At 44.6% G+C, this 57,671-nt stretch carries 44 protein-coding genes (2 of these 44 cut by a window edge); 24 read left to right on the top strand and 20 right to left on the bottom strand.

The window, feature by feature from the left end; genetic code table 11:
- On the bottom strand, positions 1–411 hold the 5' portion of the coding sequence (gene napF / locus R7Q11_RS01640) for a ferredoxin-type protein NapF (protein ID WP_005373529.1). It extends 75 nt beyond the left edge of the window; 411 of the gene's 486 nt are visible here — the first part of the coding sequence; it begins with the start codon at positions 409–411; the stop codon falls past the left edge of the window.
- Positions 412–658: 247 nt separating this feature from the next.
- Between napF and narQ the strand changes: the two genes are divergently transcribed.
- Both narQ and R7Q11_RS01650 read left to right on the top strand, forming a co-directional pair.
- Positions 659–2,395, top strand: coding sequence for a nitrate/nitrite two-component system sensor histidine kinase NarQ (gene narQ, locus R7Q11_RS01645; RefSeq protein WP_053307260.1), 1,737 nt, complete (start codon positions 659–661; stop codon positions 2,393–2,395).
- Positions 2,396–2,399: 4 nt separating this feature from the next.
- Complete coding sequence (locus R7Q11_RS01650) at positions 2,400–3,014, top strand: response regulator (protein ID WP_031777156.1); 615 nt, start codon at positions 2,400–2,402, stop codon at positions 3,012–3,014.
- Positions 3,015–3,104: 90 nt separating this feature from the next.
- Here the strand turns inward: R7Q11_RS01650 and R7Q11_RS01655 are convergent, their stop codons facing one another.
- Positions 3,105–3,278, bottom strand: a complete 174-nt coding sequence (locus R7Q11_RS01655) for a hypothetical protein (protein ID WP_005373524.1) — start codon at positions 3,276–3,278, stop codon at positions 3,105–3,107.
- Between the two features lie 261 nt (positions 3,279–3,539).
- Between R7Q11_RS01655 and R7Q11_RS01660 the strand changes: the two genes are divergently transcribed.
- Together R7Q11_RS01660 and pepT are read left to right on the top strand one after the other, a co-directional pair.
- Positions 3,540–4,403 carry a DUF6279 family lipoprotein gene (locus tag R7Q11_RS01660; protein ID WP_222716409.1) on the top strand — a complete coding sequence of 288 codons (864 nt, stop codon included), beginning with the start codon at positions 3,540–3,542 and terminating at the stop codon, positions 4,401–4,403.
- Between the two features lie 170 nt (positions 4,404–4,573).
- Positions 4,574–5,803 (top strand): peptidase T, encoded by a 1,230-nt coding sequence (gene pepT, locus R7Q11_RS01665; protein WP_017819893.1) that lies wholly within the window; start codon positions 4,574–4,576, stop codon positions 5,801–5,803.
- Positions 5,804–5,885: 82 nt separating this feature from the next.
- On the opposite strand, the gene R7Q11_RS01670 is transcribed toward pepT, so the two are convergent.
- Positions 5,886–6,350, bottom strand: a complete 465-nt coding sequence (locus tag R7Q11_RS01670; protein ID WP_005373515.1) for a dCMP deaminase family protein — start codon at positions 6,348–6,350, stop codon at positions 5,886–5,888.
- A 419-nt stretch (positions 6,351–6,769) separates the two neighbouring features.
- Here R7Q11_RS01670 and vmeY point away from each other — a divergent pair, with 419 nt between their 5' ends.
- Together vmeY and vmeZ are read left to right on the top strand one after the other, a co-directional pair.
- Positions 6,770–7,897 (top strand): multidrug efflux RND transporter periplasmic adaptor subunit VmeY, encoded by a 1,128-nt coding sequence (gene vmeY / locus R7Q11_RS01675; protein WP_017635193.1) that lies wholly within the window; start codon positions 6,770–6,772, stop codon positions 7,895–7,897.
- An 8-nt stretch (positions 7,898–7,905) separates the two neighbouring features.
- Positions 7,906–11,058: a multidrug efflux RND transporter permease subunit VmeZ gene (vmeZ, locus tag R7Q11_RS01680; protein WP_225466129.1), complete on the top strand. Its 3,153-nt coding sequence runs from the start codon at positions 7,906–7,908 to the stop codon at positions 11,056–11,058.
- 89 nt (positions 11,059–11,147) lie between these two features.
- Here vmeZ and R7Q11_RS01685 read toward each other — a convergent pair whose 3' ends face one another.
- Entirely contained in the window at positions 11,148–12,917 is a 1,770-nt protein-coding gene (locus R7Q11_RS01685) for a methyl-accepting chemotaxis protein (RefSeq protein WP_025767924.1), read from the bottom strand.
- Between the two features lie 100 nt (positions 12,918–13,017).
- A complete protein-coding gene (gene arfB, locus R7Q11_RS01690; RefSeq protein WP_017635196.1) occupies positions 13,018–13,431 on the bottom strand; it encodes an alternative ribosome rescue aminoacyl-tRNA hydrolase ArfB in 414 nt (137 codons plus the stop codon).
- 76 nt (positions 13,432–13,507) lie between these two features.
- Here arfB and R7Q11_RS01695 point away from each other — a divergent pair, with 76 nt between their 5' ends.
- Complete coding sequence (locus tag R7Q11_RS01695) at positions 13,508–14,110, top strand: beta-phosphoglucomutase family hydrolase (protein WP_031778829.1); 603 nt, start codon at positions 13,508–13,510, stop codon at positions 14,108–14,110.
- Positions 14,111–14,198: 88 nt separating this feature from the next.
- On the opposite strand, the gene R7Q11_RS01700 is transcribed toward R7Q11_RS01695, so the two are convergent.
- A complete protein-coding gene (locus R7Q11_RS01700) occupies positions 14,199–15,191 on the bottom strand; it encodes an OmpA family protein (RefSeq protein WP_017635198.1) in 993 nt (330 codons plus the stop codon).
- Between the two features lie 202 nt (positions 15,192–15,393).
- On the opposite strand from R7Q11_RS01700, the gene R7Q11_RS01705 reads away from it, so the two are divergent.
- The 4 genes from R7Q11_RS01705 to R7Q11_RS01720 all read left to right on the top strand — a co-directional run bounded on the left by R7Q11_RS01705 (position 15,394) and on the right by R7Q11_RS01720 (position 19,807).
- Positions 15,394–15,645, top strand: a complete 252-nt coding sequence (locus R7Q11_RS01705; RefSeq protein WP_017819898.1) for a hypothetical protein — start codon at positions 15,394–15,396, stop codon at positions 15,643–15,645.
- 5 nt (positions 15,646–15,650) lie between these two features.
- A complete protein-coding gene (aroG, locus tag R7Q11_RS01710; protein WP_017635200.1) occupies positions 15,651–16,703 on the top strand; it encodes a 3-deoxy-7-phosphoheptulonate synthase AroG in 1,053 nt (350 codons plus the stop codon).
- Between the two features lie 159 nt (positions 16,704–16,862).
- Complete coding sequence (locus tag R7Q11_RS01715; protein WP_171342610.1) at positions 16,863–18,035, top strand: MFS transporter; 1,173 nt, start codon at positions 16,863–16,865, stop codon at positions 18,033–18,035.
- A gap of 209 nt (positions 18,036–18,244) precedes the next feature.
- Positions 18,245–19,807, top strand: a complete 1,563-nt coding sequence (locus tag R7Q11_RS01720; protein WP_171342609.1) for a methyl-accepting chemotaxis protein — start codon at positions 18,245–18,247, stop codon at positions 19,805–19,807.
- A 141-nt stretch (positions 19,808–19,948) separates the two neighbouring features.
- Here the strand turns inward: R7Q11_RS01720 and tkt are convergent, their stop codons facing one another.
- Entirely contained in the window at positions 19,949–21,940 is a 1,992-nt protein-coding gene (tkt, locus tag R7Q11_RS01725) for a transketolase (protein WP_053304521.1), read from the bottom strand.
- 125 nt (positions 21,941–22,065) lie between these two features.
- The gene (gene tal, locus R7Q11_RS01730; RefSeq protein ID WP_005373488.1) at positions 22,066–23,016 is read right to left on the bottom strand and encodes a transaldolase; all 951 of its coding nucleotides are present in this window, start codon (positions 23,014–23,016) and stop codon (positions 22,066–22,068) included.
- A 466-nt stretch (positions 23,017–23,482) separates the two neighbouring features.
- Here tal and R7Q11_RS01735 point away from each other — a divergent pair, with 466 nt between their 5' ends.
- Entirely contained in the window at positions 23,483–24,484 is a 1,002-nt protein-coding gene (locus tag R7Q11_RS01735) for a sugar-binding transcriptional regulator (RefSeq protein ID WP_005387670.1), read from the top strand.
- Positions 24,485–24,649: 165 nt separating this feature from the next.
- On the opposite strand, the gene R7Q11_RS01740 is transcribed toward R7Q11_RS01735, so the two are convergent.
- From R7Q11_RS01740 to moeA, 5 genes are all read right to left on the bottom strand, one after another.
- Positions 24,650–25,480 carry a sulfurtransferase gene (locus R7Q11_RS01740; protein ID WP_225466130.1) on the bottom strand — a complete coding sequence of 277 codons (831 nt, stop codon included), beginning with the start codon at positions 25,478–25,480 and terminating at the stop codon, positions 24,650–24,652.
- A gap of 129 nt (positions 25,481–25,609) precedes the next feature.
- Entirely contained in the window at positions 25,610–26,110 is a 501-nt protein-coding gene (locus R7Q11_RS01745; protein ID WP_137282758.1) for a hypothetical protein, read from the bottom strand.
- 12 nt (positions 26,111–26,122) lie between these two features.
- A complete protein-coding gene (locus tag R7Q11_RS01750) occupies positions 26,123–28,228 on the bottom strand; it encodes an LruC domain-containing protein (protein WP_213907785.1) in 2,106 nt (701 codons plus the stop codon).
- Between the two features lie 176 nt (positions 28,229–28,404).
- Positions 28,405–29,154, bottom strand: coding sequence for a molybdopterin-synthase adenylyltransferase MoeB (gene moeB / locus R7Q11_RS01755; protein ID WP_054577777.1), 750 nt, complete (start codon positions 29,152–29,154; stop codon positions 28,405–28,407).
- A 9-nt stretch (positions 29,155–29,163) separates the two neighbouring features.
- Positions 29,164–30,399, bottom strand: a complete 1,236-nt coding sequence (moeA, locus tag R7Q11_RS01760) for a molybdopterin molybdotransferase MoeA (protein ID WP_149192114.1) — start codon at positions 30,397–30,399, stop codon at positions 29,164–29,166.
- 287 nt (positions 30,400–30,686) lie between these two features.
- Here moeA and folE point away from each other — a divergent pair, with 287 nt between their 5' ends.
- On the top strand, positions 30,687–31,340 hold the full coding sequence (folE, locus tag R7Q11_RS01765) for a GTP cyclohydrolase I FolE (RefSeq protein ID WP_005373478.1): 654 nt from the start codon (positions 30,687–30,689) through the stop codon (positions 31,338–31,340).
- 45 nt (positions 31,341–31,385) lie between these two features.
- Here folE and R7Q11_RS01770 read toward each other — a convergent pair whose 3' ends face one another.
- Together R7Q11_RS01770 and clcA are read right to left on the bottom strand one after the other, a co-directional pair.
- Positions 31,386–32,333: a TDT family transporter gene (locus R7Q11_RS01770; RefSeq protein ID WP_005373475.1), complete on the bottom strand. Its 948-nt coding sequence runs from the start codon at positions 32,331–32,333 to the stop codon at positions 31,386–31,388.
- 285 nt (positions 32,334–32,618) lie between these two features.
- Positions 32,619–34,022 carry a H(+)/Cl(-) exchange transporter ClcA gene (gene clcA / locus R7Q11_RS01775; protein ID WP_225466131.1) on the bottom strand — a complete coding sequence of 468 codons (1,404 nt, stop codon included), beginning with the start codon at positions 34,020–34,022 and terminating at the stop codon, positions 32,619–32,621.
- Between the two features lie 471 nt (positions 34,023–34,493).
- Here clcA and R7Q11_RS01780 point away from each other — a divergent pair, with 471 nt between their 5' ends.
- Positions 34,494–35,108, top strand: coding sequence for a hypothetical protein (locus R7Q11_RS01780; protein ID WP_225466132.1), 615 nt, complete (start codon positions 34,494–34,496; stop codon positions 35,106–35,108).
- Here R7Q11_RS01780 and R7Q11_RS01785 read toward each other — a convergent pair.
- Entirely contained in the window at positions 35,089–35,502 is a 414-nt protein-coding gene (locus R7Q11_RS01785; protein WP_005387686.1) for a helix-turn-helix domain-containing protein, read from the bottom strand. The genes R7Q11_RS01780 and R7Q11_RS01785 overlap by 20 nt on opposite strands.
- Positions 35,503–35,597: 95 nt before the next feature.
- On the opposite strand from R7Q11_RS01785, the gene R7Q11_RS01790 reads away from it, so the two are divergent.
- From R7Q11_RS01790 to R7Q11_RS01810, 5 genes are all read left to right on the top strand, one after another.
- A complete protein-coding gene (locus tag R7Q11_RS01790; RefSeq protein WP_193837927.1) occupies positions 35,598–36,506 on the top strand; it encodes an aldo/keto reductase family oxidoreductase in 909 nt (302 codons plus the stop codon).
- A 367-nt stretch (positions 36,507–36,873) separates the two neighbouring features.
- The gene (locus R7Q11_RS01795; RefSeq protein ID WP_225466133.1) at positions 36,874–37,878 is read left to right on the top strand and encodes a response regulator; all 1,005 of its coding nucleotides are present in this window, start codon (positions 36,874–36,876) and stop codon (positions 37,876–37,878) included.
- Positions 37,878–38,315 carry a PAS domain-containing protein gene (locus tag R7Q11_RS01800; protein WP_005373463.1) on the top strand — a complete coding sequence of 146 codons (438 nt, stop codon included), beginning with the start codon at positions 37,878–37,880 and terminating at the stop codon, positions 38,313–38,315. The genes R7Q11_RS01795 and R7Q11_RS01800 overlap by 1 nt, the downstream gene beginning before the upstream one ends.
- A gap of 86 nt (positions 38,316–38,401) precedes the next feature.
- Positions 38,402–39,943 carry a bifunctional ADP-dependent NAD(P)H-hydrate dehydratase/NAD(P)H-hydrate epimerase gene (locus R7Q11_RS01805; protein ID WP_017635213.1) on the top strand — a complete coding sequence of 514 codons (1,542 nt, stop codon included), beginning with the start codon at positions 38,402–38,404 and terminating at the stop codon, positions 39,941–39,943.
- A gap of 436 nt (positions 39,944–40,379) precedes the next feature.
- On the top strand, positions 40,380–41,423 hold the full coding sequence (locus tag R7Q11_RS01810; RefSeq protein WP_005373458.1) for a GMP reductase: 1,044 nt from the start codon (positions 40,380–40,382) through the stop codon (positions 41,421–41,423).
- Between the two features lie 146 nt (positions 41,424–41,569).
- Here the strand turns inward: R7Q11_RS01810 and R7Q11_RS01815 are convergent, their stop codons facing one another.
- From R7Q11_RS01815 to R7Q11_RS01825, 3 genes are all read right to left on the bottom strand, one after another.
- Complete coding sequence (locus R7Q11_RS01815) at positions 41,570–42,859, bottom strand: linear amide C-N hydrolase (protein WP_053304512.1); 1,290 nt, start codon at positions 42,857–42,859, stop codon at positions 41,570–41,572.
- A gap of 439 nt (positions 42,860–43,298) precedes the next feature.
- A complete protein-coding gene (locus tag R7Q11_RS01820) occupies positions 43,299–43,625 on the bottom strand; it encodes a hypothetical protein (RefSeq protein ID WP_005373454.1) in 327 nt (108 codons plus the stop codon).
- A gap of 87 nt (positions 43,626–43,712) precedes the next feature.
- Positions 43,713–45,404 carry an FAD-binding oxidoreductase gene (locus R7Q11_RS01825; protein WP_005373452.1) on the bottom strand — a complete coding sequence of 564 codons (1,692 nt, stop codon included), beginning with the start codon at positions 45,402–45,404 and terminating at the stop codon, positions 43,713–43,715.
- Positions 45,405–45,687: 283 nt separating this feature from the next.
- On the opposite strand from R7Q11_RS01825, the gene R7Q11_RS01830 reads away from it, so the two are divergent.
- Entirely contained in the window at positions 45,688–46,161 is a 474-nt protein-coding gene (locus R7Q11_RS01830) for a DUF1842 domain-containing protein (protein WP_005373450.1), read from the top strand.
- A gap of 134 nt (positions 46,162–46,295) precedes the next feature.
- On the opposite strand, the gene R7Q11_RS01835 is transcribed toward R7Q11_RS01830, so the two are convergent.
- Positions 46,296–49,469, bottom strand: coding sequence for an AAA family ATPase (locus R7Q11_RS01835; RefSeq protein WP_005373448.1), 3,174 nt, complete (start codon positions 49,467–49,469; stop codon positions 46,296–46,298).
- An 870-nt stretch (positions 49,470–50,339) separates the two neighbouring features.
- Between R7Q11_RS01835 and R7Q11_RS01840 the strand changes: the two genes are divergently transcribed.
- From R7Q11_RS01840 to R7Q11_RS01855, 4 genes are all read left to right on the top strand, one after another.
- Positions 50,340–51,665 (top strand): hypothetical protein, encoded by a 1,326-nt coding sequence (locus R7Q11_RS01840; protein WP_225466134.1) that lies wholly within the window; start codon positions 50,340–50,342, stop codon positions 51,663–51,665.
- Complete coding sequence (locus tag R7Q11_RS01845; protein ID WP_005373444.1) at positions 51,658–52,620, top strand: formyltransferase family protein; 963 nt, start codon at positions 51,658–51,660, stop codon at positions 52,618–52,620. The genes R7Q11_RS01840 and R7Q11_RS01845 overlap by 8 nt, the downstream gene beginning before the upstream one ends.
- 146 nt (positions 52,621–52,766) lie before the next feature.
- Positions 52,767–53,381 (top strand): phage tail protein, encoded by a 615-nt coding sequence (locus R7Q11_RS01850; protein WP_054576103.1) that lies wholly within the window; start codon positions 52,767–52,769, stop codon positions 53,379–53,381.
- A gap of 315 nt (positions 53,382–53,696) precedes the next feature.
- Positions 53,697–57,671 carry the beginning of an Ig-like domain-containing protein gene (locus R7Q11_RS01855; protein WP_405531477.1) on the top strand. The gene runs 5,463 nt beyond the window's last position, so the window shows 3,975 of its 9,438 coding nt (coding positions 1–3,975); it begins with the start codon at positions 53,697–53,699; the stop codon falls past the right edge of the window.

Genomic DNA, 57,671 nt, shown 5'->3' on the forward strand with positions numbered 1-57,671 from the left:
ATCAAGGTCTAAATTGGGTTGTGCTACTTTCCCCAGTTCTAATTTGAACTGAATTGCCATCGGGTCGCACATATCCCCACAACTTCGGCATTCGACATTTTGTTTTGCTAAGCAGTTATCGTTGATACTTGCTTTTGCTTGCCAAGGTTGTTCTGTTTCTGGCAAGAAAAGGGGCTCAGGACAGGCGTTTGCACATTGATAGCAAAATGTGCATTCATCGATGGAAAAATCGACCGAGGGGAATCCGCCATCACTTTTGGTTATAATCTTTGTTTCACAGGCCTCAATGCATTTACCGCAGCGAGTGCAATCGTCCGTAAACTGTTGCGGTTTAGTTAACCAAGGCAAACGTACGGCGTTGTCGGGGTGCGCTTTTCTTGCAAAGAGTCTTCTTCTGGAAAGGTCTACCACTTAGTCACCTCGAAACTTGGAACCCAAACTAAGCATAGTCCACAATTTTCATTAATAAACTGTCATTTAAACTAACGAAATTGTAGTTTTTGACATATTTGTATAAATACCTCTTAGGGGGTAAATGGTATGCAATATTGTTTTGGATCAATAAATTCCGTCGCAGGTGATCACATATTGATAAAGTTGAAAGGTAATGGGTTCATTGCACGTAAAAATAGGATTGTTAATGGGCGAGGAACTCAGATTGTTTAAAAATGTGAAAAAGTCGGTGACGCGCACGATTGCGTCCGCGATGCTTCTTATTTTGCTGCTCTCAGTCGCTACGACTGGTTTTGCGATTTTTACGTTAGCGTCCAGTTTGAACGATGCTGAAGCCGTCAATGTTGCTGGCTCGATGCGAATGCAAAGCTACCGTCTGGCGAATGATATTCAGGTTAAATCTGTTGACTATTCTTCACATATTGACGCATTTGAATATTCGATATATTCACCTTCAATGAAAGCGCTTCAGCATTGGTCTGTGCCAGAAGACATCACTCACGATTACTACCGTCTTATTATCAGATGGCATGAACTCAAGGCGGTGCTTAGAGGAGACAACCCGGCAGAATATCAACTCCTAGTAGCCGGTTTTGTTGAACAAATCGATGAGTTTGTATTTAAGCTACAAAGCTTTTCGGAGCAAAAACTGATTAACTTAGCCTGGATCGGCGGGTTAGGGTTGGGTGGCATTCTTTGTGTCAGTATGTTTGTCGTTCATTTTGTGCGCCTCGAAGTTGTTCGGCCTCTGCGTGCTTTAGTTTTTGCTAGCGAGCAAATTAAAAATCGCTCATTTAATATATCGCTCAATGTATCCAGCGATAATGAAATGGGAATACTGACTCGAACCTTTAATCGGATGGCGACAGACCTTGGTAAGTTGTACCGAGGATTAGAACAAGCGGTTGATGAGAAAACACGTAAATTGCAGCATGCCAACCAGTCTTTAGAGGTGCTGTATGACTCGTCAAAAGAACTCACGGCGTCGCGTATTAATCAAGACAATTTCCAGGCGATTTTGCAGCATATCGTCAGTCTTGAGGGCATTAAAGCGGTCAAACTTGAAATCGAGCAGTTGGGAGAACCGAGCTGGATATTGATGGAAGGAGAAGAATGCTGCCAAGATTGTGATGAAGATTGCCACGGTAAAGCCCTGATGCTAGATGGTGAGCACTTGGGCTATTTATATTGGAAAGCAGGGTTACCTTGTCCGAACGAGGCTCTTATTGACAACTTCGTGCAGATTTTATCACGCGCCGTGTATTACAATCGGGCGCAGCGCCAAGCAGAACAAATTCTGCTGATGGAAGAGCGAGCCACTATTGCTCGGGAGTTGCATGATTCATTGGCTCAAGCACTCTCTTACTTAAAAATTCAGGTCGCTTTGTTGAAGAGAAGCGTAAAGAACTTGCCTGACGAAAAGGCGATCGCGCAGGCTAATCAAGTTATTGCCGAGCTAGATACGGGCTTATCTGCCGCTTATACGCAGTTACGCGAGTTACTGACGACGTTTCGTCTTACGATTAAAGAGGGCAGTTTTGGCCAAGCATTGCAAGACATGGTTGAAACGCTCAGTGAACAAACTGCTGCGGACATTACGCTAAAAAATAGACTTTCATCAACTGAACTGGATGCACATCAGCAGGTTCATTTACTACAGTTGATAAGAGAAGCGGCAATTAATGCTATCAAACATGCGCAAGCAGATAATATTCACATTCAATGTCTCGATAATGATGGAAAAGTCACAGTAACCGTTAGCGACGATGGAATAGGCTTTGAACATCAAGACGAAAAATTAAATCATTACGGTATGAGTATCATGCAAGAGCGGGCCGCTAGACTGCATGCCGATCTTCACATCGAAGCATCGATAAACAAAGGTTGTACCGTAAAATTAGAATTCCAACATAGTAAGGAAGTAAACAGTGACAGTGTGTAAAGTAATGCTGGTGGATGATCATCCACTCATGCGAAGAGGTATCCACCAGCTTTTAAGCTTTGAGCCTGAGTTTGAGGTCATTGCAGAAGCAAGTAATGGCGCGGATGCAGTAGCGAAAGCGCATGAGCTGGAACTGGATCTTGTACTTCTTGATCTTAATATGAAAGGCATGTCTGGCCTTGATACTTTGCAAGCACTGCGTGCAGATGGCTGTGAAGCCAGAATTGTCATTCTAACCGTTTCGGATAGCCCAGCAGATATCGAAGCAATAGTTCGAAGTGGTGCCGATGGCTATTTATTGAAAGACACTGAGCCTGATGAGTTGGTTGAGTTGCTAAAACAAGCGCATCAAGGGGACAAGGCATACAGCCAAGAAGTTTCTAAGTATTTGAGTGAACGTTCAGAGCAAGAGGACGTGTTTGATACACTGACCGATCGTGAATCGCAGATCTTAAGAGAGGTGGCAAGAGGTTTCCGCAACAAGCAAATTGCCGATCGTCTTTTTATCTCTGAGTCTACGGTTAAAGTACATATGAAGAGTTTACTTAAAAAGCTTCAAGTTCCTTCTCGTACTGCAGCAACCGTCCTTTATCTTGAGCGCTTTGGCGACATCAAATAACATTGTTGGATTTGAATCTGTAATAATAAATAAAATCAAACAGTTATATTGATTCTGACGAATAAAAAAACCGCCTGTTAGGCGGTTTTTTTACTTGTCTGGGCGAATAGAGTACAAGTCACTGTTGTGCTTACCACACTCCAAATAGTACTGATAAGCCACTTTTTTGCTTTCAGCAATGACTCTCATGCAGTGCATTTTCCCCTGTTCAAAATATCGAATCTCATATTCTACACTGGTATCAAGTTGCTCAGCGGCTGCCATACTTCGCCTCCATAAACCATCCAAAAAACATCCATGCAAATTATATGCCGTTATAGGGAGCGTCGTTCGGTACGTTTTTTAGCCGATAATTGCGCTCTAACTCACTTTTTTGCGGATAGCTGTGATCAAAAAGTTAATTTCAAACTCTATATATTATTAAGGTGGCAATCAATATTTGTCACACTGGTGTAAGTTTGCCGCAATACTAAGTGATACAGGTTGAGTATAGAACTTAATCAACAGAAAAGGGAATACGAATAAGTGACTAAATTAAAGGATGTATCTAATAAGGCGCTTCGTTATGGCCTTCTATTTTGTTTCGTATTTCTGCTTGCCGGTTGTGCGAAAAAGTTTTTATACAGCAATATCGATTGGTTCGTGCTCGATTACTTAGAGGACTATGTCTCGTTGCAAGGGGAACAAGAAGTCCTGGTGGAAGAGCGTTTATTATTGTTGGCAGACTGGCACAAGAAAGAGGAGTTACCATTATATATCGAACATTTAAAAGACCTTGAGAGATTAAAAGCGAGCGATATCACCTTAAATTACTTGCAACAAAATCGAGATAGAATGCGAGCGCATTACGATAGAGTGGTAAGCAAAGCAGCACCAGATCTTTTTGCGTTAAGTTTGCAATTAACGAAAGAGCAAGAACGCGAGTTTTTGAGTAATGTACAAGAACATTATCAAGAGCGAAACGCAAAATATGCCGATAAGACAGAAGACGAAGTGCGTGAAATTATTCTGGATAACACTGAAGAGTGGATGGAAGAATGGCTAGGGAATCTATCAGGAAATCAGCGTCAATTAGCTCAAACATTTTCTCAGCAAGTTATTTTAAACAGCCCTTTATGGAGAGATTATCGAGCCACGGTATATCAAGAGCTCGAATACTTGTTCGACAACAAATCTAATGTTGTGACTTATCAAGATATATTTACGCGACTCTTGTTCGAGCCAGAGAGTTATTATAGTGAGCAGCTTTCTCTGAATATTGACTCTAACTTTGCATTGGTTGATCAACTGACATTAGATGTTTCTCGTTCGATGACCGATAAGCAATGGCGTCATTTTCGTGAAAAGGTTAAAGAGTGGCGAGTACTGGCTGAGGAACTTTTAGATTAAATTCATGCTTCAATGAGCGAAAGCAAAGCGCAAAAGCCTTTCTTATCAAAAAATGATTCAAAGCAAATTCTTATTGAGCTAAGAGCGTAACATAGCGTGAGGTTTGATGAGGCAACGTCAGCTTATCAATGCGTGATAAGGCCTCATCGTACAAAACAATGAGAATAAATATGAAACATTTAGTTGAAAGATTTCTTCGATACGTCACGTTTGATACCCAATCCAATCCACATGTGACGCTTTGCCCAAGTTCACCTGGCCAGCTTGTGTTTGCTGAGTTACTTAAAAAAGAGATGCTCGAACTTGGCTTAAGTGACGTGACTTTGGATAAAAATGGCTACTTGATGGCTAAACTGCCAGCCAATGTTGATTATGCGGTTCCTCCTATCGGCTTCATTGCCCATATGGATACCGCGCCGGATGCATCTGGCAAAAACGTAAAGCCGCAATTCATCGAAGATTACCAGGGTGGCGATATTGCATTAGGGTTGGGGGATGAAGTGTTATCTCCCGTGCAATACCCAGATTTACATCACCTACATGGCCACAATCTTATTACTACCGATGGCACTACATTACTTGGCGCGGATAACAAAGCCGGTATCGCAGAGATTCTTTCCGCGGTAGCTCTGCTACTGGAAAACCCAGACATTCCACACGGCGACATTTGTATCGGCTTTACTCCGGATGAAGAAATCGGTCGTGGTGCAGATTTGTTTGATGTTAAAAAATTTGGCGCGAAATGGGCATACACTATAGATGGTGGCCCGCAAGGTGAATTGGAATACGAAAACTTTAATGCAGCAAACGCTGATGTAATTTTTCATGGTGTTAGCGTTCATCCAGGTACTGCAAAAGGCAAAATGGTCAATGCGATGAACTTGGCTGCGAAATTTCAAGTTCAAATGCCCCAAGATCAAACTCCGGAAACAACCGAAGGTTACGAAGGGTTCTTCCATCTAAAATCGGCAGAAATGGGCGTTGCACGAAGCGAGCTAGGTTACATTATTAGAGACTTTGACCGTCAAAGACTTGAGGATCGAAAAGCCTTTATGCAGAAACTCGTCGATGAAATGAACACGGGTTTACGCCATGGTTCTGTAGAGCTAAAAATAAAAGACAGCTATTACAATATGAGAGAAATGGTTGAGCCTTACCCTCATATCATTGAGCTGGCAAAGCAAGCGATGGAAGCGTGTGATGTGGAACCGATTATAAAACCTATTCGTGGTGGTACAGATGGTGCTCGTTTATCTTTTATGGGTTTGCCGTGCCCGAATATCTTCACCGGTGGTTTTAACTTCCACGGAATTCATGAGTTTATTTCTGTTGAAATGATGGAAAAATCAGTACTCGTTATTGTCAAAATTGCTGAGCTCACAGCGAAAAAACACAGTTAAAAGACTACGTCGAGACCTCTTGCAGATTTAATAACAAAATAGCCCAGATCTCTCTGGGCTATTTAACTATTAAGATGGGATACTAGCGCACGTCTTTGTCTTCAATTTCAATGTCTTCTAGCGGTAACCAGTCGACTTTCACACCCGCTTGATCGAACATATCTTGACTGACTTGGATTTTATCTCCCCAGCGAGATAAAAAGTCTTCAGACTGCTCAGGGCAGTGTACGTGTGAGATCCCTGTTTGAATGATCTTTGCCGCGCAGTTAGGGCAAGGAAAATGCGTTACCCAAATATCACATCCGTCTAAGTCACGTTTTGAGAACAAAATTGCGTTCTCTTCCGCGTGCAGTGTTTTAAGGTATTTCAACTCGCGCTCATCGGTGTCGACACTGTCAGAAACACCATGCGGATAGCCATTAAATCCAACAGATACAATGCGATTCTGTTTAGTAATAACGGCACCGACTTGTGTTGATGGGTCCTTACTCCAAGACGCCACTAGTTCTGCCATCTGGTAAAAGCGTTTCGCCCATTTAGAAATCATAGTCATCCTCTCTGTCGAAGGCGTTGAATTAATTGAATGATAACCCATTTATATTAAAAAAATAGTCAAAATCGGGGTCTTGAGTATGAAGGCGTCACTTTTTACCTTTTTAGCCACAAAACGTTCTTATCTTGAGCACTGAATCTCACTTTACGCCCGAATACAATACTCCCGTTAGTGTTTCCAAGCACACGCTAAAATTCGCGATCTCCTAAGGCGTATATTAAATAGTTATGATTGAGTTGTATGTATATTGCTCATTGAATACCACTGTTAACTAAATTACTTTATTTTCCTTTTGTTTCTCATGTTTACATTTAGAAACACCTTGGGCGCTTTTCAGTGAAGTTTTCAGTGGCAGCAAGGAGTAAGGTTGATAGGAATTCAACAATATCCTGTTCTATAAAGACGGTAAATACATGCAAAAGAAACCACTTGTCGCACTAATGGCGGCTACAGCAATCCTCGCTGGATGCGGGGAAGCTAATAATGCCCAAACGAAAGGTCAAGCGCCTCTCGTAGTGACTCAGGATGTCACGGTTATCGACTACCAACCGAGCAAGTCTTATATCGGTCGCATTGAAGCAGTAGAAGATACCAATATTACCGCGCAGATTTCTGGCTACTTAAAAGCTCGTCACTTTGAAGAGGGGCAAATGGTAGAAAAAGGGCAGCTCCTTTACTCTATCGAGCCATCTTCTTTTGAAGCCCAAGTCGCGAGTGCTAAAGCCGCACTTGCACAAGCTAAAGCGGCGCTAAAAAAAGCCGAATTAGATCATACTCGAGGTAAAAACTTGTTGCCTCGCGGTAGTATCTCTCAATCTGAGTTTGATGCTTTAACTGCGGCACTTCTTGGTGCGAGAGCAGAGCTAGAAGCGGCAAATGCTCAACTTAAACTTGCTGAAGTTAACCTTTCCTATACTCAAATCCGAGCACCTTTTAGCGGACGTATTAGTGATACCAAAGTGAGTACGGGTGATCTGGTTTCTCCATCATCTGGCGTGCTGACAACTCTGGTGAGTTTAGATCCAGTTCATACCTCATTTAGTGTGAGTGAGCGTGAGCGTTTAGCTATGGGTATGGATCAAGTAAAAGGTGATGGCTCGGCTGAATCAAACCGCGTTGAAGTTCAGCTTGAACTGGAAAATGGACAGTTTTTTGAGCATCTTGGTAAGCTTGATTTCTTAGGTAATCGTATTGACACCAAAACGGGTACGATTGCTATGCGCGCGCTAGTGCCAAACCCAGAGCAGAAGTTACTTCCGGGTCAACACATCAAAGTGAACTTGAGAGATAAGAACACGAAAGACGTTATTGTTATCCCACGACGTGCCGTACAGACTGACTTAGAAGGTGACTTTGTGATGGTGATGGCTGAGGGAAGTGTGGCAGAGCGTCGTAACGTCGAGCTTGGCCCTCAGGTTGAACAAGGCATTATCATTCGAGAAGGGCTCGATCAGGAAGATACGGTTATTACACAAGGCCTACAACGTGTGCGTAATGGTGTAGAAGTGCGCCTTCAAGCACCTGCTGAAGATAAGCAGTAGGGGGCACTATGTTAAGTCGTTTCTTTATTCAGAGACCTAAATTCGCGCTGGTTATTTCGATCATATTAACGCTAGCCGGCGCGATCTCACTGGCGATTTTGCCAGTGGCTGAGTACCCACAGATAAGCCCACCATCAGTAAGCGTTTCGGCTTACTACACTGGCGCGAGTGCGGAAGTTGTCGAGCAGGCCATTGCGGACCCCATAGAGACCTCAGTCAACGGCGTTGAGGATATGATATACATGTCTTCAAAGAGCGCGAACGATGGCTCTTACAGCCTAAACGTCACGTTCGATGTTGGCACCGATCCAGATATGGCGCAAGTTAACGTGCAAAACCGCGTGTCACAGATTGAGTCAAAACTGCCTCAAGAAGTTCGCATGGTTGGTGTGACGGTGAAAAAGCGTTCACCTGACTTGCTGATGGTGCTTAACTTCTATTCACCTGATGGCAAATACGATGATCAGTTCTTGATTAACTACATTAACTTGAATGTAAAAGATCAGTTGGCTCGTGCGAAAGGTATCAGTGAAGTTAACGTGATTGGTGGTGGCGAATACGCAATGCGTGTTTGGTTAGATCCTGAAAAAATGGCCAACCTTAAGCTAACCACGTCAGACGTATACGCCGCTTTGGCTGAACAGAACGTTCAAGTTGCGGCAGGGCGTGTAGGTGCAGCACCATACAACAATCCGCAAGAAGTTCAGTTTAACCTTGTGACCAAAGGTCGCTTGGAAAGCGTGAGTGAGTTTGAGAACGTAGTCCTTCGAGCTAATCCCAATGGCTCTACGGTTTATCTGAAAGATGTTGCTCGCGTTGAACTAGGCAAAAAGTTCTACGATGGTAACGGTAAGTTCCGTGGCCAGGACGCGTCAATCGTTGCGTTGTCTCTTCAATCGGATGCGAATGCGTTAGAAAGTGGTCAGGCCGTCATGGAGCTCCTTGAAGGCTTGAGCAAAAACTTCCCAGAGGGAATGGAGTACGAGACCAGCTACGATACAACCGTGTTCGTATCTGAATCGATCAAAGGGGTAGTAAAAACACTGATTGAAGCGATTCTATTGGTGATTGCTGTAACTTACTTGTTCTTGGGTAGTGCGCGTGCAACGTTGATTCCTGTTGTCGCGATCCCCGTTTCTCTGATTGGTACGTTTGCCATCATGCAGGCAACGGGCTTCACCATTAATACGGTTACTTTGTTTGGCTTGATCCTTGCGATTGGTATCGTGGTGGACGATGCGATTCTGGTTATCGAAAACGTCGATACTACCATGGCGAAAGACCCAACCATTTCACCGCGTAAAGCGACGTTGCTAGCGATGAAAGAAGTAACGGGACCAATCATCACGTCGACCTTGGTTCTACTTGCGGTATTCATACCCGTCGCCATGCTGCCAGGTATCACCGGTATCATGTATCGCCAGTTCGCTTTGACCATCTGTATTTCGGTTGTTATTTCATCCATCAATGCATTGACGCTGTCTCCAGCACTTTGTTCTCTGGTATTGAAGCAGGGTGGGGGCAATACCGCTAACTGGTTCCAGGCTTTCAACCGAGGCTTAGAGCGCATCACTACGCGTTATGGCCAGATCGCTGGTTTCTTGGTGAAGAAGTCTTTACTGCTCGTGACGTTCTTTATAGTTGCTATCGCAGCGGTCACTTTCTTTGCGAAAACCACCTCTACAGCGTTTGTTCCTCAAGAAGATAAAGGCATTTTGCTGGTTAACGTACAGCTACCAGATTCAGCCTCTTTATCACGTACTGAAGAAGTCACCAATGATTTAATGAAAATGATCGGTGAAGAACCTGGTGTGGATGGTGTGACGGTTGCGAACGGTTACTCGTTTATGACAGGCGCAGCAGCATCAAACGGTGCTTCTGTATTTATCAAATTGCATGACTGGGATACTCGTAACTCGCTGCAAGGAGAGCACGCTGCTAATGCTATCGCGGCACGTATTAACGGGCGAGCGGCGACAGAGTTACCTCAAGCGGTTGTTTTTGCGATGGGACCACCGGCGGTTCCAGGTATGGGCGCTGCGTCTGGTTTTGAGTTTGTGCTTGAAGACACGCTAGGGCGAAGTCGTACCGACTTGTCGATGGTCATGGGAGAAATGATCCAAGCGGCTAACCAAGCGCCTGAAATTGCCTACACGTTTAGCACGTTCCGCGCGAATGTTCCGCACTACTACGTTGATATCGATCGTGAGAAAGCGCAGCAATTAGGTATTTCGCTGTCGTCTATTTTCCAAACCTTGCAAGGCAACTTAGGTTCGCTTTATGTGAATGACTTCACCATGTTTGGTAAGAACTTCCGCGTAACCATGCAAGCTGATAGCCAGCACCGTAGCAGCATGGAAGATCTAGAGCGTTTCCATGTTCGTTCTTCGAACGGTGATATGGTTCCGTTAAGTACGCTAGTGAGCTACGAGCAAGTGTTTGAGCCTGATGTGGCATGGCGTTACAACATGTACCGCAGTGCTATCATTCAAGGCCAACCAGCTCCGGGTTACTCTAGTGGTGATGCGATTGCCGCAATGGAACGCGTTGCTGCTGAAGTTCTTCCGCAAGGGTACACGTATGAATGGACAGGTATGGCTTATCAGGAAGTGCTTGCGGGCAACCAAGCCATTTATGCGTTTGCGCTGGCTTTGATATTCATTTACTTGTTTATGGTGGCTCAGTATGAGAGTTGGAGTATTCCACTGGCTATTATTTTGGTGGTCCCAGTAGCAACGTTAGGTTCCTTCCTTGCGTTGAATCTAACTGGCACGCCGCTTAACTTGTATGCCCAAATTGGTCTTGTCTTGCTCATAGCCTTGGCGGCGAAAAACGCAATTTTGATTGTGGAGTTCGCCAAGCAAGAGCGTGAAGAAAAAGATGCTGATATCGATAGTGCAGCGGTTAAAGGAGGCACGTTACGTTTCCGCGCTGTGAATATGACATCTTGGTCATTTATCCTGGGTATCTTCCCGCTTATCTTTGCCGCTGGTGCGGGGCACGTGAGTCAAAACTCACTCGGCGTGTCGCTGATTGGTGGTCTATTGTGTGTGCTTCTAGCAGGTACATTCTTGATCCCAGGCTTCTACGCCCTGGTGCAAAGGCAGCGTGAGAAAGTTCATGGCGGCAACACCAAGCTGGTTCCTCTTGATGATGAATAATCACATCCGAAGTGCGCAGTAAGCACGAAGTGACAATTGAAAAAAAGCCCGAAGCGATGATTGCCTCGGGCTTTCTATTTTGAAAAGGGTTATTTTAGCGCAGTTTTGAATTGTGCAACGGCTTCATCCATATCATGAGCTTGAGCAGAGACAGAGTTCACTTCGTGCAAGCATTCCTGAGCGGATTGCATGTTATTCTCAGATATTGCGTTTAGCTCGGTGATTGAACCGCTAACTTGGTTCATAACGATACCTTGTTCTTCAATTGCTGAAGCTATGCGCTCCGAATTACCTTGAATTGAATGCATGTCAGTGATGATCTGCTGTAGGCTAGAATCCAGTTTTTCAGAAGCATTAAGTGTTTGTTGCCCTTGATCGTTACATTGATCAATATCAGCAACAACTGTAGACATTTGAGTTTGAATGTCTGCAACGACCCGCGTGATTTCCTCTGTGGATTGATGAGTTCGGCTAGCTAGGGCGCGTACTTCATCGGCGACAACTGCAAACCCGCGGCCTTGTTCGCCTGCTCGCGCGGCTTCAATTGCTGCGTTGAGAGCTAGTAGGTTGGTTTGCTCTGCTATTTCTTGGATGATGTTCACGGCACCACCAATTTTATCTACATGCTGATTCAGCGAGCCAATCGACTGCTGGCTGTTTGATAAAATCGTGGTTAGTTGACCGATGTTGGTTACCGTCGCCTCAACAACTCCTCGACCTTGTTCGGCATTATTCGCTGCCTGATGTACGCCTTCTACCGCAACTGATGTGCTTTCAGAGATTTCACCTATTGTGGCAACCATTTGCTGAACTGCCGTCGCCATTGATGCAGTGTGGTCAGTTTGAGTGTGGAATTGCTCCATAACGCCTTCTAACTCACGATGCATATTATCGGTACTTGCAGTGAGTTGCGCCGATTTTTCTTGGGTACTACTAATTAGATGCTCAAGCTTATCCAATAGGTCATTGAGGTGATGACTGATATCAAATAGCTCGTCTTGACCTTTCAAATCAGATCGAAGTCCCATGTTGTTCGTTTCGCTGATACTTCGAATGGTGCCAAGTAAGCTATTCACTCGCGTATTGATTGAACGTGAAATTTGCCAAATCAATGCGAAAATAACGACTAAGATCAGAGCTGTAATGACCTGCTTTATGGTCGACATTTGTTCATCACGTTGTGCGGCAGCAGAGCTAAGGGCTGTGGAAAAGGTTTCAAATTGCTCTTCTACGGCATGAGATAATGCGCGAGTTTCACCGAGTAGGCCTTTGTCATAAGCAACCCCAACAACTTGCTTTTGGGCCGCCAATTGCTTACCTGTTTTGATAAGCTCAGGAGCATATTGCCCCTCAAGCAAGTCACTATTGAATAGTCCTGCTTTTACCGCAGAGTCAAAACGGACTAATGCCAATAACTGCTGGTGGTCTGAACGTTGTTTTGCTTCTAATAGTGCTTGTTCGTAACCAGCGAGAAGCCCACTCTTTGAATCAAGCCCGTATCGTTGGTAAGCGCTGACCAGATTCTGAAAGCCCCTTTGGTATGCGAGCAAGTCTTGCTTAAATTGTTGACTGGAAGGTAATTCATTACTCTTGAGTATATTCGCAAGCTCTTTTTCTGTGTCTATAAACTTGTCAACATTGGCGTCAAACTTATTTAGATATTTGTCATTACTACGTAGTAGGAAATCTTTTTCATTTCTGCGTAAGTTGAGTAAGCGTATTTCTAGATCACCAACGAGTTTGATGGCGTGATTAAGGTCATTGCTCTTATTTTCAAAATGGGATGACGTACCCAAAAGGGCCACGATGCCTAAAATGGCGATAACTCCGAGGAAGTAGAGTTTTTGCCTAATAGTCATATTGTTGTTTCCTGAATAAGTAACTAAAAAGAGAAATCCAATGAGATTTCCAAGGGCTAGCAAACGTTGTTCAACTAACATGTCGAGAAAACGACATGCACTAATACAGCACTTTTTTACGTTGCTGTTTTTTCGCTCCGTGCTTGTTTTTTGTATCAAGTCGTCGGCGTTGAGAAGCGCGGGTTGGTTTCGTTTTAATACGCTTCTTCTCCTGTAAAGCGGCAGCTTTTATTAATGCTTGAAGCCGATTTAGGGCGTCTTCCTTATTTTGTTCTTGTGTCCGAAATTGTTGCGCTTTGATGATGATCACGCCATCTTTACTTATACGACTATCAGAAAGTGCAAGTAATCGCTCTTTGTAAAAGTCAGGTAAGCTGGAATGCCGGATATCAAAGCGCAGGTGTATAGCGGACGCTACCTTGTTAACGTTCTGGCCACCATTTCCTTGAGCTCTAATTGGGGATAATTGAATTTCCCACTCTTGAATTGTGACGGAGTTCGAAATTTTGAGCATGATAAGTAAATGCCGGTAAGGACGATTGAAAGAGCTGATAAATTAACATTACAGATGCACAAATAGAAGAAAAGACATGAGCACGATTGATTTTAGACCCTATGAGGGATTCATATTTGATATGGATGGTACTCTAATCGATACCATGCCAGCCCACTTGGCTGCTTGGCAAGCAACTGCTGAGCGTTTTGATTTTCCGTTTTGCCAGGAATGGTTTCACAGTTTGGGAGGGATGCCGAGCTTTAAAATTGTTGAGGAACTAAATCGTGTGCATGAGCTTTTATTAGATCCTAAAACTGTCGCGACATTTAAAATGGAAACATTCGCTGCTATGGAGCTTCATGGTGACGTTATTCCTTGCACGAACATCGTGTTAGAGGAATATTTAGGCCATAAGAAAATTGCAGTCGGTACTGGCAGCCAACGAGAAAGTGCCATGCGCTTATTAAGTCATGCAGGTTTATTAGACAAGTTGGATGTTGTAGTAACCGCAAGTGATGTAGAGAACCATAAACCCTTTCCAGATACCTTTTTGATGGCCGCGGAACAACTCGACTTGGAGGCGTCACAGTGTCTTGTGTTCGAGGATACTGAGTTGGGGAAGCGAGCGGCGCATGCAGCTGGTATGGATTGCGTTATGGTGCAAGATAATGAGTTGATCTTTTTCCCAAAACCATAGTGGCAATATCCCTTAATATGAGATCAAAATGGGGTGCAAATGCACCCCATTAATTTTTACCACATCATCGATCATGAATCATAGATGCTTATTCTGGTTGAACTAGCTCTTGGTATTCAAATGAAGGTACCACAACTTCTACGCGACGGTTTTTCTCACGACCTTCGCGAGTGCTGTTGTCAGCAACTGGGTTTTCTTCACCCATACCTTTAACTGTCAAACGATCTGAACCAATGCCAGCTGCGGTTAGGTAATCAGCAACAGATTGAGCACGACGCTCAGACAGTTTTTGGTTGTATGCCGCAGGGCCTGAGCTATCCGTGTAACCAGTAATCTCTACTTGAGCTTGAGGATATTCGTTCAAGAATGAAACAAAGTTGTCCAGACGTTCAGAAACGGAATCTGTTAACTTAGCACTATCGAATTCAAACGTACCTGTACCGTACTCTTCTTTGTGCACCTTGCTCATCATCACTGGTTCTGGATCTGGCTCGATCACTTCTTCCGTTACAACTGCTGCAACAACTGGAGCTGCTGCAAATTTGTAGTTAACACCGATACCAAAGAAGTTAGCATCCATGTCGTCCCACACGTCGTCAGACATGTCTTGGTAGCGTTGGTATTCAGCGCGAACACTCCAGTTTCTATCGATCGAGTATTCAGCCCCCAAAGAACCTGTTGGGACAAAGTCTGTTTCGTCATCAGACATCATGTAAGCACCACCGATCTTAGCAAACAGATTCCAAGAGTCGTTTAAGTGCCAGTTGAATTTAGGTGCAAGTGTTAAAGCCGTTAGATTGCCGTCAATCGTATTAACCGTGTTAGCCCCTGACATCGAGTTAGCTTTGTAGTCGCCTAAGAAGTCTACGCCGTACTCTAGCCCAATGATATCGGTAAAGTCATAACCGATATGTAGTCCTGCACCGAACGCTTCATCATCACAAGGGCTATTTAGATAGCAAGCGTCGTCAAGTGTAGTCATGCCCACTTTGCCCCCGATGTACATTTCAGCTTGAGCAGAGTTTAAAAGCGCGCTACTACCAGCTACCACTGCTGCTACTGCAATTGCTACTTTGTTCATAATGTTTCCTTGTATTGATTGCATATTAACTTCTACTTCGTTTTATCAAAAAATTAGAAAAAACCAGCGTTTATAAGAAATTAGTTTAATATTCTAATCATTTCATATCAAGCAACAATATATTTGAACTTGATCAACATTTACTACCCAAAAATACCTCACAAACTTCTGATATTTCTTACATTGTAGTAAAGATTTTTTGGTGCATAAGAAAATTGATGATTATTTTGAACTTTTTTTCGTAAACTTTACTTTACATTGTGCGTGGTGGTTAACAGGTGGTTTTTATTTGCATTTATTTGCAAAAACTGATTGCAAGTCTACGCCTAAGCCGATAAGTTACTTAAACGCTAGACAGAAAATGACCACAGCCCTTGATGCTGCTCGCTTTGTGAACAATGTTGCAATGAGTTCAGTTGGTAAAAATGGGGTCGGAAATAAAACCAGGAAGTAGAAGTAATGTTTCAAACTGATGATGTAAGAATAAATAGAGTAAAAGAGTTATTGCCACCTGTTGCAGTATTAGAGAAGTTCCCAGCGACTGAAACCGCTTCTTCGACCACTTTTGATTGCCGTAACGCCATTCACAATATTCTTGAAGGAAAAGACGATCGATTACTCGTGATCGTTGGCCCGTGTTCTATTCACGATCCGGCTGCCGCGGTTGAGTACGGTAAAAAGCTAAAAGTACTACGTGATGAACTGGGCGAGCAGCTTGAGGTTGTTATGCGAGTTTATTTTGAAAAGCCGCGTACAACCGTTGGTTGGAAAGGCCTTATCAATGACCCTTACTTAAATGACACCTATAAGCTAAATGATGGTCTACGTATCGGACGTAAACTTCTTCTTGATCTAACCGATATGGGCTTGCCAACGGCAAGTGAATTCTTAGATATGATCACACCTCAGTACGTGGCGGATTTGATCAGTTGGGGCGCTATCGGTGCTCGTACGACAGAATCTCAGGTTCACCGCGAGCTAGCTTCTGGTCTTTCTTGTCCTGTAGGTTTCAAAAACGGTACAGACGGGAATATTAAAATAGCGAGCGACGCGATTCGTTCTGCAAGCGCTTCCCATCACTTCCTTTCAGTAACAAAATACGGTCATTCCGCGATCGTAGAAACCGCTGGTAATCCAGACTGCCATATTATTCTACGTGGCGGTAAAGAACCAAACTACAGTGCAGCACATGTAGCTCAAATTAAAGATGAGCTGGACACTGCAGGTCTGCCGAAAAAAGTGATGATTGATTTTAGCCATGCTAACAGCTCGAAGCAGTTCAAGCGTCAAATGCTGGTGTCTGATGATGTATCCGAGCAAATCTCTGCTGGCGAAGAAGCCATTTTTGGTGTGATGATCGAGTCTCATTTAGTTGAAGGTCGCCAAGACTTAGTGGATGGCAAAGCAGCCACTTATGGTCAGTCGATTACTGATGCATGTATTGGTTGGGAAGATACGGAAACGGTACTTCGTCAGCTTTCTGATGCAGTAAAAGCGCGCCGCAACAAGTAAGCTCAACAGAAAAACTTTTTAAAAGCGAAAAGTGAATAGTGAAGAGCCAGAGGTACTATGCCTCTGGCTCTTTTTGTTGAGAATTACTCTCATATCTTTCTATTGTTTCTGCTTTCCTATATGTTATCTGTATACGTTGTAACCAAAAGGAATTTGGAATTGAATCGTAATGTATGGCTTCTATCTCTCTGCCAAGCCTTATTAATGACAGGGAATATTTTACTCATATCTGTTATTGCCCTTATTGGCAAAACACTTGCGCCGTCATCAAGTTTTATCACATTACCAGTTGCACTGCAGTTTTTGGGACTGATGGCCGCGACAATTCCCGCGTCGCTAATTATGGGCAAGTTAGGGCGTCGCCTTGGTTTTAGCCTTGGTAATGTCATTGGCATTTTGGGTGCTAGTCTAGCGACGTATGCATTAAGTCAACAAAACTTCTATCTGTTCTGCATGTCTACGTTTTTGCTTGGTGTTGGTATAGGTTTCGGTACTCTATACAGGTTTGCTGCCATTGAAGTGTGTGAAGAGTCGGCAAGGCATAGGGCGATTTCGATATCTATGGCGGGTGGGGTGTTAGCGGCGATCCTTGGACCTAATTTGGCGGTGTACTCACAGCAGTGGTCAGGTGATGGCTTATACATTAGTGCATTTGCTGTGCTTGTCGTGCTTTATATAACCGCGTTGGTTGTGCTACAAACCATTCGTTTTCCACCTGCACACACGCAGGCGCTACACGCTAAGGCGGATAAGCTGAGACTGATTATTCGTCGACCTAATTTCATGCTGGCAGTTATCGCGGCAATGGTTGCGTACGCGGTGATGAACATTTTAATGACAGCAACTCCTTTAGCGATGATTGGTTGTGGCTTTGATTTTGATAAAGCGGCGGGAGTGATCGAATGGCACGTGTTGGGTATGTTTGCACCTGCGTTTGTCACGGGCCGTCTGATAGAGCGGTTTGGCGCTAAGAATATGATTTTAGGGGGTGGATTGCTATTTGTTGCTTGTATTGGAATTAACATACATGGAGTGTCTATCTGGCATTTTAGCCTTGCTTTAATCTTGTTAGGAATAGGGTGGAACTTTATGTTTATCGCAGCCACCGGGCTGTTTAGTCAAAGTTATGAAGCGAAAAACAGAAGTAAGGCTCAAGCGTTTAATGAATTCTTCGTGTTCAGTTGTGTCACCATTACCGCATTACTATCTGGTTGGCTTGAGTCTACCGTAGGTTGGCAGAATCTTAATTTGTATGTTCTTCCATTTGTGTTACTCGTTATCGCGATGTTTGCGTTAAAAACGAATAAAAAGCCAGAATCACAAACCGCTTAATTAAGTCTTAATATATAACCCGGCCGATCGTGTCGGGTTTGTTTATTAGCTCAAATCAACAATCTCTTCTTTATGTTTTTATCGATAATGTGAATTCCCACAATAAAAATGTCGGTTTGATAAGACTTTTTATCTAACTTTTTGTAATAAAAATAAAAATCCTGTATATATCTTGCCGAAAATCAATAAAAACTAAAGAAGTTTCGTCTATGTCAGCCAATATTTCTCATAAAGCTCAAGAAACTCTCGTGAGGGAGTCTGAGGAACTCGTCTCAACAACGAACTTACAAGGTGTTATTACATATTGTAATGAAGCCTTTTGCCGCGTTGCTGAATACACTCACGAAGAACTTGTCGGTCAGAACCACAATATAGTTCGTCATAATGATATGCCTAAAGCCGCTTTCGGTGATATGTGGGCACGCCTTAAACAAGGTAAAGCCTGGCGTGGAATGGTTAAGAATTCCACTAAGTCTGGCGGTTACTATTGGGTTGATGCTTATGTCACCCCTATCTACGAAGACAACCATGTTGTTGGGTATCAATCAGTGCGCGTGAAGCCAAAGCGAGAGTGGGTTGATATTGCGACAAAAGCCTACAAAAGCATGCGTGCTGCAGAGAAGTCTGGCCGAACTTGGTCGTTGAAAATCAATGAAACCATTCGCTATGCGATTCTACTTGGTGCACTAACCGCACCTGCAACCGCATATGCGTTGTCTGTTGAAGGGCCGTTGGCTTGGCTTGCAAGTGCGTTACCTGCAAGTGTTCTGGCTCTGTTATTCCGCCAAGAGTTAATTGATACACCTCAGCAACTTAAAAAGTTACAAAAGCAATATGACAGCGTAAGTCGCTTGATCTATTCCGGTAACACGGCATTTTCGATTGCCGATTTCCATATCAAAATGCTATCCGCAAGAATTCGAACCGTGTTAGGAAGAATGACTGACTCCGCATTGCCTTTGCAGCATTGCGCCGAAGAGCTTAGTCAAACAACGGCAGAAGTCTCGGCTGCATTAAATCAGCAAAATACCGATATTCATCGTGTGCGAGATGCTACCCAAGAGGTGGAGTCGTCGGCAAATTCGGTTTCTTCGAGTACCAATGATGCCCATATGTTGATTGATGATACATTGAAGTCATGCTTGATGGCGAAGGAGACCATCGATCAAACGCACACCAATCTAGCGAAGTTAAGCCTTCAAGCTGAAAAAGCGACGGAAACGACGTATCAACTGAGTGATCAGGCACAGAAGGTGAACCATTTGATGGAAGAGATTGGTGGGATCGCAGAGCAAACCAATTTACTGGCACTCAACGCGGCGATTGAAGCGGCAAGAGCAGGGGAGCAAGGTCGTGGTTTTGCTGTTGTAGCTGATGAGGTCCGCGCGCTTTCTGGGCGTACATCCAATGCAACTGAACAAATCCAAGCTTCTATCTCCACTATGTTGGCAACGATTCAAAGTTGGCAGAAAGATATTCTGGCAAACAAAGAGCAAACCGATGCCTGTTCTCAAGTAGCAGAACAAAGCGCGTTGCGTTTGTCTGAAGTTGAACAGATGATGCAAACCATGAGTGGGCTGATGGTTGATGTAGCAGAAGCGGCGAATAACCAGTTAAAGCTATCTAGTGATGTAAACCAGCACATTCATTCTATTGCTTCGACCGCAGAACAAAACTTGGCAGCAACACATTCAGTTGAGCAAAATAGCCGACAGTTGAAAGACCAAGTACAAGATTTCTATCAGCTCGCACTTCGATTTGAAGACAAATAGTCGTAACGAAAGTTGTGATGTTTATGTCCTGGCTGCGTTTATGCGAATAGGAGCCAGATAAAAGAAAGCCCCGCCATTGCTGGTGGGGCTTTTCAGTTTTCACATTCGCAATAGAGAAAACTGACTATCTTTTTACTGCAATTACGCGAGTAGCTCTTTTGCTGTGTTCACTACGTTTTCAGTCGTGAAACCAAACATTTTGAATAGTTCGCCAGCTGGTGCAGATTCACCGAATGAAGTCATACCGATGATGCGACCGTCGAAGCCTACGTACTTGTACCAGAAGTCAGCAATACCTGCTTCAATTGCGATACGTGCTGTTACGTCTGATGGCAGTACAGCTTCACGGTAAGCGGCGTCTTGTTTGTCGAATGCGTCTGTTGATGGCATTGAAACAACGCGTACTTTCTTACCTTCAGCAGTTAGCTGTGCTGCTGCTTCTACTGCTAGTTCAACTTCAGAACCTGTTGCGATAAGGATTAGCTCTGGCTTGCCTTCGCAATCTTTCAGAATGTAAGCACCTTTCGCGATGTCTGCTACTTGTTCTGCTGTGCGCTCTTGTTGCGCAAGGTTTTGACGAGAGAAGATAAGTGCTGTCGGTGCATCTTTACGTTCAATCGCTAGTTTCCAAGCTACAGCGGACTCAACTTGGTCACATGGACGCCATGTGCTCATGTTTGGTGTTAGGCGTAGCGATGCCATTTGCTCAACTGGTTGGTGAGTTGGACCATCTTCGCCAAGACCGATAGAGTCGTGAGTGTACACTTGGATGTTCTGAATTTTCATTAGAGCAGCCATACGCATTGCGTTACGAGCGTATTCCATGAACATTAGGAATGTTGCGCCGTAAGGAACGAAACCGCCGTGTAGTGCGATACCGTTCATAATAGCAGTCATACCAAATTCACGTACACCATAGTGGATGTAGTTACCAGAGAAGTCGTTCGCTTCTAGAGACTTAGAACCAGACCACATTGTTAGGTTAGAAGGTGCTAGGTCAGCAGAGCCACCCATGAACTCTGGTAGTAGAGCACCAAATGCTTCTAGAGCATTTTGAGACGCTTTACGTGATGCAATGTTTGCTGGGTTAGCTTGAAGATCAGCAATGATTTGGCTTGCTTTTTCTTCCCACTGTGCAGGAAGCTCACCGTTTACGCGGCGTTTAAATTCAGCTGCCAGCTCAGGGTACGCTGCTTCATAAGCTGCAAATTTCTCGTTCCACGCTGCTTCCTTAGCTGCGCCTGTTTCTTTCGCTGACCATTCTGCGTAGACTTCTTGCGGAATTTCAAAAGGACCGTGCTCCCAACCTAGTTCTTTGCGTGTTGCTGCGATTTCTTCTGCACCTAGTGGCGCACCGTGACAATCGTGTGAACCAGATTTGTTTGGTGAACCAAAACCGATGATAGTCTTAGTACAGATAAGTGTAGGACGTGGATCCGCTTTCGCTGCTTCAATTGCTGCGTTGATTGCGTCAGCATCGTGACCATCGACTGCAGGGATTACGTGCCAACCGTAAGCTTCGAAACGCTTAGGTGTGTCGTCAGAGAACCAACCTTCAACGTGACCGTCGATAGAGATGCCGTTGTCATCCCAGAACGCGATCAGCTTGCCTAGACCTAGAGTACCTGCAAGAGAGCATGCCTCGTGCGAAATACCTTCCATCAGACAGCCGTCGCCCATGAACACGTAAGTGAAGTGGTCAACGATGTCGTGGCCTTCTTTGTTGAATTGCGCTGCTAGCGCTTTTTCAGCTAGAGCCATACCAACCGCGTTAGTGATGCCTTGACCTAGCGGACCCGTTGTGGTCTCGATACCTGGCGCGTAACCATACTCTGGGTGACCAGGAGTTTTAGAGTGAAGCTGACGGAAGTTTTTCAGATCGTCGATAGACAACTCGTAACCTGCAAGGTGCAGTAGAGAGTAAATCAGCATTGAGCCGTGGCCGTTAGACAGTACGAAACGGTCGCGGTCTGCCCACTCAGGGTTTGATGGGTTGTGGTTTAGATGAGAGCGCCAAAGAACTTCAGCGATGTCAGCCATACCCATAGGTGCACCTGGGTGACCAGAGTTAGCTTGTTGAACACCATCCATGCTTAGCGCACGGATTGCATTTGCTAGATGTTTACGATCCATAGTGATTACTTCTCGATATTTGATTTAAATAGAGGGAACTCGCCGAAACAAGTTCAAATAGAATTTTTTGAAAATAGTGCTGATGGTAAAAGCGAGTAGACGGGCTACTCGCTTTTGGTAAGCAATTAAAGCTTAGCTTCGATCATCGCTTCTAGTTTGCCTTGGTCAACGGCGAAGTTGCGGATACCTTCAGCCAGCTTCTCAACAGCCATTGGGTCTTGGTTATGTTCCCATAGGAATTCAGCGTGAGTCATTGGTGCTGGACGCTCAGCTGCGCCTTTAGAATCAACTAGTTTCTCAACTACTTCACCTTCAGCTGCTTCTAGTTCTGCAAGTAGAGCAGGAGCGATAGTTAGACGGTCACAACCAGCTAGTTCTAAGATCTCACCGATATTACGGAAGCTTGCGCCCATAACTACAGTTTTGTAGCCGTATTCTTTGTAGTAGTTGTAGATCTTAGTTACAGATAGTACGCCTGGATCTTCTTGAGCTTCGAAGTCACGGCCTTCTTTCGCTTTGTACCAGTCCATGATACGACCAACGAATGGCGAGATTAGGAATACACCCGCTTCTGCACAAGCACGTGCTTGAGCGAACGAGAATAGAAGCGTTAGGTTACAGTTGATGCCTTCTTTTTCTAGGATCTCAGCTGCGCGAATGCCTTCCCAAGTTGAAGCCAGTTTGATAAGGATACGGTCGTTAGTGATGCCAGCATCGTTGTACATTTTCACTAGTTGACGAGCTTTCGCTACGCTGCCTTCCATATCGTAAGATAGACGAGCGTCTACTTCTGTAGAGATACGACCTGGGATAGTTTTTAGGATTTCTTTACCGATGTTTACTGCAAGCATGTCACAAGTGTCTTGAACTTGTTGAGCTTTGTCATTGCTCTGTGCTTTAGCGTATTCGATTGAAGCATCGATTAGAGGTGCGTACTCTGCGATTTGAGCGGCTTTAAGGATAAGAGAAGGGTTAGTTGTTGCGTCTTCTGGCTGATACTTTTTAATTGCATCAATCTCGCCAGTGTCTGCTACTACAGTCGTTAGTTTACGAAGTTGCTCTAACTTGTTGCTCATAATCGATCATCCTATTTAAATGGGCTTAAGCGTGATTTTTGTTATCACAGCTTGTGCATTTGCAAGCGAGTTAGCTAACCGTCTCATCGCATTTAATGAGACATCTGCTCAGCCAACTACGGAAAATTTCGTTACCGAACAAATGCTATGAACATTTGATCGATAGCTGAGTAAATGATGTGTCCATATTTATCCTATCTATGCTGAAAGTCAATCGCTGAAATGGACTTATAGTGAGCTTCATCAACGTTTTTTTACTGTGTGTTTAGTGGTTAACCCAAATAAACGTTTGCCCTTATTGTTCAAAGCTTGAGCGTTGTCCAAGAGGGTAAAAAATTGTAGTGAGAAAATGTTATTGCGATGAGCAAATGTAGCGTTTAAATTGATAAAGAACATATGCTAAGTCAATGAGCATATGTTCACTTATTGCATACAATATCGATCCTCTTAAAGGGCGAGAGAAACCATGAGCAGTTCTAATCAAGATATTTCCATTGAAAACACGGATTTGTTGACAGAGATTTCCGTCGCGTATTATCAAGACGGTGCGACTCAGGAAGAGATATCGAGAAAATTTGCCATATCACGCGCAAAGGTTGGGCGAATGCTCAAGCAGGCGCGTGATGAAGGCATTGTTGAAATTACCGTTAAATATCATCCGGTGTTCAGCGCCAAGATCGAACAACGTTTGATCGAGCGATTCGGCGTTAAGCGCGCGCTTGTTGCTCTTGATCAACCGAATGAAGAAGCGCAACGACTACAGGTATCGGGATTGGTGTCCAATTATCTCACTAGCACGCTCAAAAACGGCATGGTGGTGACGGTCGGACAAGGGCGCAACGTGTCGTCTGTCGCTCACCATATTGGTGTTATTACGCCGCGTGATTGTAAATTTGTGTGTGGCATTGGTGGTATTCATCCGCGTGGCGGTATGTATAACGCCGACCATATTTGTCGTCAGTTGGCGAAGAAATATGGGGGAACCTCTGAAACACTTTATGCGCCGGCTTACGCAGAAAACAGAGAACAGAAGTTGGCCTTTATGCAAAATGCAACCGTGAAACAAACGCTCGACCTAGCACGTAAAGCCGATGTCGCTTTGGTTGGTATTGGTGACATGAGCGAAAACAGTTACATGGTCGACTTAGGTTGGTTTACGCCTGATGAAGTGGTTCAGTCGAGACTTCAACAAGGTGTGGTAGGGGATTTTGCAGGTTATGACTTCTTTGATATTCACGGTAATGTAGCGAACACGGTAATGAGTGACCGAGTAATTGGACTTGGTATTGAAGAGTTTCGGCCGATCTCGGAAGTCATTGCGATCGCAGCTGAGAACAGCAAGCCACTCGCTCTACTCGGAGCATTAAGAACTGGAGCGATAGACGTGATCGCCACGAGCGTTAGCAACGCATTAACCGTGCTCAACTTAGATGAGCAAATGCACGGCAACGCGACATCTGAACGCTAACGGAAATAGTCGGCTTTTGATGTAGTCAGGCTATGAGGGGTGACAAATCACTCATAGCCAGTTTCTATTTCGAAATGACAAGTTTGGTTTAGAAGCTGCGTTTAGTATATTGGAACACATCATCTTTAGATAAACGTAAGATACTTTGTTAAACAGACACTTGTCTTAACGCTCGATAGGTAGAGAGTGGTCTGCACCCCATTCGGTCCAAGAACCGTCGTACACCGACAGATTGCCTAGACCAATTTGATACGCCGCGAGTAATAAAATGCATGCGGTTACACCGGAACCGCAACTAAAAATAATCGAATTGTCACTATCTATCGTTAGTGCGCTAAATATCTGTTGCAACTCTGAATTTGGTTTAATGTGACCGTTGGCCAAGAGTTCTTGAAACGGTAAGCAAACCGAATTTGGAATGTGCCCACTACGTAGACCTTCTCGTGGCTCAGGCACTTCACCAAGGAAGCGAGCTTTGGCTCTAGCATCGATGATATTGGCACTTTTATTGGTTGAATGAGCAAGAACATCTTGTGCACTCAAAAAGGCATTTTGGTTGAGCTTGCCCGCAAAGTTGCCTTCTTCGCTTGGTTGCGATAGGGCACTTTCGGCAGGGAGTCCTGCTTCAATCCAAGCTGGAAGACCGCCATTTAAGACTCGGACATTGTCATGCCCCATGGCTTTGAACATCCACCAAGCTCTTGGTGCCGCTAAAGTGCCTGAGTTGTCATAAACCACAATCAAGTCTTCGTTGTTCAAACCGAGTTGTTGCGCACTTTGGTTGAAGCCTTCTTCTGTTGGCATCATATGCGGTAGGGAGGAGCCGGGTAAGCAAAAGTCATTGTCGTAATCAAAGCGTAAAGTATTTGGAATCCACTTATCTTGAATCTTTTTACCTTCAGAAGGGATTTGAAACGCAATACTAGCGTCGAGGAGCTTGACGTTAGGTTGGCCGAGAAGGCTATTGAGTTCATCAGTACTAATCAGTGCTTGCATTGTCTTTAGTTTGCTAGGTGGATAATCTTACTGTTTTACAACAAAAAAATCGCATGTTCAAAAGAACGATGCGATTTTTAAGTTAAAGATTGAAGATTTGTTCTGAAAGACAGCTTTCGATTTACCCAGTTACATGGTCCAAGTGTTGTCTCCAGAAGTAATCACTTTCTGAATTGGGTCACTACCGTCATAGAACCAAATTTCAACAAGTAGGCTACCTTGGCTATCAGAAACATTAAAGTCGACATTTGCTGTACCATTGTTGAGTGGAACCGATGCGACTTTGCTTGGGTATTTTGCATCGTAGTTACCTGAACTGTTCTCGACAAACTCTTTGTACACGCTTAGGTGTGCTCGTTGTGAAGAGAAACCACTGATGTCTACATTGAGCGTACCTTCCGTCACTGGGTTGTAGCTAAAGCCATCTGGTACTACTAGATCCTGCATGGTTGCATCTTCCACTGTTACCGTTGTCTCTTCTTCAGTAGTTTCTTCCTGCTGGGTAGTATCTTCCTCTGGCACGGTGGTTTGGGTTGGTGGAGGTGGTGTACTGTTACCACCTCCGCCGCCACCGCCTCCGCCACAAGCTGTTAGTGCTAATCCCATGATGATTGTGATAAGTGCTTTCATAATGTTATCTCCCTATGGAATGTAGCATTTGTTAGGTGTTGGAGTGGTGTGCCAATCTGTGCTTAGTTCGCCACCAGACTCAGCCCAAGTTTGGAATTGAGGGTATGCATCGACCATGTCTACACGCTCTAGCGGCCAATCCCAATCCTCTACTATCAACAGTGCCCAAGGTAAGTTGTTTGCTGTTTTGAAGTACACACCTTGTGCAGGGTCACTTGCATCGACGCCGACACCGAAGAGGTTTTGGTCATCAAACTGTTCTGTTGGTGCTTGGTCTGCTAAGTGAACTTCCCATTTACGACCTGGTTGGAAGGTAATCCCGTCACCATGGTAAGTCCCCGGCGTTGCGAAGATGAACGGGTCGTATGGCATGGCTTGAATGGCTGAACGGTCAGAGCCTTCGGTGAAGTACACATTCAAGGTAAAGGTGAGTGAAACGTTATCATCACAGCCAGACTCGGTACGGAAGTAGCTACAGCTGCTAGCCGCGTGTGTGCTTAAGTCTTCACTGATGATGAAAATTGCTTCATCAGAAATACTTTCCAAACCATTAGATGCTTGTTCTACACCATTGAAGGATAGCGTTGTTAATCCGTTTTCAATCGAGCTTCTCAATACACCCGGTAGTCGGATTGCGAAGCCATTTTTGTAACTTGCGCCGTAGGCCGCTAGGTCACCTGTAATCTGGATATTCTCAACATGACCAGCAAGACTGGTTTCAGTGATGCGGAATTTCACGACCACATCGTTCATGTCGTAGTCTGCGGTGTATGGCCAGTTATCTTCGTAAGCCACGGTGGCGTAATCTTCTGCACTCGGGAAATACTCCACTGAGTAACCATTACCAGTGATGGTAATTGGGTAATCTTCCACCTCACCAGACGTCGAACCACCATCGTAGTTTAATCCGGTTTGTTGGCTAAAGCGGAATCGGCTCCAGCTAGACCCTTCCGTTGCAGCGGTTGAAACTACAAACGGTAGGGGATTATTACCCGCAGACAGTAATTGGTCGGTAAAGACTTGCTCACCTTCATCATCAAAGTCACCATCGCGGTTCCAGTCAAACCATGCTGATAGGTAGCCAGAAGTAGAAGCTGTCACATTCACAATTGAGCTTAAGCCTGGATCAAGTGCGGATACAAAACCAACACCATCTTCATCGGCTGTGCCCACAGAGTTATCGTTTGCCTGTCCGTCGGCATCACCATCTGGAGCAACAGAGCCAAGCCAAGTTGCACCGTCCACTTCGTGGCGAGGACCGTTTGACGCAAGCGTGGTGTGGTAGCTGTCTGGAGCATCACCAAAATCAATTGGCTCGTCTTCGTTAATCACCGGAGCATTTGCACAACGTGCACCGTCATTTTGGCTTGAGCTTGGACCGTTGGATACAAACTCAACCGCAGGAACGATACCTGCTGCGATATTGGCTGCGTTACCTTCCGAAAGGTCAACGCGATAGATTTTGCCATCTTGGTTACGTGACACGTAGTAGTTGCCGTTTACATCGAAGTAGCCAGCACCAAATGTGCCTTTCTCACCTGTGTCACCTATCGCAGTTGCGCTACCATTTGATGGGTTGAACTGATATAGCACACCAGAGTTGTTGTCGATGCCGTAAAGGGAGCCATCACCTGGATGGAATGCAAAGTCGGTTAGGTTCACAGTCGCTGTTGAGCTGATTTTCACGATGCTCAATGTCGCATTTGGATCAGAATCGAGCGGAGAAAGGTCAATGGAGAAAAGTCCTTTGCCTTTGCGGTACAAGTAGTAGACGTGGTTGTAAACGTCACCTACGTAAAACGTGTGGTCGGTAGGAAGACCCGAAACATCAAGTGTCTCTGCTTGGAAGTCTTGACCAAGACGAACAATCTTTTTGTTTGTGGTGTCGTAGCCGTAGATATAACGGTCAGTGAAGTTAAAGCCTACACCGTTGATGCCCGAAGCCAAACCTGTGTCGTCCTCTAAAAGAGTCGTAGAGCCTGTAACCAAATTGACGCCATAGATTTGAACCGGGGTTGATTGGAACAGGTATGCTTGGCTTGGGCACGTATCAAATGGCGCCGCTTGTGCGTAAGCGCTCGCTATTAGAGACCCAAGTAGTAGTGATGTCCTTTTCATAATTCGCCCTCTCATTGGTTCGTGATATATGCAATGAAAGGAATGTGCCAACTTTTAAGTTGTTGAATTTTATTGATTTAATATTTGTAAGAAGAGGGGTTTTAAATCTGATTGTCAAAATGAGAAAAAAGCCCAACATCGAGTTGGGCTTTTTGGGAATGATTAGAGGTTTAGAACTAACTACAAACCGGACAGGTTGGCATTTTCATCAGATTCATTTCTCGCCAAGACATGCTGAGCGCGTCCAAAATCAGAATTTTGCCTTTCTTTGGTTGGCCGTAATCAGCAATCACTTTGATCGCTTCCATAGCTTGTACTGCGCCAACAATACCCACAACAGGCGCCATGACTCCGGCTTCGACACAACTTAACGCACCGCTGCCGAAGAGGGCACTTAAGCACTGGTAACATGGTTGTGCTGGATCATCGTAAGTAAACACACTCACTTGGCCCTCCATACGAATGGCCGCGCCTGAAATTAGCGGTGTTTTAGTCGCAAAACATAGGCGGTTAAGTTGATTGCGCGTATCGACGTTATCTGATGCATCGACAACAATAGTGTGTTGCTTAATCAGGCTCTCTAACGCGGTATCATCAAGACGTTTTGCGATGGTATCTACGACAATGTGCGGATTAAGTTCACGTAGTGCATTGGCCGCCGAGTCTACCTTCTTACGACCAATATCCGCATCGTGGTGCAGCACTTGGCGCTGAAGGTTAGACAACTCGACGATATCATCATCAATCAGCGTGATTTTACCGACACCAGCAGTCGCCAAATATTGGCTTGATGCGCAGCCTAAACCGCCAGCACCAAGCATCAATACCGATGCTTGTTTGAGTGCTTCTTGTCCTTCAAAGTCAAACTGACGAAGAATGATCTGGCGGTTGTAACGCAACATTTCCTGATCGGAAAGAATATCCACAACGTCTTCCTAGTAAAGGGTTGAGTTGAATAGTTGAATCTGAACCGTTTCGCCCACTTCAACTCGGCCGCGTTCACGTTCCAATACAACAAAACAGTTCGCTAGGCTCATTGAGCGGAATGCACCAGAGCTTTGGTTACCGGTTGTTTCAACGACAAACTTGCCATCTTCCAATGTATAGATACCACGTTGGTAATCGGTACGACCTGGCGCTTTCTTAAAGGCGGTTTTGGTTGTTGCTGGAATAGATTCGGGTGCTTTCCATTCTGTATGGCCTGCAAGTTTTGCCAGCATTGGTTGAACAAGCACGTACGTAGTAAGAACTGCAGAAACAGGGTTACCCGGCAGCCCACAGAACCAAGCTGTACTTAGCTTACCAAATGCGAAAGGTTTACCCGGCTTGATTGCTAACTTCCAGAAACCGATTTCACCAAGCTCTTCAAGAATGTCTTTGGTGTAATCCGCTTCGCCCACACTAACACCGCCTGAGGTCACAACCACATCTGCCAATGTTTGTGCTTGTTCAAAGGTTGCTTTCAGAGTCTCTGGGCAATCTGGAATGATGCCTAGATCAACGGCTTCGCAACCGAAGTTCTCGATAAGCGGTTTAATACCGTAACGGTTGCTGTCGTAGATCTGACCTTCGTCTAGCGGCTCACCCAGTGGTTTAAGCTCATCGCCAGTAGAGAAGAAAGCAACTTTTGGTTTACGTACTACTGTCACGTGGCTAACACCTAGAGACGCAATCATCGGAATATCGCGAGGTGTTAAACGTGCACCTTTTGCCAGTACGATGTCGCCTTGTTTGATGTCGTCACCTGTTGGGCGGATGTTGTTTTGTGGCTTCACGTCGGTTTGGTTGAACTGAATGCCAGCATCTGTTACTTCAGTGTTTTCTTGCATGATAACGGCATCACAACCCTGTGGGATTTTTGCGCCAGTCATGATGCGAACACAGGTACCTTGAGGCCATTCACCTTCAAAAGGTTGTCCTGCAAATGATTTACCTGCCAGAGGCAATACAGAAGATGACTCAAGATCTTGAATGCGAATAGCGTAGCCATCCATTGCTGAGTTATCGAACGGCGGTACGTGGATAGGAGACAAGATATCTTCTGCCAGTACAAAACCGAGTGCTTCAGCAAGTGGAAGAGAAAGCGTTGTTTGGATAGGTTTGATTCGCGATAACATTTTGTCCATCGCTTCTTCAATTGGCATCAAGCCAGGTGCGTCGCAGCAGCCCATTGAGAAAATCCTGTGTTCTTTTGTTTTGTGGCAACTTTACCATAAAAGGGGACTGAGTAAGAATGTCCACCTATAAAATATGGGTGTAATTATTCAAAAATCCGAGTATCCTTGTCAGCCATCCAAAAGGGGTAAAAAACCTGCGGAGCTCAAGAAAATCAGCTCAGTACCTTCATCTGATGTGACTTGGTGTAAAGACACGAACTGAGCAACTCAAAGCGAAAAGTATGAATGCAATTTTGATTGGGTTTGTACGAAGGCTGAAGTAAAACAAAAGAGGAAGTGGAATGTCAGGTCTTAGCGAGTCAGCGAAGTTAGTAAAAGAAGCGCTAGAGCAACGCGGTTTGGAAACGCCAATGCGTCCAAACAACGTAAGTCGTGAAGAGAAGAAAGAGAAGATCGAACACCACATGCGTGAGATCTTAGGTCTACTTCAACTTGACCTTACCGACGATAGCCTAGAAGAAACCCCTCACCGCATTGCTAAGATGTACGTTGACGAAATCTTCTCTGGTCTGGATTACTCCAACTTTCCTAAAATCACGGTGATTGAGAACAAGATGAACGTGAGCGAGATGGTTCGCGTGAAGGACATCACAGTGACCAGTACTTGTGAACACCACCTTGTGACCATCGATGGCAAGGCTGCTGTGGCTTACATTCCACGTGGCAAGATCATTGGCCTGTCAAAGATCAACCGTATCGTTCGCTTCTTTGCCCAGCGTCCACAAGTTCAAGAGCGTATGACTCAGCAAATTCTTGTTGCACTTCAAACGTTGCTTGAGTCCGATGATGTGGCAGTGACGATTGACGCAACACACTATTGCGTGAAATCTCGCGGTGTGATGGATGCAACCAGCGAAACCACGACAACAGCATTGGGCGGTATCTTCAAAAGCAACCCAGCAACGCGTGCCGAGTTTCTGCACGGTTTACGTTAGGTAACCAAGCACTATTCTAAGAGGATGGCAAACGCCATCCTTTTTTTATGCTTGTTTAGAAAATGACTTCATGATTTCTGGCCAATACATTTTGACGTAACCTGCCGATACCCAAACAACCAATACAGTCGCGATACTGAGCTCTAGAAAACCAAAGTCGTGCAGCCAGTGCCAGTGAGGGTGCGATTCGGCAAAAAAAGAGGTTAAGCGATGCATTGCGATAGCGCTGATCACGGAAGGAAAGGTTACTGCCGCGATAGAAGGTTGAAACTTCAAGCGAAGTAAGCGGAAGTAACATAAGTAGATCAATAAAGTCATAGTGATGGCGATCCCTGCCAATGCGCCTGTCAGTATCGGATCAGGTAAGGGAAAGTTCACCAAGTATGCTGCTAATGACAAGTTTACCGGCGCGGCCATAATCGCGAGGGTCGGTCTTGCTCGCCTTGGTAGAGAGCCGAAAAACACTAAACGATACAACACGAGTGGCAGCATGAAGAAATAAATGCCGATGCACATCATCGCTAATGTTTCGGAGAATAAGTTGTGACCTAGTTGAGAACCGGCTAGTGAACTACTGATTAGCCCCACCGGATAAAGAAACCAACTCGGTACGATATTGGACATTTTGAAGTTCATTAGCTGAAAGCTAAAAAACAGCACCATCATAGTAAAATGCAGCAAAAGCGCCATAAACCAAAGTGGATAAGCGATGATAGGTGCTACAGCGGCAAGATAATCTGCAAGGATCAGTAACGCCATACTCATTGGTGCCATTAAACTACCACTCAGCGGGTGACGAATGTCGACCATGAATAATCGTGGATTCGCGGCATATTTTATGAGTACAGGGGCGAGTAAAAGTGCGCCGAGTGACGCCAAAAATGGGCGTATCGGTTCACCAATCTCAGGAACATAGAGTGCCCAAGCTTGCCCTAAACCTATCATACCTAGTGCCAACGCGGCTTGAGACGGCGGGACACTATAAAACTGCACAAGTCTTCTCCAGTTCAAATCTACTCCATTTGATTTTTGCCTGAATGAAACAAAACATGACGATTTGGATGAAACAAAACATGACGATTTGGATGAAATGCTCTATTTAAGTAGCGAATACTAACAAGTATGGAGAGGGGTTTCTCATGAAAGGTGGTGAGCAAATATCAGAGAATGATAATTTTGTGAGTTTGGTATCGAATATTTGGAAAAAGATGCAAAAATGCAGAGTTTATCGCTCCAAACCCTTCGATAGTCCGGAGCGAAGTGATAACAAAGAGAATGTTATGTTGATTGATTCTCCGGTAGATCCTGTTGGCGTAACTTTTCGTTTTTGATTGTGCGATGCAGCAGCTGGCTGTAAATAGGTTGTCCACCCAACAATTGAGCAATAATCACAGCGCCCAAACAAGTAATGATCAATGGCAGGATTAAGTAGTAGTTATTCGTCATTTCAATCACTAACAAAATACCAGTAATCGGTGCACGTACCGTTGCAGCAAACAGTGCACCCATGCCCGCAATCGCAAATACACCAGGCTCGATATCAAGCACAGGGAGCAAGACATCAGCACTTGCTCCGAACGCATAACCAAATAAGGTTCCCAGAGCAAGCATAGGTGCAAAGATGCCTCCCGGCGCACCAGAACCAAAACAGAGCAGGGTTGTAATTACGCGACCAAAGAAAAGCAAAACTAAAATAGATACCGAGTAGTTACCGTTAGTAATGTCAGGAATAAGGCCGATACCACCACCAGTTAGTTGGGGTACGTACAAAAGAAGCAAACCAAACACGCCTCCCAGTAGCGAACCCACAATCAAGTAGCGCTTACGATCGTTTTTGTGAATTGCGACAAAACTGTCTTGTGCCACGGTAATCAGTTTATTGAAGATCACGCCAAACACGCCAAACAATGCGCCAAGCAATAAAAACAGCCATAGGGTTTGAAGCTCTGGCGACTGGTATTGCGGCATAGTGATAACGGCGTCTTGCCCGTTGATGGCGCGAAACACTATGTTCGCCATAATGGCAGAAATGATCACTGCGCGAATTGAGATCAAAGAGTAGCGAAACTGAGGTCGCATTTCCTCCACAACGAACATAATGCCTGCGAGTGGGGCATTAAAAGCCGCAGCCAAACCGCCAGCAGCACCAGAAGCGAGCAGGGAGTGGCGGGTATCGTCATCCTTTACCCGGAATATATCGGTCACCATTCGACCAACAGCGCCCCCCATTTGAACGGTTGGGCCTTCACGACCCAGCACCATACCTGAGCCAAGTGCGCCCATGCCGCCGAAGAATTTTACTGGTAGAACTCGCCACCAGCGCACTGGACGAATATTATCCATTGCCCCTTCGATTTCAGGAATACCAGAACCTGCCGCTTCTGGCGCAAAGCGGTGCACAAGAAAATAGCCAATAAAAGCTAAAAGTGCGCTAATGAGAACCGCTGCCAGCCACAACGGTAGAACATTACCAATTTCGCTTCTTAACCATTCTGTTCGTGTTTCAGAAACGAAATGAACGGCAAGCTCGAAATACGTACCGACAAAACCAGCCAACGTACCCACAATGGCGGCCATAATGAGAACAGAAAATGGTGTTGACCCTCGAGAGACAAACTGGTTAATCGCATCTTTCGGTACGTGCGCCAACACAGATTTCACAATTCTCTCGCGTTTGGTCATTAAAAAGCTCTCCTGTTGCTGGGGGGAAGGGACGAAAGAAAGTATACGCTTCGCAGAGTCTAGACCTAATCAATAAAGATGCAATTTAGCTTTTCACTATTGAGTGTTCGAAGTGTCGCGATATTATTCATTCACTCAGATTGTGCTATTGCTCTCATAATTTAGGATAAAAAACTTGTTTTTTGAGAAAAATGAACCATGCTTTAAATGTAAAGCAACATGACTGCTTCAGAAGGAGGGATGTGAGGTTTTACACACAATTTGGATGGATTCAAACCCTACGGTAAGTCCTCGTTTTATGTTCGGGATGCATCAATAGACATCACCGATTCGCACACTCACGATTGAGTAACGAGGTAGAGGCGCACGCACATGTGCGCCTTCTTAATTTCTGCGTTATAACTTTCATCACCATAACTTTCATCGCCACCTGCCACTATTTTTCTCTTGAACATTTTCTTGCAGTTAGTAATGTCTTGGTTCGATGTCAACCAACTAGAGCAGTGCATGCGCTTTTATCTTCGACTCTTACTTTCTTTATGTTGTTGTTCGGTAACGTTTCCGGCACTTTCAACGCCGAGCTGGTGGCAAGACACGTTGTCAGCTGTGCCATATTCCAATCTAAAAGAACGTATAGAAAAAAGTGGGAGCTGGTATAGTTGCGAAGTGCAGCTGCTAGACAATTCAACGTTTATCAGCGCATTTTGTTTGGATGATTTTTCGTACTACCAGCAGCACTTGTATGGTGAAGTGGTTTTGAGAAGAGAAAGTGCTCAGTTCTCGTTTCTCACTGAATACGAGTGGCAGCGTCTGAATGACTTACTTCTCAACTTAAGAAAGGATGGGTTAGTTTTACGCAGAGTCACTATCGGAAAAGAACACTATGATGTCGTTGAAGCTCTGGAAAAGAAATCTTCCGAGCTTGTCGATAAAGAAGTTATTTTGTTGATGAACCGCTATCCACAAGAAACGATTCGAAGTTTGCTTTGGGTAAAACCGGACGAGTTTCTGACGCCATCACCGTCCTTAAATGTGCAATTGCGCAGTGATGGCGAAATTATCGAGGTCAAAGTGACTCGTTTTTAGATTCTTTATGGAGAGATAGGAAGGTCGCCATTGCTGATTCATCCAAAAAACCATCCGATTTTTTGTGAGCGCGCAGGTATTGATAGCCTGCGATTAGCTTGCGGTGTAGCTCTTCTGCATCGTCTGACAACGGCTGATTCATAACGTGTTGAAAGGCAAGTTTGTACGCATCCATATCCACGACTTCAGCACGGCGATATAAATAACCACATCCCGTTGCTAACCATTCGAGAGAGCAATTGGCGCGCATTGCAATTTGATTTGCTTTGGTTAGGCTAGGTTCACTGCCTTTAAGGTATTTGCGTATTAAAGCTTCAGACACATCGACGCGTCGAGCGAACCCGCTGATGCTTTCTTCTCCGATCAGGGTGGCTAGGCGTTGGGCAAAAGACATATTTCGTACTCCAGTTCGAATTGCGAAAGTTTACCCGTTGAGCCGGTACGAAAACAAGACTACGATGAATGCAGATCAATTGAAGGAGAAAACCCATGGTTGCAAAAGTAGTAACTGCACCAAAAGGCCCAGAGTTCTCAGAGCTGGTTCAAGGATATTGGCGTGCAGTTGAGTGGGGAATGACGGCTCAAGAGCGTTTGTCATTTCTTAAGCAACACATTGAGTTAGGCATTACGACGGTCGATCACGCCGACATCTACGGCAATTACGAGTGTGAGGCGTTGTTTGGTGAAGCGCTAGCTTTAGACAAGAGTGTTCGTGAGCAAATTCAGATCGTGACGAAATGCGACATCAATTTGTGTGGCGATAAAACGCCAGAGCGTAAGATCAATCACTACGACACGAGCTCAGCACATATCTACCAATCGGTGAATAACTCGCTAGAACGTTTGAATGTGGATGAAATCGACGTACTTTTAATTCACCGTCCTGACGTGTTAATGGATGCAGACGAGGTTGCAGAAGCATTTTCTGAGCTTCATAAAGTCGGCAAAGTGAAGCACTTTGGCGTGTCTAACTTCACTCCACGCCAGTTTGAACTGCTGCAATCTCGCTTAGGTAAGCCGTTGGTTACTAACCAAGTGGAAATCAACCCACTTAACTTTGAGGTTGCTCACGATGGAACGCTTGATCAAATGCAAATGTTGCGCACGCGACCAATGGCTTGGTCTTGCCTCGGTGGTGGTTCAATTTTTAGTGGTGACAGTGAGCAAGCTGTTCGTGTCCGTAACGAATTAGAAGCAATTCGTGAAGAAGTTGGCGCAGCGAGTATTGACCAAGTAATTTATGCTTGGGTACGTCGTTTGCCATCTAACCCTATTCCAATCATTGGCTCTGGTAAAATCGAGCGTGTGAAAACTGCAGTTAATGCATTGAACATCGAACTTACTCGAGAGCAATGGTATCGCGTATGGGTGGCTTCTAAAGGTCATGGTGTGCCATAGAATTGATATCTTATCGATGAAATTGTTATTAAAGGCATCCTCTAGCAGGGTGCCTTTTTAGTTTTAGCGCGTTACTGTTTACCCATTATGGAAATGGAAAGAATGAAATTCGAGCAAAAATGGGCTTTGGATGTTAGCTGCAACTTTTTGCTTACTTTTGGTGGAGGAGTTTTACCCATGTTTGTTTTATGTCACTAAACAGCGAATGTGATGCTTGCTTTTTAGTCATTTTGTTCACTCATTCATTCATATTGCGTATGCTTATTGAATAATAAAGAAATAAAAAACTCGTCAGTTTTCTCGTATTACATGCTGTAACAATCTGTTAGACTCCGGCGCAGATTGTGGAATATAAAAAGGTGATTGAATGTCTTTTCCCGTACTCATCTGTGATGATTCAGCGTTAGCACGCAAACAGATGGCGAGATCACTACCAGCCACATTGAATGCCGATATTACGTTTGCTATCCACGGAGAAAACGCGCTAGAAGAACTCGAAAAAAACGAGTTTAAATTGATGTTTCTTGATTTGACCATGCCAGAAATGGATGGCTTTGAAACACTAGAGCACATGCAACGGTTAGGGGATAAAACTCCGGTGGTTGTGGTGTCGGGGGATATCCAACCTAAAGCGAAAGAGCGCGTGTTCGCACTGGGTGCAAAAGCGTTTATTCAAAAACCGATCGCCAAAGATGAACTCAAGAAGGCGCTTAAAGAGTTGGTCGAGCCAGAACCTCGTCCTCAAATTATCACGCCTGTCTCTATTGAGTTACCGATTTTACGTCGTCGCGATATTTACATGGAAGTGGCTAACGTTTCAATTGGTCGAGCAGCCGATGCGTTGGCGCGTCACTTTGATGTGTTTGTGCAACTACCTCTGCCGAACGTCAATATCTTTGAAGTGAGCGAACTTCACATGGCCCTACGCGACTTGGCGTCGCATGACAACGTATCGGGTGTTTGTCAGGGATTTTGTGGCGAAGGTATTGCTGGCGAAGCGCTAGTGATTTTGAGTGATTCAAGCGTATCTGATCTCAAAAAGTTGATGAAAGTACCAGCAGACAGCGAAGAGCTAGAAGAGCTTGAGCTGCTAATGGATATTTCTAATATTTTGGTGGGGTCGTTCTTAAATGGTTTAGGCGAGCAGTCTGAAGTCCGATTCTTCCAAAGTCCACCAGTACTCCTTGGTCAGCATATCTCAATTGACTCGATCATTGAATCTACAACTGGAGCATTCAGCCGCACGATGACATTCGAAGTGAGCTACAACATTGAAGGAACGTCGATTCGTTGTGACTTGTTGTTTATGTTTGTGGATGAATCCTTGCCGCTGCTTGATAACAAACTGTCTTATCTAATGGAGGAGTTCTAATGTTGAATATGCCAGCAGAGTTTGAACAATTCCATTGGATGGTGGATATGGTACAAAACGTCGACATGGGCTTAGTGGTCATTGATCGAGATTACAATGTACAGGTCTGGAATGGGTTTATGACTCATCACAGTGGTTTGCAGTCTCATGATGCGATAGGTCGTTCTATATTTGATATCTTCCCTGAAATCCCACAGGAGTGGTTTAAATTAAAAACAAAACCAGTGTATGACCTAGGCTGTCGCAGCTTCATCACATGGCGACAACGACCTTACTTATTCTGCTGTCGCAATGTTCGACCAGTTACGCAGCAAGCGGAGTTTATGTACCAGAATGTTACGTTGAACCCAATGCGCACACCGACTGGAAAAATCAACTCGTTGTTTTTGTCTATACAAGACGCGACGGCTGAAGCTCTGATGTCTCAGAATCAATAGCGATAAAAAACTTTCTCAAAAGCCAAGGTCCGCCTTGGCTTTTTTGTATACTTATAATTGTGTTTCCCAATGCGTAGAACGTGAATATGGACTTTAATCTCGCTCTAAAACTCTACACCGCAGAGCAAGTAAAAAACGGTGAAACGCTGGCTGCGCAAATGGCTGGTGTTTCTATGTATAGCTTAATGCAACGCGCTGGTATGGCCGTGTATGAGCGCTTTTTACATCTGTATCCTAAATCAAAAAATATCTTAGTGATTTGCGGTAAAGGGAATAACGGTGGCGATGGTTACGTATTTGCATCTCTTGCGAAACAAGCTCAACTCAATGTACATGTTTTCCAAATTGGTGATGTATCTGTGCTAAAAGGTGATGCTTTGCGCGCATACCAAGACTGGCAGTCAATCGACGGTGTTAACAATGATTGGGATGAATGGAATACCGCATTGCTAGAAGCAGATGTGATCATCGATGCCATGTTAGGCACTGGTTTAAGCGGTGAGGTTCGTTCGGAGTATCGTCGCTATATTGACCAAATTAATCAAATTCATACCCCTGTGATTGCAGTCGACGTTCCTTCTGGTCTGTGTGCTAATACAGGTGCAGTTTTAGGTGATGCTATTCGTGCCGAGCATACTGTAACCTTCATTGGGGTTAAGCAAGGCTTATGCACTGGACAAGCGAGAGATCGAGTTGGCGAGCTCTACTTTTGTGGTTTAGGCGTCAATACTAAGTTTGATACTATCGAAGTAGAAAGTGCATTAGGTATTGATCATCAGGTTGTTTCAAGATTAATGCCCAAGCCAAATCCAACGGTCCATAAAGGTGACAACGGGAAGTTGCTTTGTGTTGGTGGCAACCAAGGGATGTCTGGAGCGATTCGTTTATGTTCCTCCGCTGCGATTAGAGCCGGAGCGGGTTTAACTGCCGCAATTACTCACACGAGTAGCCTTATTCCACTGCAGGTTGGTTGCCCAGAAGTAATGAGCCAGAGCATCACCGCTGACTTACTCAGGGATACTGAGAACGACTTAACTAAACGCATTCGCTGGGCTGACGTATTCGTGTTTGGTCCTGGCTTTGGAGATGATGAGTGGGCTTATCAAGCCTATCAATATCTGGCTCAAGAGCAGAAACCTAAAGTTGTTGATGCTGATGGCCTCAATATTCTAGCGATGCTGAGCCAGCGATGCGATGGCACTCTGGTGTACGACAACCATCGAGTGATCACGCCGCATCCTGGAGAGGCTGCTCGACTACTAAATGTAACCATTCAACAAATAGAAAGTGACCGATACTCTGCTGCAAGACAACTGCAAGAGCGTTATGGCGGTGTAGTGGTTTTAAAAGGCGCGGGGACACTTATTTACGATGGAACGAGAATGTACGTCTGTCTAGCGGGTAACGCCGGAATGGCGACGGGGGGAATGGGAGATGTGTTATCTGGAGTCATTGGTGCATTACTAGCCAAAGGTTTACCAATTTCTGTTGCCGCACGTTTAGGTGTGGTACTTCACAGTCATGCTGCTGATATAAACGTGAGTCAGAATGGTCAAATTGGTCTTTTGGCAAGTGATGTCGTTAGCACTCTTCGTACCGCTATCACCCAAGAGCTCTATCGAAATTAATTAGATTTCATGCATTGCTGAGAAAATTGGTCGATTTTTTTGAGTACTGTTTTACGAATTAGCAGGGCATCTTAGTATTAGGTGATTGAGTTTTAGGCAGGTTTGAGAGGTGATGCGTTTTAATTTTTAAGATATGACGCAAAGGTTTGCGCAATAGGTTAACTCAAGTGCTTTCTCAAGTTGTTGATAGTTATAAATAATAAGAGGTTTTGGTGACTTGGGGAGCGTTTTTGATATGCGATTTTCAAGATGGTATCACAAAAAAAATTCAAATATCAGACTTGTAGGAAATAAATCACAGCCTATAATGCTGAAAACCGGAGCGTCTGCCAACGCTCCGGTTTTTTTGTGTCCGAAGAACAGTGAACTCGTCTGCCAACGAAATCACTACGCACTCTGGAATGACACATATACATATGAATCAAGGAATTACACAATGCGTATCGAACAAGAACTTAAGTTAGGTTTTAAAGATGTACTGTTTCGCCCGAAACGTTCTACCCTTAAGAGCCGTTCTCAAGTAAATTTAACCCGCGATTTTACATTCAAGCATAGTGGTCGTCAATGGTCTGGTGTGCCAGTAATCGCAGCAAACATGGATTCGGTTGGTAGCTTTGCAATGGCTAAAGCGCTGGCTGAGCATGGTGTAATGACCGCTGTTCACAAACATTACACGGTAGAAGATTGGGCTGAGTTTGCTAAATCAGCAGATAAAGTAACCATGAATAACGTTATGGTGTCTACGGGAACATCTGACGCAGACTTCCAAAAAACCAAAGACATCATGGCGCTTTCAGATGAATTTATTTTCATTTGTATCGACATTGCTAATGGTTACTCAGAGCATTTGGTCGAGTATGTTGAACGCGTGCGAGCTGAGTTCCCAGACAAGGTCATTTCTGCAGGCAACGTGGTTACTGGTGATATGTGTGAAGAGCTAATCCTAGCTGGTGCAGACATCGTTAAAGTGGGTATCGGCCCAGGCTCTGTATGTACAACTCGTGTAAAAACGGGTGTTGGTTACCCGCAGCTTTCTGCAATCATCGAGTGTGGTGATGCAGCGCACGGCCTTGGTGGCATGATCGTCGGTGACGGTGGCTGTTCTTGTGCGGGTGACGTAGCGAAAGCATTCGGTGGTGGCGCGGATTTCGTAATGCTAGGCGGGATGCTAGCGGGTCACGAAGAGTCAGGCGGCGAAGTGATCGAGAAAGACGGCGAGAAGTTCATGAAATTCTATGGCATGTCGTCGAAGAGCGCGATGGATAAGCACTCAGGTGGTGTCGCTGGCTACCGTGCGGCCGAAGGTAAAACCGTATTATTGCCATACCGCGGTAGCGTTCACGGCACTATTCAAGACATCCTTGGCGGCGTTCGCTCAACTTGTACATACGTGGGTGCAGCAAAGCTTAAAGAGCTAACCAAGCGTACTACATTCATCCGCGTTCAAGAACAAGAGAACAACGTGTTCGGTAAAGAGTAAATCGACTGAATGTAACAAGTGTAAAAGCAACCATACGTTATATCTATAGCAGATAAAACTATACTATATGCAGCTATGAGCCAGAGTGAGATTGATTTCTTACTCTGGCTTTTTGCTTCTCATTTGTTTGCGCTTCAAAATTAACTCTAAGCGATTTTAATAGTTGGTCGAGATTCGACTTGTTCAAACGGTAATGATGTTGTAACTGGCATGAGCTGTAAAACGCTTGAAATCTGACAGTCTCTATTTAACCCAATATAGTCTTTGACATTAGCGACTCGCCAAGTCATGTCTCCGTAAGTACGCAGATAGAACGCGGGTGATTGATGACTGTTATGTCTAATAACGCTCCATTGGGTAATATCACTAAAAAAGACTTCAGGGTTATCGGATGTCTCAAACTCATTCGCCATGATGCCCAAAGGTATATCAACGCGATTAAGTAGCTTTTGTCCGAGTGAGAAGGCTTCGTCGAAGTTAGTTGGTTGTTCGCTTAACTGCTTAATTGCATAGGTTTGTACAAATCGAGACGGCGGTGTTGGGTCGGCGGGTAGACCCATCAAGCCAGCGCCATTGATTGATTGAAGTGGGCCAGGCACTTGGACATGACGTTGCATGGTTGCTTCATTGTTCGGTTCTGGGTTGTAGTTGCGCAAATTGGAAAAATAAGAGAGGTGATTGACATGCCAATGGTAATTTGGGCAGTTAGTCATTACTCCAACATAGGAGTGGTCCACAACCACTTTATAATCATCAAAGTCGTATTCGGTACATTGATAGCGTGCTTGCTGATTTTCCTCTTTGCTGAACATATCGCTTTCTTTGAATGCTCGATAGATATGCATATTACCGTTAAGAAACTCAATGACGGCACTGTCATTATTTGCATCGTGAATCACGAAATGCTGGTCCAAAGCCATGTTGTCACTCTCTGTTTCACCAGTTGAAATAGTCGAGTTAAACACGTAAACGGGGTGGGTGGTGAAGTAGGTCACCATCTCGTCCACAGTATTAAACGTAGACAAGATAAAAGTACCAAACAGGCCGCTGCCTAATGCAAAGGCATCATCAGGGATGTGAGAGGTCGATACATTTTGATTGAGAATGGGCAAGTACAGTGACCCAACAGAAAGGCCAGATTCATTAATGCCATCAGCTGTTAAAAGAGGGTTATTATACCGGGTAATGGCATTGCAGTGTATGAAGCTCAACTCTCCCTGCCAATTTGCTCGAAACTCACATTCTTTACTGTGAAGTTTTGGCGGCTGACCATTGAAAACACGGTCGGCTTTTCCGTCGGAAGTAAAGGTCGTAATTTGGTAAGTTTGTTGGGCTCTAAACCAAATCTCGGTCTGAAGGTTAACTGCAAACTCCATGGTTCTAGCGGATAAGGTTTGGTTATTGCAACCATAATTGATATTAACATCTGTACACATAGCCATGCTTTCCGTTGTTTATCTTGAATGATGAATATCCAAGAAACCCTCTGAATCAAATGCTTAGAGATTACGTGGATATAGATGAATTGCGCTTTAATAATGGTTTTAGCCATTGAGATAAGCGCATGCTATTAAGTTAAGCATTCAATCAAAAAACGTCAGTAGCAGTTTAGTATCAGTTAAAATTGATATAAAAGAGATGAACTAAAGATATTACTTTACCTTATAATCACATGATACATATTGTTAATATCATTTTGTCTGATTTTATATTGAAATTATTATATATCTTGATGATTTAACGTGAAGGAATAAAAATTACAATATTTAGAATATGATTGAAAATGAAGGTAATTTGCAATTTAAATGCTGAGAAGTGAAACTGCCCGAGAAGTTGTGCAACTGTCTCGGGCGAAGTGATGAATCAGGTGAGCAGCTATAAAGTTTTCTCACAAGAACCGCTAAGTGGTGGAGATATTTTTAAATTATCATTAAAGATTTCTACAACGACGGGGCCTTTATTTTCATCTTTTGCATAGTATGCACAGGACTTGTCCCCAGTATAGGTTTTACCTGCCTTTTTGAAACTGTAATACCAGGAGTCATGGGTAGCGGCACCGGATTCAAAACTAGCAGATTCAGATTGTTCGCCAATATTCAAGTCGAAATGAACCTCCATTTCCGGAGAGTCTTTAAATCTCACATATCCGGTGATTTTATCGTTGGAGTTATTTTTAACGTAAAATGAACCCTTAGTTGTCATAATTTTTCCTCTTTTTTAATTTCTATACGTGATAGAACGGCCAAATGACGTTCTGTTAATATATGCTTTTTAAGATGCATATTGATGTTAAATGATGGTCTTATTAGTTCTAAGGTGATTAAACTTATCCTTAGCGTATTTTTCTTTTATACCGATTAAGTCGCGGTAGCTTCGATCAAAATAAACGCTTGTCGGAATTGCCGGATCTTTAAAGCTGATGAAGGCACCATAGGTTCCCGGTATATCAGCTTCTCTGGCTTTATCAATCCAGTCCATGGCTCTGTTTACATCAACAAGTACTGGGTTATTTTGTAGTTCTAGTTTTTGCTTTATCTCTTCATTCCACCAGGTTTGGTATTGGACTGTATATTGACACTGGCGGTAGGGGAAAGATATGTCTTCAAGGTCGTCTGAGTGATGATAAAAACCGCCAGTGATCGCCCCTAAGGTTACGTAACTAAATAGCCCTTGATCGCGGTTTTCTGGCTTTATCAAAGGTGAAGTTAAGCTTTGCAAAAGTGCAGTATAGCCTTCTGGTTTAAGACCTCGCTCTGACACCAATCGCGAAGTGATTTTGTGAGGTGCTGGGGCGTCATAATCGGGAGGGAAAGGAGAACCGTTTTGACACAAAGAATCGCGCCCCCATGTGCTCATCAGGGAGTGATCGTATTTCTTCCCGTCAAAGTCAGTGCCATGTGCTTCATAGACTTGAACTAAATCAGGGAAGCAAGCGCCAAATTGAACGGCTATAAATTGGTGAAGATCTTGTTCTGTTCCTTCCCAGTAGCCATACATGGTGCAGTGATGGCTGATGGTTTCAATATCACAGTGGTTAGATGATTCAGGCAGAGCATCAATTTGCAAGTTGGTGCCAAGAAGTTTAGGCGTATCGAGGCTTTTTATAGCCTGCTCCCAATTTTTTAGCACATCTATGGTAGGGTGCGTTGGTATTGGCTGAAGCATACCGTTGATTTTTGGATAGAGGTTCCACTGAAGCTCGAAGCGGTGGATCTCTTTGGGTAAAGGGAATGTTTTTACGCGTAGCTCGGTAACAATGCCATAGCTCATGCCTCCGCCGCCTCTTAGTGCCCAAAATAGGTGAGGGTTGGACTCTGCTGAGACTTCTGTGATCGTACCATCACCCAATACCACGGTTGCACTCACTAGGTGCTCACAACACATGCCGTATTTTCGCGTCCAAGGGCCCCATCCTCCGCCTTGAATATAGCCAGTCAACCCAACTGTGGCACAGGTTCCATGTGCAATCATTCGATCATGCTCTGCAAGTTTTGGTGTCAGTTGATAGAAGCGATAGCCAGCACCAATGGTGGCAATATTGTCACACAATTGGAAGGTCTTAATTCTGCTCACGTCAATCAAAATGACGTTGTCACCACTGCATTCACCTGCGTGATCATGCCCTCCTGAGCGAACACGAATCGGGAGATTGAATTGAGTTGCTGTTAGATAGGCTTGCTGAACTTCTTGCGTACTTTCGCACATGACAATGACAAAGGGTTGGTGTTGATAGCGAGTATTGAAGATGAGTGACTCGACTTGATATTGGTTCAAACCGGGAACCGGTGAAACCGTGTTTTCAAGAGGTGTCAGTAATCGTTCTTTAGGAAAACCGCACTTATCCATTTTCTGAATAAACAGTTTGGCATTATTGACTGAGATTGAGTACGCGCTAAGTACAGCGAGGCGTTGTATTTGAGGGTTAGGGTGCTGTTCTACCACTTGGTTTTCTTTAGTTCCCTGCATCCATTCATGTTCCATTATTTTTTCCATTTGGCTTATGTATTGAATAGTTGTTCAAATATTAAACCAAATGCATAAATTCACCATATCAGTTTGGTATCAGTTGTTCTGTACAAATCGCCAAAAGCATCAGCGAGAGAGCAACAATATCTGGTTGATGAAAAGAACGATCGGCATCTGCGTGACCGTGGATAATTTATGTAGTCAAGTAGATCTGAGCCTAAATTGATACTGAACCAGAATGACGTGTTATCTACATTGAATGGGTCACTAACGACAATAAATTCAGTTGGAGAACACAATGAAAATGGACTCAAAAGAATCACAAGCAATTTTTACTGCTCATTATCAAATTGGTAACGGCTTACCTGGAGGAGTGAGCTTCGATGTTAATCTACTCGTGGCCAGCGAAGACAAATCAATAGTGGGTAAAGGACATATCTTTCAGGCCGTTAACCCACCGTTAAATGTGGTGTCTGATCTCAATGGTAGTTTCAACTATCAATGCACGATGCGTGATTGTCATATCATGGTGACGTTGCAGGGCTACCAGCCTTATCTAGGCATTGCTCCTTTAGGAGCTGATCTTCATAACGTAACGCTCAACCTCCTACTTAATGATGATTGGAAATCAGGCGTGGCATTCTATCGATATAAAAATAGTTCAGGTAAATGGATTGAAGCAGCAAATCAACGCGTTACTCTACTTTTGCCTGAGCATGTTCCTAGCATCGAGAACTTTAAGGTGGAGCAAAATGATCTTGCGCCAGCATAAATCTCATCAGCGATGACACTGTGCCAAAACACAGATATTCGATGGTTTCGAATATCTGTGTTTGACGAGGTAAATCGAGTAAACACGATGACTTGACGGTGCAATTAATCGACTTTCTTCGTTTATTGAATATTTCATGGTTGAGTAGATGTGGAGAGCCAATGGTCGAGCTCATCAACACTTATTTGAGCCTGATTCAGTTGATGCTTACGCGCGGCCTGATTGAAGTTTAACAACTCAGAGACGGAGCTGGACTGGTCGAGTAAGGCAAGCATCAGATTCGCTTGTTCAATATAAAAATCACCCCATGGATGCGGATCTTCTTGGGTGAAGTTAGACAGCTTATCGCGATATTTTCGAAGTAGCGTAGGCTGCTTATACTGCCACGCTACTTGGATTCCTTGTTGGTAAAAGCGTAAATAGTTATGACCAACACAGGTAGATTCTAGCCAAGCCTCACCAGTGCGCAAAGCGGAGAGGGCCGTTGATTCATCGCCACAAATAAGTGCCTTGGTAGATACGAGCCAAGGACCAATAAAATTGTGTAGCTTATTGATATGAACAAGATCTAGAGCCGTGTCGATGTCCGAAAGGGCTTTCTCCTCTTTTCCCTGATACCAGTGCAATCTTGCACTGGACTCCAAAAGAAAAGCGACAAATCGATGAGCATTAAGCTGTTTTGAAAGTTGTAGAGCGGTCGAGATTTCGTTTTCAGCTTGCACCAAGACATTACGGTCGAGAAAGATCCATGCAGCCGTAAGCCTAGAAACAATTTCTGCTCGGCGGTTTGCCGTGAGATAGGCAAGATTCGAGGCATGCTGAGCCTGTTTTAGTGCTTCGTCAGATTGCAGTTGATAGATCATCACTGTTGCCAGCATGTAGCGATTGGCAGTTTCAATCGAAAGCAACTGATGCTCTTCACACAGTTGCAAACACTCGGTTAAGTGCTCGTATGAGCGAGCCATTTTTCCTTGTGCGTAGGCACAATCACCGAGGCCGCCAAGCGATTTTGCTTTCGCGCGAAAACAGTTTGCTCGTTGACTGTAATCTAATGCAAGTAAATGTTCTTTCTCACATTCGTCTAGCTGCCCAGTGGGGAACAGCATATTACCTCTCATCGAGTGAATTTCACACAAAGATTTATTTAACGTCAGCTTTTCGCACAGGGCTTGGGCTTGGTCTAAAATCGACATCGCTTGTACAAAGTTGTCGGTTAAACGGTAGGGGTTAATGAGGTCTAAATAGTATTGAACACGTTCAGAATCATTTTCTGTGTGATGAATCGCTTGCTCAAGAACCTCAATACTCTCTTTGATGCGTCCCATCGAATACAGGCAGTTTCCTTTCATATTTAGTGCATACGCCATCTGTGCTTTAGGTGACTCTTTAATAGCGTATTCAATAAGAGTCAGTGCTTTTTCAAATTGATAATTGCTCAGGTAATGTTTGGCGGTCTGGTCAAGAACAGTAAATACACCTTCGCCCTTGGCATGATTGATATGGACTGCATATAAGAACCGATCTCGGTTCTCATACCATTTTGCGCAGGCCATGTGTATTTTTGAACACTGTGACTTGTCTATTTGACGGAAAACAGCATTACAAATCAAATCATGATGGAAAAGGTATTGATCGCCATTGAGTTTTACTAAGCCAGCGTCGACTAACTTATCTGGTACGTAGCCGGGAATTCGAGTGATTTCACGCAGTTGCTCCAGTTGAAAGTACTGCCCCAACACAGATGCAGTACAGAGTGCTTGGCGATCTTGGGCTGGAAGTTGAGCTAATTGTATCGAAACTAAATGTTCCAATGACTCCGGAACGTCTTTATCAAACTGAGAACAAAGTAGTGTTTGGCGTAAGTATAGAGGATGGCCTTTCGCAAGCTTTATACAGTCATTGATATGTTTATTCTGTTGGCATGTGATTGAGCAAGCTAACTCGTAAGACTCTTCAGATGATAACTCCCTAAGTTCGATTAGATTCACGTTGGCAAACCAAGATTGTTTGGAACTAAGTCGTTTTTGCTGCCTAAACGTCAGAAAGAGTAAAATATTGGTGTTTGTAATATAAGGTAGCAGTGTCTCAAGAAATGCCAACATTACCTCGTCGGCCCAATGGACATCTTCAACAATAATCAAATGCGGTTTGCTGCTCTGCCGTTGTTGAATTAAGAAAGGGATAGATTGCTCTATCGTTTGTTTCAGCGTTTGGAACTCCATTAAGTTCAGCAGCTGTTTTTCTGATTCGTTGAGTGTTACCCCCATTAACCAATAAAGGCAGAGATGGAAAGAAGAGGGAATTGATGACTCGACAGTCTGCTGACGAATAGAATCATCGGTATCTTCACGAGTAAATGAACAAATTGCCCGAGTGAATATATTTTGAGGGGACAAGAGATCAGCACTGCCATGATTCAGGATTTGAATCTCTGTGGTTAAACACGAAGAACGACTCAAAGACGAAATGACCTGGTTGAGTAGGCTGGTCTTTCCTATCCCTGCGGTACCAGTAATACAATACGTTTGGCCTGCTTCTTGTTTTTGCCATCGCTTGATTCCGCTATTCAATGTTTCTAGTTCAAGTTTACGCCCTACGAAACAGTCAGTATGGTTTTGGTGTAAGGATACAAAATGCCAGTTGTTGAAGTCTGGCTCTCCTGTTAGAAAAGGTTTTATTGGTCTGGCACAATTGGACGAGATAAAGCAAGGACAAGCAGCTATTTCTCCCCAAGGGATTTTAACTAGGATTTCATTGATTGGGGTTATCGCATTCGGATGTTCCGATAGCTCAGTGATTCGATGCATGTATTTCACATTGATAAAAGACCGAATCGAAGCCGAAAGAGCAACCTTTAATTGAAGGGCTAGTTGTCGAATTCGCTCAAAAATATATTCGTCCGATTCCTGTAAAGACCAAGTAAGAACAAACGTTCGGTTTTGTATTATGGGTGTAGTGTTTTGGCTGAGAAGTAAGGTTTGCAGAGCCTTTGCGGTCAAATCACACTTTGCTTCGATTGCAAAAATAAAAAAATATGGTGGTGATGAAGATACATTTGTAAATAATGGTTCTGAGGCCCGATCTATTAAAAGGTCCTCTACGGGGACAGAAAAGTATTCCGCGAGATTGGATGCGGTACGATACAGCACATTCGCCCCAGACTCTGCTCGCTTTATAGAAGCAATAGATACGACAAAACCCTGTTGAAAGCATTCTTCCGCCAGTTTTTCTTGGCTCAGTCCTAATTTCTTTCTCAGTTCTTTGAGTCGTAATACGTTGAGTTGAATTCTTCCATCCCTATTTGCCATATTTCACTCCGTTGTAACGTATAGCTTTTCCCAGTAAACCTGAATCGATTGGATATGTTGAGTGAATAAATTTATCTTATTTCACCACATATATAATACTAGTAGTTAAAATGTTATATACGAAAATGAAATGGGCATTTTAATCTTCAAACCACCTTAATTCATTGTTATATTAGTGGTGTTTTTTTATTAATAATTTTGATATTTATTTTTGTGAGTTCATGTTTTTCTTAATAAGTTTTTTGAAATATCTTTAAACTTATATCTTTTAAAAGATTGCACACCTTAAACTTATATTGGACGGCATTAAGCTTTAAAAATTAAATCCTTTAATTTTAGAGATATAAATTGACAATCTTATTTTTAGTGTTTTTTTTGATCTCTATTCTGGCTAACTAATTTTTTCTAGTCTATAAATCAAATATCGGCAATTTCAAAATAACTGCCGACAAAATTATTTTAATTTCAATATTATAAATAGTTGGCTTTATACAATGGATATTGGCTTTTTCTGCCTGTTAAATGGCTCTCATATTACACCACACTTGAGTGCCGCGCTTACCTCTATTAAGGAGACTGCGTGGCTGCCATATGTCAAACGATCTTGTCATCGAGGGGATTGGCAAGCGCTTGCCTTAGAAGAATCATATCGAAAGGCCTATTACCCTAACTATTTACTACTCTCTGAATTTACAGGATTGGAACTGTTTTTATCTCAATTTTTCTGCCCAATTTTGTCAGTACGGTTTATGAAATTAGATCCGTGAGCTCAGATATTATAACGCCGAGCTTATGGCGTATGTTTTTCTCAAGTACAGGCTTGTTTACATCATTCACTACTGCTAAAGCGGCAATTGAGGTTCATGAATTATGCAAAAGGGCTCACCTATAGAATTCTACCAGCAACGTCCTCAATCTCGTGAGACGATCGGTGTTGAAGAAGTGCAGCAACAAACTCAACAGTTTGGTTTTGCTGAACCCGAAATGGATGAGCTGCTTAAGTACTCATTACGGACTCAACTTGAGGCTATGCTCCAAACCCAACTCAGCACGGCTGAACGCCGACGACAACTGAAAGAGAGTTTCGCTGCGGCAGTTGAGCTCGTATTGAAGGAGACGAAAGTTGAGCTCGTATTGAAGGAGACGAAAGTTGAGCACCGAACACTGGTGCAAGCCTTTCAGAGCATGTATGGCAACGCTTGCCAATCTCTTTCTCTGGCTAAACTCACTCAAGAGGAACTGACCCGACAGTACATTTCCACGTCTGGGCTGGTGATGTCCCCACTTAACTGTAAACACACCATCAAAGATGTGTACCGAATTAAAGGCTTTGCGTGTGGTATAAACAAAGCTATCCAACATATGCTTGCCAACAAGTCACAGGTTAAAGTGCTTTATCCAGCTTGCGGCCCCTTTGCACCATTGCTGCTGCCTTTACTTGCTCACTACAAACAAAGTGATCGAATTAGCGCAGAGCAGCTTCAGGTGACACTAGTAGATATTCACCCCGGAGCCATTAAAGCACTCAATCAATTGATCGCGGATCTCGATATCGCAGACTACATTGAAGCCTTAGTGGAAGAAGATGCTACCCAATTTTCGCCAACTCAAACGTTTGATCTCCTGATACTTGAAGCGATGCAGCATGGCTTTAGTCGGGAAGGGTTCCTCAGCATCGCGAAACATTTGGTTCAATATTTACATATTCAAGGCGAAATGATCCCCAATCAGGTATCTGTGCGCGCCATGATGGTCATCGGGGAGACGGAATTTAATCAACAATGGGAAAAAGCAGAGTATGCACATTCCAACCATTGCCAGCCGGAAGCGATCGATGATCGAATTGATCTGGGAGAAATTCTTAACGTCAATAAAGCCATGTTGCTCAGAAGCGAGATTTTTGAGCTAGATGGTGGAATAAAAATGCTGCAAGGCAACACCATTGAGCTGCCGAAAGATGTGCCAGATATGGCAAAACGTATCCTCGCCATTTACAGCCATATCGATACTTACGGAGATGCGGTGGTCGGACAATACGACTCTGGTATTACCCATCCTAAACCCGACATGACTTTTTATGTGGATGCCAAGCCCAAAGCTGTTGAACACCATTACTTTGAAGCGAAGGGAGGGGATAAGGTCAGTTTCTATTATCAGTTAACCGGATTGCCAGGTTTTGTCGCCACCCATGGATGATTTCGATATGCAGCAAAAATACGTCGTTTTTACAGGAAGTTGTTACGCCTTGCCCATCATTCAGTTGTTGGCACAACAGCATAAATTGGCGGGCGTGGTAGTACCGGAAGGAGAACTAAATCCTGACTTACAGCAGCTACAGAGCTATCTGAGCGCTCAATCGATTCATATTGCTCAGTATACCGCCAATGACAGCAGTGCTTTGATAGCGCAACTCGATGTTTGGCGAGTCACGGATGGCGTTATCTATTTGTTCAGGCACATAGTTCATTCCTCGCTGTGTCAGTTTTTCAACGGAAACTTGTACAACATTCATCCGGGAAAGCTGCCCGAGTATCGAGGCCCGATGCCTCTCTATTGGCAATTAAGAGAGGGTTTAGACACCTTTAGCCTCACCCTGCATCGTCTTGAGGCATCGGCTGATTCCGGCGCTATAGGAATGGAGTTAGAGGTACCATTTCACCCGTTTGAGACCTTAACCAGTGCTCAGCAAAAAGCGTCACAAATGACGGCTAAGCTGATGTATGACTTCCTCATCGCGCAACAAAAGCAAGGGCTGGTTTGGCGTGAACAAGTATCAAACCCCAACGAAGTGGCACGAGCAGTAAACCAACATGATCTGCACCTTCGTTGGAACGTGCAAACGAGTCGCGAAATCGTCAACTTAGTGCGAGCAGGCAATCATGACTTCGGTGGTGCGATGTTGAGCTTGCCAAGTGGTGTCGCCAATGTTTTGCAAGCAAGCGCAATGGAGACTTCTTTAGTCGGTGTTGAGGCGGGGAGAATTCTCGAGATCAGCCCACAACATGGGTTACAAGTGAAAACGTTAGATAGCGCCATATCAATAGATGTTATTGCTACACCGCAAGGCGTGTTTTCGGGTTATCGCTATGCGCAAATGGCTGGGCTAGATGCTGGGATGTCATTGCTCCAGCACGCTTCTGCTTGTGAGTAAATAAATATCTCAATACGGCTCTTTGCGGCAGTGATGAAGCCCGTAACGGTATTTAGTAATGCGAGATTGGAAAGTTTTAACCAACCACACCAATTTCGTTATGGGCTGGTTTTAACTTAAGTGTATACGTTGAAAGGAAGAACAGTATGGCTACAGAACCGTATCTTGGGACACTAACCGCATTTGGTGGCAATTTTGCAATTAGAAATTGGGCAATGTGCTCGGGGCAAATGCAGGCAATTGAAGATAATCCAGCGCTCTTCTCTCTAGTTAGCACTCTATACGGAGGTGACGCCCGAACTACCTTTGGTTTACCTGATTTGCGTGGCCGCAGTCCAGTTGGTGTAGGCACACGACCTGGGGGGATGGATTATCATCAGGGAGAAAGATTGGGTACTGAACTGGTAACTATTGATATAACTCAAATGCCAGCACACTTACATACGGCAATTTTTACCCCTCTTGGCACTTCTGCACCTGTAACAGGCAGGATGAAGGTTGCTACCAATGCTGCAAATACACAGGTACCCGATAGTAATTCGTATATAGCGCAAAACTCTACCCCCGGGTTCTATAAACCGACGTTTCAGCAACCAGATTTGACCGAGATCGAAGGCTTAAGTGTGTCTGGTGGTGGCTCGGGCGGAGGTACTGTAGCTGTGACTGAAACAGGCGGTTCAATGCCACTTAATATTTTGAGCCCGGTATTGCCGATTAATTGGTTAATTGCCACTGCGGGAGTATACCCACCACGCAGCTAATCAACCAAGAAAGAATTGGCTGAAACTATCGCTAATCCTTTCCTATAAAAAAATTAAACATTTAAGTTGATTATGATAACCCGGCTATGTTGATAAGGCCGTCATCTTCAGGAGAGGAAAATGAGATTACGTCGTCAGGTAGCGATCGCAATTACAACAGCATGGGTGTCCTCAGCGTTTTTTTCCGGTGAAGCCTGGGCTGCACAGCAAACGATTAACTACTCTAATGGTTCAGGTTCCAGTTTTAGTGAGGTGGAGACCGGCGTCACTGGGGGTATGCCCTCGGTCACTCTTACCAATGCAGGTGCTGTGTCTATGGTATTAGATGCCGGCAATAGCACTGATAGCACTCCGTTTACTGGCCTAAATGACCTCGGATTTGTAGCTGGTGTTCTTTACTCAAATACCATGATTAATGAGTTCAACAATCGTGGCTTCCGCTTTTTTGAGAAATCAAGTACTAACTTCAGTTTCGACGAAATTACCTTTATGCAGGGGTCGGCGCGAGACTCAGATAAAACGTATCAACTTGTGTTAACTGGCTTCTCTAATGATACTCAAACAGTGACCGAAACTGTCACCTTGCCAAAAGGTGGTGAAGCAAACTCAGGGTTACAGGACTTGTTTACCCTGACCCGTGGTACAGATTTTAATGATTCGGCATGGCAGGACGTTGATACAGTGACTATGGCGTTTACCCGAAGTCCGGGTGCTGACTCTCGTTATCTTATCAGAAGTATCAAGATTGATGAAGCTGCGGTTTCAGACTCTACCGCGCCTACTTTTGTCAGTGCGAGCTCAACCCCCACTGATGATGCAACCAATGTTTCTGTTAGCAACAACATCGAGATTGCCTTCGATGAAAATATTGAGCTGAAGAGCGGCAATATTACCATTCGTAATGTTACCGACAGTCGCGACTTTGAAGTATTTAATGTTGCCACCGAAAGCGATGGCAAAACAACATCACCAGGCGCTGGTCGCATCAGTGTTACCAACAATAAAGTTTACTTAAACCCAACCAGTGATCTGGCAGGGAACCGGACCTACGCCATTCATATTGAATCCAGTGCCGTGGCTGACAGCGCAAATAATAGCTTCGCTGGGATCAGCGATGATGCCACATTTAACTTTACGACAGTCGATACTACGCCAAATGCGCCATCTACACCCGATTTAGATGCTAGTTCGGATACCGGGTCATTAAATACTGATAATATTACCAGTGACACTACACCAACGTTTAGTGGGACTTCTGAGAGTGGATCGATCGTTACTTTATACAGTGATCAAGTCGGTGGAGGTGCAACGGTTATTGGCACAGGCACTGCTACTGGAGGAAACTGGCAGATAACAACCAATGAGTTGGCGTCTGGTATTACACATGCAATAAGTGCTAAAGCGTCTGATAGCGATGATAATGTTAGCTCGGCATCCAACGCGTTAAGTGTCACCATTGATACAATAGCACCATCCGTAGTGAGCATTACCACGCCGATTGAGGCTGACAGTATCGTCAACGCTGCAGAAGACAACGATGTGTTGATCGCTGGCTCCGGCGCGGAAGCAGGCAACAGCGTGACCGTGACTATCACAGACAATAACAGCTCTGTCAGTCGTACGGTGACGGCCGACAACTCAGGCAACTGGACGCTGAGCGGCAGCGAGCTGGATGTCAGTGGCCTGAACAATGGCACCCTGACGGTGTCTGCAACCCAAGCAGATATAGCAGGTAATATCTCCACCGCAGCTAGCCAGAGTGTTACCCTAGACAATGCAGCCCCATCAGCAGTGACCATCACCACGCCGATTGAAACCGATGGTATTGTCAATGCGGCAGAAGACAACGACGTACTGATTGCTGGCTCCGGCGCGGAAGTAGGCAACAGCGTGACCGTGACTATCACGGACAATAACAGTTCTGTCAGTCGTACGGTGACGGCCGATAACTCAGGCAACTGGACGTTGAGCGGCAGTGAGCTTGATGTAAGTGCGTTTAACAACGGCACCCTGACTGTGTCTGCAGCCCAAGCAGATATAGCAGGTAATACTTCTACCGCAGCCACCCAGAGTATTACTCTGGATAATGCAGACCCATCTGCTGTAATCATCAATACGCCGATTGAAACTGATGGGATCGTCAATGCGGCAGAAGACAACGACGTACTGATCGCTGGCTTCAGTGCGGAAGCAGGCAATAGCGTGACCGTGACTATCACGGACAATAACAGCTCTGTCAGCCGTACGGTGACGGCCGACAACTCAGGCAACTGGACGTTGAGCGGCAGTGAGCTTGATGTCAGTGGCCTGAACAACGGCACACTCATAGTTGCTGTGACGCAATCGGATACGGCGGGTAATACCTCCAGAGTGACCACCCAGAGCATTACCTTAGATAACGCCGCACCATCAGCTGTGACCATCACTACACCGATTGAAACCGATGGTATTGTCAATGCAGTAGAAGATAACGATGTGTTGATTGCTGGCTCCGGCGCGGAAGCAGGCAACAGCGTGACCGTGACTATCACGGACAATAACAGCTCTGTCAGTCGTACGGTGACGACCGACAACTCAGGCAACTGGACGTTGAGCGGCAGCGAGCTGGATATCAGTGGCTTGAGCAATGGCACCCTGACTGTGTCTGCAACCCAAGCTGATATAGCAGGTAATATCTCCACCGTAGCCACCCAGAGCGTAACCCTAGATAACGCAGCGCCATCCGCTGTTACCATTTCCACGCCGATTGCAATCGACGGTATCGTCAATGCGGCAGAAGACAATGATGTGCTGATTGCTGGCTCCGGCGCGGAGGCTGGCAATAGTGTGACCGTGACCATCACGGACAATAACAACTCAGTCAGTCGTACGGTGACGGCCGACAATACCGGGGCTTGGACGACTATTGGCAGTGAGTTTGATGTAAGTGCGTTTAACAACGGCACCCTGACGGTCGCGGCGAGCCAGAGCGATGCGGCGGGCAACACCTCCAGTATAGATAGCACAACAATTACGTTAGATAACGTGAGGCCAACTGTTTCTTTGAGCAGCTCAGACCTTGATTTGATCTCTGGCGAAACGGCGAGTATCACGTTCACCTTAAGTGAGTCCTCAAGTGACTTTACTGAGTCAGATGTCACCGTCACTGGCGGCAGTTTGTCTAACTTTGCGGGCAGCGGTGACAATTACACGGCCACCTTTACGCCGGATAGAGACAGTACAAGTACAGCGACGATTAACGTGGCGGCAGATTTCTTTACCGATGCTGCCGGGAATAGCAACACTGCTGCGCCTCAACTGTCTATAACCGTTGATAGTTTAGTGCCGAGTGTGACTATCTCCAGTGATAAATTGGCGCTGAAAGCGGACGAAACGGCGACCATTACCTTTACCTTAAGTGAAGCGTCGAGCGATTTTACCGAGGCGGATATCACGGTTAGTGGCGGTACTTTGTCTGGTTTTGCTGGCAGTGGTAGCAGCTACACTGCGACCTTTACACCAACGGAAGAGAGTGCGACGAGCGGTACTATTGAAGTTGCCACAGGCACATTTACCGATGCCTCTGGTAACACCAATAGTGCAGCTACACCACTTTCCATCAGCGTCGATACTGTGCTTCCAACCGTTAGTATCACTAGCTCCAGCGCTGCGTTGAAAGCGGGTGAAACGGCAACACTCACGTTTACCTTGAGTGAAGCCGCAACTGATTTTTCCGAAGCCGATGTGACCGTGGCTGGAGGAACTCTTTCTAACTTTGCGGGCAGTAGCGCCAGTTACACGGCCACCTTTACACCTGCAGAAGAAAGCACTGAGGATGCAACTATTGATGTTGCAGCCGAGAAATTTAGCGACGCAGCTGGCAACCTCAATACAGTAGCGACTCAGTTGTTGATCTCAGTGGATACGGGGATCCCGACTGGACATAGCATCAGCATTGATCAGGAGAGCATTAACAAAACCAACGAACAGGCGATGAGCTTTACCTTCGCAGCAGCTGAAGTGAACGCGATGTTCACTTATAGCGTGACCGACGGTACCACGACCATTGACGGCGCTAGTCAAACAATTTCTTCGGAGACCATGCAAGTAACGGACATTGACGTCACTATTTTGCAAGAGGGGACGTTGACAGTAAGCGTGGTGGTAACCGATGCCGCAGGCAACGCATCTGATGCAGTGACGGATACTGTGACCAAACGCTACGATGTCGCGCCAACGGTAGTTGATGATAGCTTCTCGACTGAGGAAGATACGGCGAAACAATTTAATCTGTTAGCCAACGATTCCGAT

This window comes from Vibrio sp. 970, assembly GCF_033339075.1.

Coding starts and splice junctions, on each gene's coding strand:
- R7Q11_RS01650 (WP_031777156.1), top strand. CDS start 2,400: ATGCTGGTGGATGATCATCCACTCATGCGAAGAGGTATCCACCAGCTT.
- R7Q11_RS01655 (WP_005373524.1), bottom strand. CDS start 3,278: ATGGCAGCCGCTGAGCAACTTGATACCAGTGTAGAATATGAGATTCGA.
- pepT (WP_017819893.1), top strand. CDS start 4,574: ATGAAACATTTAGTTGAAAGATTTCTTCGATACGTCACGTTTGATACC.
- R7Q11_RS01670 (WP_005373515.1), bottom strand. CDS start 6,350: ATGATTTCTAAATGGGCGAAACGCTTTTACCAGATGGCAGAACTAGTG.
- vmeY (WP_017635193.1), top strand. CDS start 6,770: ATGCAAAAGAAACCACTTGTCGCACTAATGGCGGCTACAGCAATCCTC.
- vmeZ (WP_225466129.1), top strand. CDS start 7,906: ATGTTAAGTCGTTTCTTTATTCAGAGACCTAAATTCGCGCTGGTTATT.
- R7Q11_RS01685 (WP_025767924.1), bottom strand. CDS start 12,917: ATGACTATTAGGCAAAAACTCTACTTCCTCGGAGTTATCGCCATTTTA.
- arfB (WP_017635196.1), bottom strand. CDS start 13,431: ATGCTCAAAATTTCGAACTCCGTCACAATTCAAGAGTGGGAAATTCAA.
- R7Q11_RS01695 (WP_031778829.1), top strand. CDS start 13,508: ATGAGCACGATTGATTTTAGACCCTATGAGGGATTCATATTTGATATG.
- R7Q11_RS01700 (WP_017635198.1), bottom strand. CDS start 15,191: ATGAACAAAGTAGCAATTGCAGTAGCAGCAGTGGTAGCTGGTAGTAGC.
- aroG (WP_017635200.1), top strand. CDS start 15,651: ATGTTTCAAACTGATGATGTAAGAATAAATAGAGTAAAAGAGTTATTG.
- R7Q11_RS01720 (WP_171342609.1), top strand. CDS start 18,245: ATGTCAGCCAATATTTCTCATAAAGCTCAAGAAACTCTCGTGAGGGAG.
- tkt (WP_053304521.1), bottom strand. CDS start 21,940: ATGGATCGTAAACATCTAGCAAATGCAATCCGTGCGCTAAGCATGGAT.
- tal (WP_005373488.1), bottom strand. CDS start 23,016: ATGAGCAACAAGTTAGAGCAACTTCGTAAACTAACGACTGTAGTAGCA.
- R7Q11_RS01735 (WP_005387670.1), top strand. CDS start 23,483: ATGAGCAGTTCTAATCAAGATATTTCCATTGAAAACACGGATTTGTTG.
- R7Q11_RS01740 (WP_225466130.1), bottom strand. CDS start 25,480: ATGCAAGCACTGATTAGTACTGATGAACTCAATAGCCTTCTCGGCCAA.
- R7Q11_RS01745 (WP_137282758.1), bottom strand. CDS start 26,110: ATGAAAGCACTTATCACAATCATCATGGGATTAGCACTAACAGCTTGT.
- R7Q11_RS01750 (WP_213907785.1), bottom strand. CDS start 28,228: ATGAAAAGGACATCACTACTACTTGGGTCTCTAATAGCGAGCGCTTAC.
- moeA (WP_149192114.1), bottom strand. CDS start 30,399: ATGGGCTGCTGCGACGCACCTGGCTTGATGCCAATTGAAGAAGCGATG.
- folE (WP_005373478.1), top strand. CDS start 30,687: ATGTCAGGTCTTAGCGAGTCAGCGAAGTTAGTAAAAGAAGCGCTAGAG.
- clcA (WP_225466131.1), bottom strand. CDS start 34,022: ATGACCAAACGCGAGAGAATTGTGAAATCTGTGTTGGCGCACGTACCG.
- R7Q11_RS01780 (WP_225466132.1), top strand. CDS start 34,494: ATGTCTTGGTTCGATGTCAACCAACTAGAGCAGTGCATGCGCTTTTAT.
- R7Q11_RS01785 (WP_005387686.1), bottom strand. CDS start 35,502: ATGTCTTTTGCCCAACGCCTAGCCACCCTGATCGGAGAAGAAAGCATC.
- R7Q11_RS01790 (WP_193837927.1), top strand. CDS start 35,598: ATGGTTGCAAAAGTAGTAACTGCACCAAAAGGCCCAGAGTTCTCAGAG.
- R7Q11_RS01795 (WP_225466133.1), top strand. CDS start 36,874: ATGTCTTTTCCCGTACTCATCTGTGATGATTCAGCGTTAGCACGCAAA.
- R7Q11_RS01800 (WP_005373463.1), top strand. CDS start 37,878: ATGTTGAATATGCCAGCAGAGTTTGAACAATTCCATTGGATGGTGGAT.
- R7Q11_RS01805 (WP_017635213.1), top strand. CDS start 38,402: ATGGACTTTAATCTCGCTCTAAAACTCTACACCGCAGAGCAAGTAAAA.
- R7Q11_RS01810 (WP_005373458.1), top strand. CDS start 40,380: ATGCGTATCGAACAAGAACTTAAGTTAGGTTTTAAAGATGTACTGTTT.
- R7Q11_RS01815 (WP_053304512.1), bottom strand. CDS start 42,859: ATGTGTACAGATGTTAATATCAATTATGGTTGCAATAACCAAACCTTA.
- R7Q11_RS01820 (WP_005373454.1), bottom strand. CDS start 43,625: ATGACAACTAAGGGTTCATTTTACGTTAAAAATAACTCCAACGATAAA.
- R7Q11_RS01825 (WP_005373452.1), bottom strand. CDS start 45,404: ATGGAACATGAATGGATGCAGGGAACTAAAGAAAACCAAGTGGTAGAA.
- R7Q11_RS01830 (WP_005373450.1), top strand. CDS start 45,688: ATGAAAATGGACTCAAAAGAATCACAAGCAATTTTTACTGCTCATTAT.
- R7Q11_RS01835 (WP_005373448.1), bottom strand. CDS start 49,469: ATGGCAAATAGGGATGGAAGAATTCAACTCAACGTATTACGACTCAAA.
- R7Q11_RS01840 (WP_225466134.1), top strand. CDS start 50,340: ATGCAAAAGGGCTCACCTATAGAATTCTACCAGCAACGTCCTCAATCT.
- R7Q11_RS01845 (WP_005373444.1), top strand. CDS start 51,658: ATGGATGATTTCGATATGCAGCAAAAATACGTCGTTTTTACAGGAAGT.
- R7Q11_RS01850 (WP_054576103.1), top strand. CDS start 52,767: ATGGCTACAGAACCGTATCTTGGGACACTAACCGCATTTGGTGGCAAT.